The sequence below is a fragment of the Rhodococcus sp. UYP9 genome, assembly GCF_040547235.1.
GTDB lineage: Bacteria > Actinomycetota > Actinomycetes > Mycobacteriales > Mycobacteriaceae > Rhodococcoides.
In genome coordinates, this window is record NZ_JBEPPH010000004.1 from 517492 (window position 1) to 565396 (window position 47905).

The 47905-nt window shown below is 62.0% G+C and carries 41 protein-coding genes (1 of these 41 cut by a window edge); 29 read left to right on the forward strand and 12 right to left on the reverse strand.

Features of this window, described 5'->3' with window-relative positions:
* From ABIB36_RS15220 to ABIB36_RS15235, 4 genes are all read left to right on the forward strand, one after another.
* A protein-coding gene (locus ABIB36_RS15220; protein WP_354562220.1) for an isocitrate/isopropylmalate dehydrogenase family protein crosses the window boundary here: on the forward strand, positions 1-764 show its 3' portion. The gene continues 325 nt to the left of window position 1, outside the view; only the last 764 of its 1089 coding nucleotides appear in the window; its start codon lies off the left edge, out of view; the stop codon is at positions 762-764.
* 165 nt (positions 765-929) lie between these two features.
* Positions 930-1844, forward strand: coding sequence for an ABC transporter substrate-binding protein (locus ABIB36_RS15225; RefSeq protein WP_354562222.1), 915 nt, complete (start codon positions 930-932; stop codon positions 1842-1844).
* A 40-nt stretch (positions 1845-1884) separates the two neighbouring features.
* Positions 1885-2853: an amino acid ABC transporter permease gene (locus ABIB36_RS15230; protein WP_354562224.1), complete on the forward strand. Its 969-nt coding sequence runs from the start codon at positions 1885-1887 to the stop codon at positions 2851-2853.
* Between the two features lie 5 nt (positions 2854-2858).
* Complete coding sequence (locus ABIB36_RS15235) at positions 2859-3611, forward strand: amino acid ABC transporter ATP-binding protein (protein ID WP_354562295.1); 753 nt, start codon at positions 2859-2861, stop codon at positions 3609-3611.
* Here the strand turns inward: ABIB36_RS15235 and ABIB36_RS15240 are convergent.
* Complete coding sequence (locus tag ABIB36_RS15240) at positions 3608-4465, reverse strand: methyltransferase domain-containing protein (RefSeq protein WP_354562226.1); 858 nt, start codon at positions 4463-4465, stop codon at positions 3608-3610. The genes ABIB36_RS15235 and ABIB36_RS15240 overlap by 4 nt on opposite strands.
* 281 nt (positions 4466-4746) lie before the next feature.
* On the opposite strand from ABIB36_RS15240, the gene rpsA reads away from it, so the two are divergent.
* On the forward strand, positions 4747-6225 hold the full coding sequence (rpsA, locus tag ABIB36_RS15245; RefSeq protein ID WP_084346524.1) for a 30S ribosomal protein S1: 1479 nt from the start codon (positions 4747-4749) through the stop codon (positions 6223-6225).
* Positions 6226-6401: 176 nt separating this feature from the next.
* On the opposite strand, the gene ABIB36_RS15250 is transcribed toward rpsA, so the two are convergent.
* Positions 6402-6611, reverse strand: a complete 210-nt coding sequence (locus tag ABIB36_RS15250) for a hypothetical protein (protein WP_354562228.1) — start codon at positions 6609-6611, stop codon at positions 6402-6404.
* A 131-nt stretch (positions 6612-6742) separates the two neighbouring features.
* On the opposite strand from ABIB36_RS15250, the gene coaE reads away from it, so the two are divergent.
* The gene (gene coaE, locus ABIB36_RS15255) at positions 6743-7960 is read left to right on the forward strand and encodes a dephospho-CoA kinase (RefSeq protein ID WP_354562298.1); all 1218 of its coding nucleotides are present in this window, start codon (positions 6743-6745) and stop codon (positions 7958-7960) included.
* Here the strand turns inward: coaE and ABIB36_RS15260 are convergent.
* Positions 7957-8469 (reverse strand): ribonuclease FAU-1 family protein, encoded by a 513-nt coding sequence (locus tag ABIB36_RS15260; protein WP_354562300.1) that lies wholly within the window; start codon positions 8467-8469, stop codon positions 7957-7959. The genes coaE and ABIB36_RS15260 overlap by 4 nt on opposite strands.
* Positions 8470-8596: 127 nt before the next feature.
* Here ABIB36_RS15260 and uvrB point away from each other — a divergent pair, with 127 nt between their 5' ends.
* Positions 8597-10759, forward strand: coding sequence for an excinuclease ABC subunit UvrB (uvrB, locus tag ABIB36_RS15265; protein ID WP_354562231.1), 2163 nt, complete (start codon positions 8597-8599; stop codon positions 10757-10759).
* Positions 10760-10852: 93 nt separating this feature from the next.
* Positions 10853-11716 carry an SCO6745 family protein gene (locus ABIB36_RS15270; protein ID WP_084346521.1) on the forward strand — a complete coding sequence of 288 codons (864 nt, stop codon included), beginning with the start codon at positions 10853-10855 and terminating at the stop codon, positions 11714-11716.
* Positions 11717-11729: 13 nt separating this feature from the next.
* Here the strand turns inward: ABIB36_RS15270 and ABIB36_RS15275 are convergent, their stop codons facing one another.
* The gene (locus ABIB36_RS15275; RefSeq protein WP_084346520.1) at positions 11730-12587 is read right to left on the reverse strand and encodes an ABC transporter permease; all 858 of its coding nucleotides are present in this window, start codon (positions 12585-12587) and stop codon (positions 11730-11732) included.
* Complete coding sequence (locus ABIB36_RS15280; RefSeq protein WP_354562234.1) at positions 12584-15502, reverse strand: alpha/beta fold hydrolase; 2919 nt, start codon at positions 15500-15502, stop codon at positions 12584-12586. The genes ABIB36_RS15275 and ABIB36_RS15280 overlap by 4 nt, the downstream gene beginning before the upstream one ends.
* 186 nt (positions 15503-15688) lie before the next feature.
* On the opposite strand from ABIB36_RS15280, the gene ABIB36_RS15285 reads away from it, so the two are divergent.
* Entirely contained in the window at positions 15689-16141 is a 453-nt protein-coding gene (locus ABIB36_RS15285) for a universal stress protein (protein WP_084346518.1), read from the forward strand.
* A gap of 105 nt (positions 16142-16246) precedes the next feature.
* Here the strand turns inward: ABIB36_RS15285 and ABIB36_RS15290 are convergent, their stop codons facing one another.
* The 3 genes from ABIB36_RS15290 to ABIB36_RS15300 form a co-directional block, all read right to left on the reverse strand.
* Positions 16247-18481 (reverse strand): HelD family protein, encoded by a 2235-nt coding sequence (locus ABIB36_RS15290; protein ID WP_354562302.1) that lies wholly within the window; start codon positions 18479-18481, stop codon positions 16247-16249.
* Between the two features lie 214 nt (positions 18482-18695).
* Positions 18696-19901 carry a DoxX family protein gene (locus tag ABIB36_RS15295; protein WP_084346516.1) on the reverse strand — a complete coding sequence of 402 codons (1206 nt, stop codon included), beginning with the start codon at positions 19899-19901 and terminating at the stop codon, positions 18696-18698.
* A gap of 135 nt (positions 19902-20036) precedes the next feature.
* Entirely contained in the window at positions 20037-20726 is a 690-nt protein-coding gene (locus ABIB36_RS15300; protein ID WP_354562238.1) for an MBL fold metallo-hydrolase, read from the reverse strand.
* Between the two features lie 197 nt (positions 20727-20923).
* Here ABIB36_RS15300 and uvrA point away from each other — a divergent pair, with 197 nt between their 5' ends.
* On the forward strand, positions 20924-23848 hold the full coding sequence (gene uvrA / locus ABIB36_RS15305; RefSeq protein ID WP_084346738.1) for an excinuclease ABC subunit UvrA: 2925 nt from the start codon (positions 20924-20926) through the stop codon (positions 23846-23848).
* A gap of 70 nt (positions 23849-23918) precedes the next feature.
* Here uvrA and ABIB36_RS15310 read toward each other — a convergent pair whose 3' ends face one another.
* Positions 23919-24281 (reverse strand): DUF1844 domain-containing protein, encoded by a 363-nt coding sequence (locus ABIB36_RS15310; RefSeq protein WP_084346737.1) that lies wholly within the window; start codon positions 24279-24281, stop codon positions 23919-23921.
* A 478-nt stretch (positions 24282-24759) separates the two neighbouring features.
* On the opposite strand from ABIB36_RS15310, the gene infC reads away from it, so the two are divergent.
* The 17 genes from infC (at position 24760) to ABIB36_RS15395 (ending at position 43443) form a co-directional block, all read left to right on the forward strand.
* Positions 24760-25479: a translation initiation factor IF-3 gene (infC, locus tag ABIB36_RS15315; protein WP_084346514.1), complete on the forward strand. Its 720-nt coding sequence runs from the start codon at positions 24760-24762 to the stop codon at positions 25477-25479.
* Positions 25480-25585: 106 nt separating this feature from the next.
* Entirely contained in the window at positions 25586-25780 is a 195-nt protein-coding gene (gene rpmI / locus ABIB36_RS15320; protein WP_084346736.1) for a 50S ribosomal protein L35, read from the forward strand.
* A gap of 88 nt (positions 25781-25868) precedes the next feature.
* Positions 25869-26258, forward strand: a complete 390-nt coding sequence (rplT, locus tag ABIB36_RS15325) for a 50S ribosomal protein L20 (RefSeq protein WP_084346513.1) — start codon at positions 25869-25871, stop codon at positions 26256-26258.
* A 38-nt stretch (positions 26259-26296) separates the two neighbouring features.
* The gene (locus ABIB36_RS15330) at positions 26297-27103 is read left to right on the forward strand and encodes a TrmH family RNA methyltransferase (RefSeq protein WP_354562243.1); all 807 of its coding nucleotides are present in this window, start codon (positions 26297-26299) and stop codon (positions 27101-27103) included.
* Between the two features lie 72 nt (positions 27104-27175).
* Positions 27176-28246, forward strand: a complete 1071-nt coding sequence (pheS, locus tag ABIB36_RS15335) for a phenylalanine--tRNA ligase subunit alpha (RefSeq protein WP_354562245.1) — start codon at positions 27176-27178, stop codon at positions 28244-28246.
* 73 nt (positions 28247-28319) lie between these two features.
* Positions 28320-30806, forward strand: a complete 2487-nt coding sequence (gene pheT / locus ABIB36_RS15340; protein WP_354562247.1) for a phenylalanine--tRNA ligase subunit beta — start codon at positions 28320-28322, stop codon at positions 30804-30806.
* A 61-nt stretch (positions 30807-30867) separates the two neighbouring features.
* Positions 30868-31401 carry a hypothetical protein gene (locus ABIB36_RS15345; protein ID WP_084346509.1) on the forward strand — a complete coding sequence of 178 codons (534 nt, stop codon included), beginning with the start codon at positions 30868-30870 and terminating at the stop codon, positions 31399-31401.
* A 55-nt stretch (positions 31402-31456) separates the two neighbouring features.
* On the forward strand, positions 31457-32527 hold the full coding sequence (argC, locus tag ABIB36_RS15350) for an N-acetyl-gamma-glutamyl-phosphate reductase (protein WP_084346508.1): 1071 nt from the start codon (positions 31457-31459) through the stop codon (positions 32525-32527).
* Positions 32524-33750, forward strand: coding sequence for a bifunctional glutamate N-acetyltransferase/amino-acid acetyltransferase ArgJ (gene argJ, locus ABIB36_RS15355; protein WP_084346507.1), 1227 nt, complete (start codon positions 32524-32526; stop codon positions 33748-33750). Before argC ends, argJ begins: the two co-directional genes overlap by 4 nt.
* Positions 33747-34655 carry an acetylglutamate kinase gene (gene argB, locus ABIB36_RS15360; RefSeq protein WP_084346506.1) on the forward strand — a complete coding sequence of 303 codons (909 nt, stop codon included), beginning with the start codon at positions 33747-33749 and terminating at the stop codon, positions 34653-34655. Before argJ ends, argB begins: the two co-directional genes overlap by 4 nt.
* Complete coding sequence (locus tag ABIB36_RS15365) at positions 34652-35851, forward strand: acetylornithine transaminase (protein WP_084346505.1); 1200 nt, start codon at positions 34652-34654, stop codon at positions 35849-35851. The genes argB and ABIB36_RS15365 overlap by 4 nt, the downstream gene beginning before the upstream one ends.
* A 2-nt stretch (positions 35852-35853) precedes the next feature.
* Positions 35854-36789 carry an ornithine carbamoyltransferase gene (gene argF, locus ABIB36_RS15370; RefSeq protein WP_354562251.1) on the forward strand — a complete coding sequence of 312 codons (936 nt, stop codon included), beginning with the start codon at positions 35854-35856 and terminating at the stop codon, positions 36787-36789.
* Positions 36790-36815: 26 nt separating this feature from the next.
* Positions 36816-37310: an arginine repressor gene (locus ABIB36_RS15375; RefSeq protein WP_256895596.1), complete on the forward strand. Its 495-nt coding sequence runs from the start codon at positions 36816-36818 to the stop codon at positions 37308-37310.
* 58 nt (positions 37311-37368) lie between these two features.
* The gene (locus ABIB36_RS15380; protein ID WP_088945530.1) at positions 37369-38568 is read left to right on the forward strand and encodes an argininosuccinate synthase; all 1200 of its coding nucleotides are present in this window, start codon (positions 37369-37371) and stop codon (positions 38566-38568) included.
* Entirely contained in the window at positions 38565-40010 is a 1446-nt protein-coding gene (gene argH, locus ABIB36_RS15385; protein ID WP_502944941.1) for an argininosuccinate lyase, read from the forward strand. Before ABIB36_RS15380 ends, argH begins: the two co-directional genes overlap by 4 nt.
* 93 nt (positions 40011-40103) lie before the next feature.
* Entirely contained in the window at positions 40104-43130 is a 3027-nt protein-coding gene (locus tag ABIB36_RS15390; protein ID WP_354562254.1) for an AMP-binding protein, read from the forward strand.
* A gap of 106 nt (positions 43131-43236) precedes the next feature.
* Positions 43237-43443 carry a Trm112 family protein gene (locus ABIB36_RS15395; protein WP_084346500.1) on the forward strand — a complete coding sequence of 69 codons (207 nt, stop codon included), beginning with the start codon at positions 43237-43239 and terminating at the stop codon, positions 43441-43443.
* On the opposite strand, the gene ABIB36_RS15400 is transcribed toward ABIB36_RS15395, so the two are convergent.
* From ABIB36_RS15400 to ABIB36_RS15410, 3 genes are read right to left on the reverse strand one after another with little or no spacing between them, the layout of a single operon-like run.
* Positions 43440-44060: a TetR/AcrR family transcriptional regulator gene (locus ABIB36_RS15400; protein ID WP_084346499.1), complete on the reverse strand. Its 621-nt coding sequence runs from the start codon at positions 44058-44060 to the stop codon at positions 43440-43442. The genes ABIB36_RS15395 and ABIB36_RS15400 overlap by 4 nt on opposite strands.
* Positions 44057-44812 carry an ABC transporter permease gene (locus tag ABIB36_RS15405; protein WP_084346498.1) on the reverse strand — a complete coding sequence of 252 codons (756 nt, stop codon included), beginning with the start codon at positions 44810-44812 and terminating at the stop codon, positions 44057-44059. Before ABIB36_RS15405 ends, ABIB36_RS15400 begins: the two co-directional genes overlap by 4 nt.
* Entirely contained in the window at positions 44809-45549 is a 741-nt protein-coding gene (locus ABIB36_RS15410; RefSeq protein WP_084346497.1) for an ABC transporter ATP-binding protein, read from the reverse strand. Before ABIB36_RS15410 ends, ABIB36_RS15405 begins: the two co-directional genes overlap by 4 nt.
* 138 nt (positions 45550-45687) lie before the next feature.
* Here ABIB36_RS15410 and ABIB36_RS15415 point away from each other — a divergent pair, with 138 nt between their 5' ends.
* Both ABIB36_RS15415 and tyrS read left to right on the forward strand, forming a co-directional pair.
* Positions 45688-46278, forward strand: coding sequence for a DNA-3-methyladenine glycosylase (locus ABIB36_RS15415; RefSeq protein WP_256895595.1), 591 nt, complete (start codon positions 45688-45690; stop codon positions 46276-46278).
* A gap of 38 nt (positions 46279-46316) precedes the next feature.
* Positions 46317-47597: a tyrosine--tRNA ligase gene (gene tyrS / locus ABIB36_RS15420; protein ID WP_084346495.1), complete on the forward strand. Its 1281-nt coding sequence runs from the start codon at positions 46317-46319 to the stop codon at positions 47595-47597.
* Positions 47598-47905 lie beyond the last annotated feature (308 nt).

A 47905-nucleotide genomic window follows, 5' to 3' on the forward strand; every position in this document is an offset into this window, starting at 1 on the left:
ATATCCGTCCTGCGCGTGCATACCCGGACGTTCGGGCAATGTCACCGGAGATGGACCTCGTCATCGTCCGCGAAAACACCGAAGGCTTCTACGCCGACCGAAACATGTTCCTCGGTAGCGGGGAGTTCATGCCGACACCCGATGTCGCCCTTGCGGTCGGGGTGTTCACCCGTGCCGCCTGCGAACGGATCGCGCGCGAGGCTTTCACGTTGGCGCGCGGGCGCCGCAAGCACGTCACCATCGTGCACAAGACGAATGTTCTGTCGATGACGACGGGTCTTTTTCGCGATGCCTGCCGAACCGTCGCCGATGACTTCGCGGATGTCGTAGTAGACGAGGAGCACATCGACGCCCTGGCCGCTCATCTCGTCAGGCGGGGTGCCGATTTCGACGTGATCGTCGCTGAGAACATGTTCGGTGACATCCTTTCCGATCTTGCCGGAGAGCTGTCCGGGTCGCTGGGAATGGCGCCGTCACTCAATTCCTCTGAGACTCGAGCGATGGCCCAAGCCGCCCACGGCTCGGCCCCGGACATCGCAGGCAAGAACCGTGCGAATCCGACCGCGTTGTTTCTCTCGTCCGCGATGCTGCTCGATTGGCTCGGTGATTACAGCGGCGACAATCGGCTTCGCCGTGCCGCCAAGCGCATCCGTCACGCGGTAGAGGGCACTCTCGGCTCCGGAGTAGCTACGGCAGATCTCGGCGGCAGGGCATCGACGAGCGAGTTCACCGAGACCGTGGTCGCCAGAACCTTGCGTGTCTGAGCGACGCACAAGAGAATATGGCCGACCGGAAACGACGCCGTACGCTCGACCCCCGCGTTACTGTTCGATTACCTGCACTACATAGGTGACAGCTGTCGTCTAAGTTCGTATCTCTGGCAACATCGCACGCCGCGATGTCCTGTTTCGATTTCTGGAGGCATTCTCTTGTTTGCACGCTCGTATTCGAGGCCCGCGCGAATCATTCTGGCGCTCAGCGGCGCCGGGGCACTTCTGCTGACGGCATGCGCTCAGAACACCGAGGACGGAGGCGCTCCGGCCGCCGACGAGAAGACAGCGGTGGAGATCAGCGAGGTGGCCGAAGTTGCCGCGACGCTCCCGCAGAAGAACCAGGACTCCGGCACGTTGGTCGTCGGTGTCAACGTTCCTTACTCGCCCAACGAGTTCAAAGACGCCTCCGGCAAAATCATCGGATTCGATGTCGACCTGATGGATGCCGTGGCAGGTGTTCTGGGAGTCACCGCCCAGTACGAAGAGGCAGACTTCGATCGGATCATTCCGTCGGTGCAGGCCGGAACCTACGACTTGGGTATGTCGTCGTTCACCGACACGAAGGAACGTGAAAACTCGGTCGACTTCACGACGTACTTCAACGCCGGCACTCAGTGGGCGCAGCAGGTGGGCGGCAAGGTCGACCCCACCGACGCGTGCGGTCTCAAGGTTGCAGTTCAGACGACCACGATCCAGGACCAAGAAGAAGTTCCGGCCAAGAGCGCCGCCTGCGTAGCAGCGGGGAAGCCCGCCATCGACATTCTGAAGTTCGACAGCCAGGACGACGCGGCCAATGCTCTCGTTCTCGGACGGGTCGACGCCATGTCCGCGGACTCGCCCGTGACTGCCTACGCCATCAAGCAGACCGGTGACAAGCTCGAGGCCGCAGGTGAGGTCTTCGACTCCGCACCGTACGGCTACCCGGTTGCCAAGGGGTCGCCACTTGCCGCGTCGTTGCAGCAGGCTGTCCAGTACCTCATCGACAATGGTCAGTACCAGACGATCGCGGAGAATTGGGGCGTCGAAGCAGGCGTGATCGACGAAGCACGGATCAACGGCGCAGTCAGCTGATGTCGATATCGATCCAGGTTCGTAGGGGAGAGGTCGACGAGTGTCCACCTCTGCGGTGAATCCCTCCGAACACAGCGAGGGAGCCGATCAGGTACCCATCAAGGCTATTCCGTTGCGGCATCCGGGTAGGTGGGCGGCGGCACTGGTCGTCATTGTCTTGTTTGCGCTGTTTGCTTACGGAGCAGCGACAAATCCAGCCTTCGCTTGGGACACGTACGGTCGGTACCTGTTCGACTCGAGGATCGGCACAGGTGTCGGTTTGACGGTGCAACTCACCGTGTACTCGATGATCATCGCTGTCGTGCTGGGCGTCGTGGTGGCCGTGATGCGGTTGTCGCCGAACCCGGTTCTTCGAAGCGCCGCGTTGGTCTATCTGTGGGTCTTTCGTGGAACTCCGATCTACGTCCAGCTCGTGTTCTGGGGCCTCCTTCCGTCGATCTACAAGGAGGTGGCGCTCGGAATACCGTTCAGCGTGCAGTTCGCCACGTTCAACCTGCAGACGCTGAGTAACGCATTTGTGTTCGCAGTCATCGGCTTGGCGCTGAACGAGGCCGCCTACATGGCCGAGATCGTCCGCGCGGGTGTCAACTCCGTTGGTGAAGGACAGGTTGAGGCATCGACGGCGCTCGGGATGTCCTGGTCGCAGACGATGCGCCGAACTGTGCTGCCGCAGGCGATGCGTGTGATCATTCCGCCGACCGGCAACGAGTTGATCAGCCTGCTCAAGACCACCTCGCTCGTCGTAGCCGTCCCGTTCAGCGGTGACCTCTACGGCCGCGCACGGGATATCTCTGGCGCGAACTTCGAGCCGGTTCCGTTACTTCTGGTGGCATCGACCTGGTACCTCGTCATCACGAGTGTGCTGATGGTCGGTCAGTATTTTCTCGAGCGTCACTATTCGAAGGGTGTGTCGCGAACCTTGACGAATCGTCAACTGCAGGCTCTCGCTGATGCCCAGGGCGGCAAGCCGCTGATGGCGCCGCTTTCCTCCGAGGGTGGTGCGATGTGACTCCCATGGTCAAGGCAGATCAGGTGTGCAAGAGCTTCGGTGCGCTACGGGTTCTCAACGGGATCTCGCTCGAAGTCGACAAAGGCCAGGTCCTGTGCATGGTGGGACCTTCGGGTTCAGGGAAGTCGACATTTCTGCGGTGCATCAATCACCTCGAGCAGGTCAATGCAGGCCGTCTCTACGTGGACGACGAACTGGTCGGGTACGAGGAGAAGAACGGCAAGCTCTACGAACTCCATCCGAAGAAGGCTGCCAAACAGCGCAGCGACATCGGAATGGTCTTCCAGCATTTCAATTTGTTTCCGCATCGAACTGCGCTCGAAAACATCATCGAAGCGCCGACTCAGGTCAAGAAGATCAAGAAGAAGGACGCGACCGCACGAGCTATGGAGCTCTTGGACCGGGTTGGGCTCAGTGAGAAGTCGGGTGCGTATCCGGCTCAGCTCTCCGGTGGCCAACAGCAGCGCGTTGCCATTGCGCGGGCCCTCGCGATGGATCCGAAGCTGATGCTGTTCGACGAGCCGACCTCGGCCCTCGATCCCGAACTGGTCGGCGAGGTCCTCGGTGTGATGAAGCAACTCGCCAAGGACGGTATGACGATGATCGTCGTCACCCACGAGATGGGTTTCGCACGCGAAGTCGCCGACCAGCTCGTCTTCATGGACGCCGGAGTAGTCGTGGAAACCGGGGAGCCCCGGTCGCTGCTCGCGAACCCGCAACACGATCGCACGAAGCTGTTTCTGTCCAAGCTGCTCTAGTCGGGCTTCCTGCAGCTGAAGATAGCGGTGCCCGGAAAAAGTTGCCCACGGAGCGGACTCCACTGTCCCCACTCCTGATCGAGCCATTCGGGCCAGTCGGGCTCGATGATGTCGCGCAACTCGAGGCCTGCTGCAACGATCTCGCGGACCCGATCGCCGATCGTGCGGTGGTGCTCGGCGTACGTAGGTGTGCCCTCGCTGTCGAACTCGACATACGGCGTTCGATCGAAGTACGGAATGGATGCGGTCAACCCGGCTTCCCCCGGGTCATCCGGAAAGATCCATCGCATCGGGTGGTTGACGGCGAATACCCAGATTCCACCCGGTGCGAGAATTCGCGCGACCTCGGCCATCACGTTCGCCGAGTCGGCGACGAAGGGCACCGCCCCGAATGCAGAGCAGGCGATGTCGAAACTTTCGTCCGCGAAGGGTAAATACTCTGCGCTCGCTTGAATCAACGGCACGGTTGTACCCCCGGCGGCCATCGCGTCGAGTCCCCGAGCAAGCATCCCCGCGGAGATGTCCAGACCGACGGCATGTGCGCCGTGAGCTGCCAGCCAGCGGGCGCACGGCGCTGATCCGCAGCCCACCTCGAGGATGCGCTTGCCGGCTATCTCACCGAGGAGGTGGGCATCACCCTCGTGTAGTCCTTCCGGGCACCAGACGAACTCGCCCTGCTCGGATCCGGCACCGAGGAACTCGCCGTGAGTGCGGTGATACTCGTCCGCATCCGAATCCCACCACGAGCGGCTTGCTCGATCACTGGCCTGGGAGCTGAGCCTCCCGCGACCAGGGTGAATCGGTAACTGTGGTTCCGCCGGTGGGGTGTTTGGAGGGATCGAACTATCGGTCATCGACGACACGTTAGTCGGGTTTGCCGCAGTGTGATCATCTCGCGTACCCTGTTGGACGCGAGTGTGTACATGCTGCGGGCCAGCGCTGTTCGAGTGTCCGATTCTCGGAACCGAGAACAATGCCGGGTGCAGCGGTTCTGTAGAACCTTCTCGGGAACATTCTTGTCCGCCGTTTGTTCCACTGACTGGATCTACCGTTCAGCACTTGTTCCAACACTCGTTTCACAGTCCGACCGAACATCCATCAACCGATACCCAACCCGTCCGGAGCAACTCAACACATGCCCTCAACTACTACCTCACCGCAGGTGGCCGTAAACGATATCGGCTCCGCAGAGGATTTTCTCGCGGCGATCGACGCCACGATCAAGTACTTCAACGATGGTGACATTGTCGAAGGCACCATCGTCAAGGTCGATCGTGACGAGGTTCTGCTCGACATCGGTTACAAAACCGAAGGTGTCATTCCTTCCCGCGAGCTCTCCATCAAGCACGACGTCGACCCCAACGAGGTCGTCTCCGTGGGAGATGCGATCGAAGCACTCGTTCTCACCAAGGAGGACAAGGAAGGCCGTTTGATCCTGTCCAAGAAGCGAGCTCAGTACGAGCGCGCTTGGGGCACGATCGAAGAGCTCAAGGAGAAGGACGAGGCCGTCAAGGGCACCGTCATCGAGGTCGTCAAGGGTGGACTCATCCTCGACATCGGTCTCCGTGGCTTCCTTCCCGCCTCGCTCGTCGAGATGCGTCGTGTCCGCGACCTCCAGCCGTACGTCGGCAAGGAGATCGAGGCCAAGATCATCGAGCTCGACAAGAACCGCAACAACGTGGTCCTGTCGCGCCGCGCATGGCTCGAGCAGACTCAGTCCGAGGTTCGCAGCGAGTTCCTGCACCAGCTCCAGAAGGGGCAGGTCCGCAAGGGCGTTGTCTCCTCGATCGTCAACTTCGGTGCATTCGTGGACCTGGGCGGCGTCGACGGACTCGTGCACGTGTCCGAGCTTTCCTGGAAGCACATCGATCACCCGTCCGAGGTTGTCGAGGTCGGCACCGAGGTCACCGTCGAGGTTCTCGACGTCGACCTGGACCGCGAGCGCGTTTCTCTCTCGCTCAAGGCGACTCAGGAAGATCCGTGGCGCCAGTTCGCTCGCACACACGCGATCGGTCAGATCGTTCCCGGTAAGGTCACCAAGCTCGTTCCGTTCGGTGCGTTCGTTCGCGTCGAAGAGGGCATCGAGGGCCTCGTGCACATCTCCGAGTTGGCCGAGCGCCACGTGGAGGTTCCGGACCAGGTCGTGGGTGTCGGCGACGACGCACTCGTCAAGGTCATCGACATCGATCTCGAGCGTCGTCGTATCTCGTTGAGCCTCAAGCAGGCCAACGAGGACTACGCAGAAGAGTTCGATCCGTCCAAGTACGGCATGGCCGACTCGTACGACGAGGGTGGCAACTACATCTTCCCCGAAGGCTTCGACTCCGAGACCAACGAATGGCTCGAAGGTTACGAGAAGCAGCGTGAAGAGTGGGAAGGCCGCTACGCCGAGGCTGAGCGTCGTCACAAGATGCACACCGCTCAGATGGAGAAGACAGCCAAGGACGAAGCTGCCGAGGCTGCCAACACCAACTACTCCTCGGAGTCGGGCCAGGCCCCAGCCGAAGCAGAAGGCGATGCTCCCGCAGCATCGGCTCCGGCTTCGACCGGTGGATCGCTTGCCAGCGACGCACAGCTTGCTGCGCTGCGCGAGAAGCTGTCGGGCAACGCCTGATAGAAGTAGTCCACCCGTAAGGGTGTGAGAGTGATGCCCCGGTTCTGTACTTCAGAGCCGGGGCATTTCTTCGTCGATGGCACGGGTCGAGTTACATCAGGACCCGGGATGTGCACGCAAAAATAGACCCGATCCGTGTGGATTCGGGCCCATTTTCAAATTCGATGGGGTTTGACTCAGCCTGCGACGGCGGGACTCCACTGACCGACGCTGGACGTCCGCTTGCGCATGGTGGCGAAGCTGTGCCGAGCCGGGCTCAGCAACGTGGTGAACCAGTTTCGCCGATGGTCGGCCAACGCCAGGGCAATCTCGGGGATGAGCACGCAGTGAACACCCAAGTCCATGCCGAGACGGTGCCGACCCTGGTGGATCTGATTGCTTCGCATCGAAGGGTCCTTTTCGCTAGCAGTGGGTCGGCAAATATTTATCTCGCACGTCGAAGATAACGGACATGACGGTAAAGCTGGTGCATTTGGGGCTGGTGTGCTTCGGCGTGTTCGATGACAGACTGGACACCATGTTGAGACTCGGCCTCACCGGAGGCATCGGAGCAGGGAAGTCCACAGTGTCGAAGATTCTCGCCGGGCTCGGTGGTGTTTTGGTAGACGCCGACGTGATCGCGAGAGAAGTAGTCGAGCCAGGGACGGATGGCTTGGCGCAACTCGTCGACACCTTCGGCGAGGACATTCTCGGGCCGGACGGAGCACTCGACCGTGCTGCACTCGCGGCCAAGGCATTTCGCGACGACGAATCGCGAGGGAAGCTGAATGCGATCGTCCACCCTCTGGTGGGGCAGCGAACCTCGGAACTCGTCGAGGGCGCACCCGAGGACGCAGTGATCGTTCAGGACATTCCGCTGTTGGTCGAGGGCAAGATGGGTGCACTGTTCCATCTCGTCGCCGTGGTCTACGTCGACTCGGAGGAGCGCGTGAATCGTTTGGTCGGGCAGCGGAAGATGGTCGAGCAGGACGTCCGTGCGCGGATCGCGGCCCAGGTGACCGATGACGCGCGACGTGCCGCGGCCGACGTCTGGATAGACAACAGTGGTGCGCCCGGTGACATCGAAGATTCGGCGCGCAGCCTGTGGTTCGACCGGCTCGTACCGTTCGAACGCAACATCCGTGAGGGCACCGTTGTTACTACCCATCCGACCCTCGTGGCATCGGATCCGACATGGGAGGACCAGGCAGGAAGGTTGTCGGCCCGTATTGCTGTCGCATGTGGAAGTGCAGCCGTTCGGATCGATCACATCGGATCGAGCGCTGTTGCCGATATGGAATCCGTCGACACCATCGACATCCAGATCACGGTCACCGGCCTGGGCGTCGCCGACTCGCTGACAGAACCGTTGGGCCGGATCGGCTTTCCTCGAATCCAGCACATCGAATCGGACGATCCGAAGCCCGCGTACGGCATCGGGGGAGAAGCAGATCCCGCGGTGTGGGGCATGCGATTGCATGGAGCTGCCGATCCGGGCCGAACGGCGAACGTCTACATCAGGGTCGACGGCTGGCCGGCTCAACAGTTCGCGCTCGTATTTCGTGATTGGCTCCGCGCTGATCCTGCCGCCGCTGCAGAATACGTCGATATCAAGAGAAGAGCGGCCGCTGCCGCCGAGGGGATTACCGAAGATCAGGAAGCTGTCACCGCGTATAAGGATGCGAAGGCACCATGGTTCGATCGGGCCTACGCTCGTGCGTGGGAATGGGCCGAAAGAACCGGTTGGCAGGCCTAACGGGCAGCTTGCGGGCGCCACGTGGTCGGCATCCCGATCGATGCCAACCACGCGTCCAGGTCGTAGTCGAACCGAGCAAGTCCATCGATGGCCGTCACGGCACGGTGCATCGCAAGCTCGGCCGTTTCCGCGTCGAGGTGTTGCTCCACGCGTGCCTGCAGGAGCTCGTCCGCGTCGAGTAGGTCGAATCCGCGCCCGGTTCTCACCGTGATGTCGAGGTAATGGTCGGTCGACGTCCAGATGTGCGGCGCAGCTACGAATTCACCGATGTCGACATAGTAATTTTGATCACGTCGGTGTCCCGGTAGGTAGTGAAATATAGATGCACGTATTCCAAGGCTCGGGAGCAACCAAGACTGCAGATAGTCGAACTGGGGATGGTCGGACGGCCTGGCCATGTACAGACCCCAGGACTCGGCCCGGTACTCGTCAACGGGGCGAACGACGCCCTTGGGGTCGGTGTTCGTCGACGCGTCGAGGTCGAAGTATTCGACTTTGGGGGCGTGCACGTGCACTCGAGTAGCCTCTGCGGCGTGTCCGTCCATGACTGACCAAGTTACCTGTTCGGTTCCAATCTGCACGGTCGAACGCAGCATCGCCTCGAACGTGTCAGTGGTCGCGTCTAACCTGTAAAGCATGGCCTTTGCATCCGAACATCCCGTGGTGGCTCACTCGGACTTCCGCCACGTCGGAGACATCGAACGCACCGGGCCCGCATTCGAGGTCGTCAGTGAGTACGAGCCGGCCGGAGACCAGCCGGCCGCCATTGCCGAGCTCGAGCGCCGGATCAGGGCCGACGAGAAGGACATCGTGTTGCTCGGTGCCACCGGTACCGGTAAGTCTGCAACGACGGCTTGGCTCATCGAGAAGCTGCAACGCCCCACGTTGGTGATGGCCCCGAACAAGACCTTGGCCGCACAGCTCGCCAACGAGCTACGAGACATGCTTCCCAACAACTCGGTCGAGTATTTCGTGTCGTACTACGATTACTACCAACCCGAGGCATACATCGCTCAGACGGATACCTACATCGAGAAGGATTCCTCGGTGAACGACGACGTCGAGCGGTTACGGCACTCTGCCACGGCCAGCTTGCTCTCGCGGCGCGACGTAGTGGTTGTCGCGTCGGTTTCCTGTATCTACGGTCTGGGCACACCGCAGTCGTACGTCGATCGGTCCATCGAGCTGCAGGTAGGTGTCGAGGTTCCACGCGATGCCCTGTTGAGGCTTCTGGTGGATGTGCAGTACACCCGCAACGACATGGCCTTCACTCGTGGTTCGTTCCGGGTTCGAGGTGACACCGTCGAGATCATTCCCTCGTACGAGGAATTGGCGATTCGGATCGAGTTCTTCGGAGACGAGATCGAGGCGCTGTACTACCTGCACCCTCTGACCGGTGATGTCGTCCGTCAGGTGGACTCCGTCCGGATCTTCCCCGCCACGCACTACGTTGCTGGCCCGGAGCGTATGGAGAAGGCAGTCAAGAACATCGAGGCGGAACTCGAGGATCGGCTCGCCGAGCTGGAGGGCAAGGGCAAGCTGCTCGAAGCTCAGCGACTGCGCATGCGCACTCAGTACGACCTCGAGATGATCAAACAGGTTGGTTTCTGCTCCGGTATCGAGAACTATTCGCGGCACATCGACGGCAGAGGCCCAGGCACAGCGCCTGCGACGCTCATCGACTACTTTCCCGAGGATTTCCTCATGGTAATCGACGAGTCCCATGTGACCGTCCCTCAGATCGGCGCGATGTACGAGGGCGATATGTCCCGCAAACGCAACCTGGTCGAGTTCGGTTTTCGGTTACCGTCGGCGACGGACAACCGGCCGTTGACATGGGAAGAATTCACCCAGCGGATCGGGCAAACCGTGTACCTGTCGGCGACGCCCGGCAAGTACGAACTGGGGCAGACCGGTGGAGAGTTCGTCGAACAGGTCATTCGTCCCACCGGACTCATCGATCCCGCGGTGGTCGTCAAGCCGACCAAGGGGCAGATCGACGATCTCGTTCACGAGATTCGTATCCGTGCAGACAAGAACGAGCGCATCTTGGTCACCACATTGACGAAGAAGATGTCCGAGGACCTCACCGACTATTTGCTCGAGCTCGGCATCAGAGTCCGATACCTTCACTCCGACATCGACACTCTGCGAAGAGTGGAGTTGCTACGCCAGCTGCGGCTCGGGGAGTACGACGTTCTGGTCGGTATCAACCTCCTACGTGAGGGGCTCGATCTGCCGGAGGTGTCACTCGTATCGATTCTCGACGCGGACAAGGAAGGCTTCCTCCGTAGCGGCACCAGTTTGATCCAGACAATTGGCCGCGCAGCTCGTAATGTGTCCGGCGAAGTTCACATGTACGCGGACAAGATGACGGATTCGATGAAGTACGCCATCGAGGAAACCGATCGTCGGCGCGAGAAGCAGGTGGCATACAACAAGGAAAAAGGCGTCGATCCGCAACCACTTCGAAAGAAGATCGCGGACATCCTGGATCAGGTGTACGAGGAGGCCGACGACACCGACGAGTCGGTGGAAGTGGGTGGTTCCGGGCGTAATTCGAGTCGGGGTCGTCGTGCCCAAGGCGAGAAGGGGCGCGCCGTCAGTTCCGGCGTATACGAGGGGCAGGACGTCAAGTCGATGCCGCGGGCCGAGCTGGCAGCCCTGGTGAAGAACCTCACCGACCAGATGATGAATGCGGCTCGCGAGTTGCAGTTCGAGCTTGCAGGCAGGCTGCGGGACGAAATTCAGGACCTGAAGAAGGAATTACGCGGGATGGACGCAGCGGGTCTGAAGTAACGCGGATCCGGCCATGCCGTAGCCAACGCGCCGCGACCATGCCCTAGTAACGCGCCGCAACGAAGGGTCTGGGCGTTCGCTACGGTTTACGACATGGACGCATCCACTGCCGGCCGGAGTGCTCGCGCACTCGAACTTCTTCATTCGGTGGCGTACTTCGTCCCAGAGACTCAGGACGGGCTGGTGGAAGCGGGCCTGGCTGGGCGTGCCTGCTATTTCGCTGGCCGTGCTGCGCCGTTGGGCGCAGTGGGGGCTGGAGTTGTGACCGCCACTTTCTACAATTTCAACCGTGAGCTGATTGCACCGTTGATTCCCGCCGCGTGGTCGATATGTGCCCCGGAGAAGATCATGCAGATCCGCTATCGCGCATTGGACGCCGCCTTCACGAGGCTTCTGGGTGCTGACGATATTTCTTCACACGAGATGAGCGAAGCTGCCGAACTTGCTTCGATAGCTGCCCGCGGAATTCCCGGGGACGATGGACGACCGCTGTATTCCGCGTACGCCGAACTCGAATGGCCGACGGCACCGCACCTCGTTCTGTGGCATGCTCTGACGCTTCTTCGCGAGCACCGTGGGGATGGACATATCGCCGCCTTGCAGACCGCTGAATTGAACGGCATCGAAGCCTTGATCACCCACACCGCAACCGGGTACGGCTTCGAAAAGGAGTTCGCTCGTAAGCGTCGTGGCTGGTCGGTCGAGCAGTGGGACGAGGCCGCGGGAGCACTTGCCGATCGTGAAATCCTCGACACGGACGGTTCGCTGACCGAGCACGGGCAGGACATCCGCACCCTTGTCGAGGACATCACGGACGATCTGGCGCTCGCTCCGTGGGCTTCGTTGGGTGAAGACGGCGCCGCACGTTTGGTCGAGCTCGCGTCGCCATGGCGAGACGCACTTCTCGCTCAGAAGGTGTTCCCGGACGGCATCTTCGGGACGGCCGTCAAAAAATAGCGCGTCGGTTCGGTCAGCTGGTGATGTCCTTGGTGGCGAACACCCGCCAGGCGATCACGCCGAAGACGGCCGCGTAGGCAAGCGCGGAGAACGATCCGACGAACATGTCGTTCCAGCTGATCGTCGGTTGTAGCGCGTCGGTCCACGAATTTGCGTAGTGCCCGGGCAGGTAGTTGCGAAGTGAGCCGAGCGCGGTGATCTGGTCCAGAATCTGCAACAGAATCGACGTCATCACTGCTCCGCCGACCGCGCCGAGCGGCGCATCGGTCAGAACCGAAAGAAGCATCGCCAGGCCTGCCACCCACAACAGGTTGACTCCGATGTACGCCACTGCGATGGCAAGTCGACCGAGTGCGTCGACGTAGGGCAGTCCGTCACCGAAAGGGGTGACGAGTGGTTCTGCGCCGTAGAGCGCGGTGCCCAGAATCAGCGACACGAGGACCAGAACGATTACGGCGGCGATGGACAACGTCGCCGACACCAGAGCTTTCTGCACGAGAAGCCGGGTGCGCGGCACCGGGATGGCAAGTAGATATCGCAGCGATGACCAGGACGCTTCGCTCGCCACGGAGTCTCCGAAGAACAACGAGACGACGACGATGAGCAGAAACCCGACCGACATGAACAGTGCAAACACGGTGAAGTTGACACCACCCCGGGTCCCGAGTTCTATCAGACCACCCGTGTCGGAGTCGGCCGAGGAGCTTCCGACGGCGAAGGCGATTGCCAGGATCACCGGCAACAGTGCAAGGAATCCGATAGCCAACTGTGTGCGGCGCCGACCGAACTGTCGACGCAACTCGGTGCGGAACGGAAGGGTCTTGCCCGCGTGGTAGCCGGGGGCCCTCCCGTCTGTGTGCGTCGTACTCATTCGTGTTCTTTCGTCGATACGGTTCCACTGGCTTCAGCGTCGATTTCGGCTAGCTGTGTGATGTGCTCGGTGTCACGATGTACCAGGTCGAGGAAGACATCTTCGAGCCTCGTGGACTGGGAGAGCCCGCGCACTTCGAGGCCCGCGTCGAAGAGTGCCCTGATCACGATCGCCGGATCGATGCTTCCGATGTCCACACGAACGACCGACTCGTCCACCACAGTCGGCGAACACCCCAGACCGCTCAGCACTGCCGATGCCTTCTCTGCGTCGTCGACTCGTACTTCGGTCATTCCGCCCGCAGCAGTCAGCTCCCGGACAGTGCCCGAGCTGATGACCGACCCGCGGTTCATCACTACGACGTGCGTACAGGTCTGCTCCACCTCGGCCAACAGGTGACTCGAGACCAAGACGGTTCGTCCGGTCTTGGCGTAGTTGATCAGCACCTCGCGCATGGTGCGGATCTGTGGTGGATCGAGACCGTTGGTGGGTTCGTCGAGGACCATCAGATCCGGTAGCCCCAGCATTGCCTGGGCAATCGCCAAGCGTTGGCGCATCCCTTGGCTGTACGACTTGACCTTCCGCTCGACCGCAGTGCCGAGATCGGCGATCTCCAACGCTTCTTCGAGGTGTGCGTCTTCGAGGGGCCGGCCGGTGGCTTGCCAGTACAGGCGCAGGTTTTCGGTGCCACTCAGGTGGGGAAGAAATCCAGAACCCTCGACGAACGACCCCAGCCTCGACAAGACGGGGGCGCCCGGGGAGACCTTGTGCCCGAAGACCCGGATGTCCCCGCTCGTCGGGGTGATCAAACCCATGAGCATCCGCAGGGTGGTCGTCTTTCCTGCGCCGTTCGGGCCGAGCAGGCCGAGCACCTGCCCCTGACGGACTTCGAAACTGACGTTGTCGACGGCCTTGAATCCGTTGGAGTACGTCTTGGCCAAATCGGTGATCACCAGTGGGGTGTCGATGAGATCTTCGTCCACTTCGGCGATCAAGCGTCTGCGTGATCGGATGATGTTGACCGCGATCAATGCACCGAGTGCGGCGGCGATGACGCCGATACCGACGATCGGGCCGAGTGGAACGGTACTCGTGCTGCTCGCCACACCCGCCACTGTCGGCACTCTCAGCGCCGAATCATCCAATGCAACAACGAACTGCGCGGGCTCGAGCGGAACTGCGTATGCCTGATCGGTAGTGGACACCGAAACTTCGACGTGATGTCCCTCGGGGACTACGTAGCTGACGCCGGGCAGAACGACCGACACCGGAACCGGACCCGAATCGACGGTGTTCGGTAGGCGCACCGGGGCGACCGCGCCGCCGGGCAAGGTGCGCTTACCGTCGGGACCGACGTCGTACAGCTTGACGAACAGGACCGCCTGCTGCGGTTGCGCGAATGCTCCGATACGCAGATCGATACGGGATGCGCCCGTGATGGTGAGTGGTTCGGTCAGTGGATCGCCTGCAAAGGTGGCAGCTTGGCCGGGGAGGTCCGCGGACAACTGCGCACCAGCTGATGTGGCGCCCAAGGTGGACAGCACCGAGCCGAGGCCCGGAACGGATGAGATCGCGGATGGGGATGCCCCTGGCGGTCTGATGATGGTTTGCTCGTTCGGGGCTCCCGATTGCTCCGACATGGACGAGGTAGGACCAGAGGGGCGCAGCTCGACGGGTACTTCTGTGGTTGCGCTCGGTGCGCCTGCGGCGTCGGAACCGGAGAGCCCGGGGTATTCCGGCGCTGTCATTCTGCGGCCGCGAGTTCGATTCTGTTCGATCGCAGGGGTCTGGAGCGAGTAGACGAACGGACGCGGCTGATCTGCCACATCCTCGGTTGTATCCGACATCAGTTGTGTGCGAAGGAAATCCTTCATCGTGTTCTCGGCGACGCCGCTTGTTCCACCGTCGTCGTGACCGCCGTTGAACCAGCGAACCTGGACATCACCACCGGCATCGGAGATCTGCCTGGCCGTGGTGTCGGACTGATCCAGCCCGAACAGGGTGTCCTGCATTCCCTGCACCAGGAGCGTAGGTGCCTTGATGTTCGACGCGACGGCCGCGGGGGAGTGCGCCGTCAGCAGCGCCGACAATTCCGGCGAGGGCTCACCGGTTACCGCCGATTGCGCGTACGCGGAGCAGAACTCGGGTGCGAACCGTCCGCATCTGGCTGCGGCACCGGCTTCGCTACCTCCAGGGCGCGAAGCTGCACCAGCTCCGAAGAAGACTCCTGCCCATCCGCGTTTGAGTACTCCCTGTCCGCCGTAGACCGTTGCCGCAGGAGTTTTCGATGCATCCAGTCGAGCGCGGTCGGCCACGCTCGTGACACCGTAATTGGGGAACAGTGCCTGCCCCAGGTCGTTCCAGGTGATGGCCGACGCGACTGCATCTATCCGCTCGTCGGTTCCGGCAAGGCTCAACGCCAGTGCGCCGCCGTAGGAACCGCCCGCGACACCGACTCGGGGATCGCCGGGTCCGTCGAGTCGAACTTCGGCTCGACTCGCGAGCCAATCCACCAGGCCGCGGCCGTCCGCGACCTCCCGATCGGGGTCATTGATCGATATCGAGCCGGTGCTCAGTCCGAAACCCCGAGCGCTGTAGGTCAACACCGTGAACCCGTCGTCGGCGAGCGCTCGTGCCTGTCCGTCCACCGAGAACTTGTCGCCGCCGAATCCATGGGCGAGAAGGACAGCAGGGGCCGGGGTGGTCCGGGGTATGTAGAGGCGCGTGTCGAGTGCCACAGTCTCCGTACTGCCCGGACTCTCCGGTAGCGTCACCGTGGTGTCGAGGGTGGTCGACTCATTCTCTGCGCTGGAGGGGCGGTTGACGAAGTAGACCGAGACACCTGCAACCACTACCACCAGAAGGATCGCAAAGGTGGAGGTCTTTGCAGACCGTCTCGGCCAAGGGATGCGCATACAAGCCAATGTAGGTGAGACCGCGAGATCGTGTTGTCGGCGATCTCCGCATGATGACTGACCGTTACCGATAGTGTCATCGCAACGATCTTCGAGGCCTGGCATGTCAAGCCTCGTAGAGATTCATGAAACAGCGGACGAAAGCGTCACGAGTTTGTGTGACACAACCTACAACTGGAGGAATGAATGAGTGCCTACCGCACCGTCGTCGTCGGAACCGATGGCTCCGAATCGTCTTTGCGGGCTGTGGAGAAAGCCGCCGCGCTGGCGGGTGACGCCGACGCGACACTCGTGATCGCGTGCGCCTACTACCCTTCGGATCCGAAGGACAACGCCAAGGCAGCCGATGCCCTTCGCGAAGATGCCTACCAGATCACCGGCTCTGCACCCACCCATGAGATTCTTCGCACCGCTCGCGAGCACGCGATCAAATTCGGCGCCAAGAAGATCGAGGAGCGAGCGGTCGTCGGGGCCCCCGTCGAGTCGCTGCTGGAATTGGTAGGCGACGTCGAAGCCGACCTTTTGGTCGTCGGTAACCGCGGTCTGAACTCTCTGACCGGCCGCCTACTCGGATCAGTTCCGTCCGATGCTGCACGCAAGTCCACGTGCGACGTGCTTATCGTTCACACGGTTCGCTGAGCAGCTTCTCGCTGTTCGACTACTTCGCTGTTCGACTACTTCGATGGCAGTCGACCCAGAACGGGTCGGCTGCCATCGGTCGTTTCCGGCTGTCTCGCCGTCGTTTCAGTGGGCCGATACGGCGAACGAGGCCAATCCCGACAGTTCGCTCGGCAATGTCTCGGCATGAACGACGCCCAGGCGTTGCGTCGCACGAGTCAGCGCAACGTACAGGTCGCCCATGCCTCGTGGGGACTCCTCGAGGATGTCTGCAGGTTCGACGATGAGCACCGAATCGAATTCGAGTCCCTTGGCATCTCTTACTGTCGAGACGGTCACAAACTCCGATGTCAGATGTGACAAGTCTGCTAGAAGCCCGTGCGGCACCAGTACGGCGGTGAGACCGGGTCGCGGGTGCTCGGAAACACGCTCGGCGACAACCTCTACGAGATCGGCGCTCGTGACCTGCTGTGCCCACGGCAGATTGCCCGATTCGCGGATCGACCTGGGAACCGACTGAATTGGGTCGATGGCAGCCAACACATCCCGCGCAACGACCATGATCTCCGACGGTGTCCGGTAGTTCACAGTCAACTCCGTGCGTTTCCACCGCTGCGCGACATACGGTTCCAACACTTCGCCCCACGATGTGGTGCCTGCTGGATCTCCGGTTTGGGCGACGTCGCCCACCAACGTCATCCAGCGATTGGGGATACGACGCATCACCATTCGCCACGCCATGTCGGACAGTTCCTGGGCTTCGTCGACGATGACATGGCCGTAGGTCCAGGTGCGATCGCCTGCAGCTCGCTCGGCCGTGGTCAGTCGGGCGCCGGAGTCCTGTCTGGCGGCAAGTTGGCTGGCGTCGATCAAGTCGTATGCCATCAGGATCTCAGGGTCCAGCTCGTCCTCCAGATCCTGGGGCGCCGAGCCTGTCAAAATATCCAACGCACCTTGAGCATCGGCAATCTGACTGCGCCACTGCCGATTTGCTCGTTCACGTTCGGCTGCATCATCGATCCCCAGCAACTCGGCCAACTCGTCGAGCAGAGGTGCATCTCCTGCACTGAAACCGCGTCCCACGCGTAGTAGGGAGTTCCGTTCGGCCGTCGACAGATCCGGGGTAGCGGACTCGATTCTCTCCGGGGATGCGAACAGCTCCAGCAGAACTTGCTGCGGGGACAGGTCCGGCCACAGTGCATCGATTGCTGCCATCACGTCGGCGTCGTCGCGCATTTCGTCTCGCATGTCGGCAATGTCATCGCGGCTGAGCAGACTTCCACCGTCGACGAGGTTCTCACCGAGAGTTGCCGCGAGCTGCTGTGCAAGTCCGTCGATCACCGAGGACACGAACAGTGGACGCGCCAAGTTGTGTGGTCGTCGCGAGGATCGTGCGCGTCCGCGAGCCCGCGAGACGATCTTCTTGTCGAGGACGATGTCATAGGTGTCGAAGCGCAAGCGCGTCGGCTCCGCCGGAATCTCTTGGCGATCGCGCACTGCCTTGGTCAGAACAGCGACCATCGACGTCGAGCCCTTCACCTCGGCCGCGGTGATCGAATCCTCCACCGTGGCCCGGACGCCCGGATACAGATTTCCGATCGTCGACAACAGCACACCGGTTTCGCCGAGCGAGGGCAAAACCTGGCCGATGTAGTCCAGGAACGTGGCGTTCGGACCGATGATGAGAACGCCACTCTTCGCCAACTGCTGTCGATAGGTGTAGAGCAGATAGGCGGCACGGTGCAGGGCCACGGCCGTCTTGCCGGTTCCAGGGCCGCCCTGTACGACGAGCACGCTGCGGTGCTCCGACCGAATGATCGCGTCCTGTTCGCTCTGGATGGTCTCGACAATGTCGTTCATGTGCCCGGTGCGTGCAGCTTCGAGTGCAGACAACAGTGCGCTCTCACCCGCAACTCCGGTCGCCGTCGCATCGCGTCGCGCGTGCTGGGCCGCCTCCAGATCGAGGTACTCGTCGGCGATCGAGGTGACGCGGCGGCTGCGGGTGCGGATGTGTCTGCGGCGAACTATGTTCTCGGGCGCAGCGGGCGTCGCAAGATAGAACGGACGGGCCATCGGTGCGCGCCAGTCGAGCAGAAGTGATTCGTAGTCGTTCGCCTCGTCCAGGATGCCCACCCGACCGATGTAGCGGACACCGTCCTCCTCCGATTGTGGCGCGAGGTCGATGCGACCGAAGCACAGTCCGTTTTCGGCGGCGTCGTACTTTGCAATGTCGTCGTTGTACATCTGACTGAACGATTCGCGCTCGCTGCGAGCCTGCGGAGTGCCGCCGGTTGCGAGGAGTACAGCACTGAGCCGTGTACTTGCGTACTGACGGAGCGCATCCAACTGGTCGTAGAGCATAGTGACGTACGACTGCTCGCGATCCTGGTCGGACAGGGTGTCTTCTGACTCGTCAGCGATTGTGGGGCCGTCGTCCGGCAAAGGGTCTCCTCGGGAGTTCGGCGGCGAAATTTCGGTGAATCGAAATTCGCCCAAGCAGTCTACGACAAAAAAGAACCCCGCCGCAGAACCGCAGTTCAGGACGGGGCCCTTTTCGATCAGCCTGTCGAAATGGCTACTTGGAGTACTTCTGAACGCGCTTGTCCAGCTCTTTCTTGGCCTGCTCGACCTTCTTCTCGAGTTTGGCCTGAGCCTTCTCGGTCGCCTTGTCGAACTCCCGGCTCTGCTGTGCCGCGCGCTTGCGAGCACGCTTGCTGAGTGTTTCGGTCCGATCGGCGGCGACTTCAGCCCACTTACTGCCGCGGTCCTGCGCTAGTTCGGCAAATTCCGATGCCCGCTCAGTGGCAAGATTGGCCCACTTGGAGCCGCGATCCTGGGCAAGCTCGGCCAAGACGGCACTGCGCTCGGCTGCCGTATCGGCGAGCTTTGATCCCCGGTCGGCTGTCTTGTCGGCGAGCTTGGAGCCGCGCTTCTGCGCGACCTTGGCGAGCTCGGCGCTACGGTCGGCTGTCTTGTCGGCGAGCTTGGAGCCGCGCTTCTGCGCGACCTTGGCGAGTTCGGAGCCACGGTCTTCGGCCTTGTGCGCCCAACGTGAGAGCACCGGCTGTGCGGCGTCGGCGAATTCCGAGCCCTTTTCCGCTGCGACATCGGCCCACTTGGATACGACGGGCTGTGCGGCGTCGGCGAATTCCGAACCCTTTTCCGCTGCGACATCGGCCCACTTGGATACGACGGGCTGTGCAGCGTCGGCAAAGTGCGAGCTACGAGTCGCAGCGACCGCTGCCAGCTCTTTCACGCGGTCGGAAGCGATACCGAGACGGTCTGCGGTGTCATGGGAGCCGGGTAGCGCAGACTGAACGGATTCTGACGCCTTACGTGCGGCACGGCGACCTCGCCATGCCAGGGATGGCTTGCCCTCGGTGTCGACCGCAGCGATGAGCAGGCCACCCAGCAGGCTGACGTTCTTGAAGAACTGAGTGCGCTGCGCAGCTTTGGCAGCGGGATCGGTCTCGTTCCAGAAGGCGTGGCCGACATAGGTCGTCGGAATCAAACTGCCCGCCAGCGCGAGTGAGGCAATCCGCGGTGCCTTACCGGTGGCAAGCAAAAGACCGCCGCCGACCTGAATCGCTCCGTTGATCCGGACCAGTGTCTCGGGATCGCTGGGGAGATTCGAAGTGACGCTATCCGGCAACGCGTCCTGGCCCTGTTCGATCAGTGGTGTGGCGGCTTGCGCCCTGCCTGTTGGGTTCCGGAGCGCGTCGATGCCCCCCGCGATGAAGATGGTCGACATCAGCGGTCGGGCGATACGGCGGACAAGCATTGACAGCCTCCTGCGTAGTTCGTAGGTGAACGAAGATGTTCCACGCGGCGCAGCACAGGAGTAAGCCCCCGCACCGACCACGTTGTTCCAGCGTAGCCATACCCAGGCTTCCTAGGTTTCAAGCGTGACGGTGTTTCACCACCCGCGTTCGCGCCATTCGCCGAGGTGAGGGCGTTCGGCACCGAGCGTCGTGTCTTTGCCGTGGCCCGGGTAGACGATGGCATCGTCACCGAACCGGTCGAACAGCTTCGTGGTGACGTCGTCGAGAAGCTGTACGAAGTTCTCGGGTCCCGACGTCTTTCCGACACCGCCTGGAAAGAGTGAGTCGCCGGTGAAGATGTGAACGACGCCGTCCTTGGTATCGGTGTGAGCCAACGCGATCGACCCAGGCGTATGTCCTCGCAGATGGATGACGTCGAACGTGAGTTCACCCACGTCGATGCTGTCTCCTTCTTGCAGCAGGCGGTCCGGTGTCACCGGGAGTGGTTCGGCGTCCAAACTGTGCGCAGCAGTAGGTGAGGCGGTGCCTGCTGCGATGTCTTCCAGTGCCTGCCAGTGATCAGCGTGTTGGTGCGTGGTGACGATGAGTGAGAGTCTTGGCGCGTTCTCGTCGATCAACTGCGCCAGGCGTGGTGCTTCGTTCGCTGCATCGATCAGCATCGATTCTCCGGTGGTGGAACAAACGATGAGATACGCATTGTTGTCCATGGGGCCGACCGACATTTTTGTGATCGTCCCGCTCGAGATCGTGCGTCGCGCAGGCGCTGATCCGGGGGAGACTGCGCCGGTGTAGTCGTCGTCGATGGCCATAAGGTGCTCGTCCATCTGGTGGACGCTACCGTCGGCGCGACTACAAACCCTGTCCGGCCCTCCGAGTCGGAAGAACGTGTCAGAGGGTCGGCCTAGCATTGCTACTGCGTGAGGTTCGCCCTCACGTATGCATCCATGGAGCGACGGTTCGACTGTTCAGCCCGGTGGTACACGAGCCTGACAGCCTGGTCGTTCGACAAGAAGGGAAGACAGTGGCGGATCGCCTGATAGTGCGGGGTGCGCGTGAACACAACCTGCGAGGGGTCGACATCGACCTTCCTCGGGACAGCCTCATCGTCTTCACAGGTCTCTCGGGTTCAGGCAAATCCTCGCTCGCCTTCGACACGATCTTCGCCGAAGGTCAGCGCCGTTACGTCGAGTCGCTGTCCGCGTATGCGCGCCAGTTTCTGGGACAGATGGACAAGCCGGACGTCGACTTCATCGAGGGATTGTCGCCTGCTGTCTCCATCGATCAGAAGTCGACCAACCGAAATCCGCGGTCGACTGTGGGCACCATTACCGAGGTTTACGACTATCTCCGCCTGCTCTTCGCTCGTGCTGGGACGGCCCACTGCCCGGTCTGTGGCGAAAGGATCGCCCGGCAGACCCCGCAGCAGATCGTCGATCAGGTGTTGGAGATGGAAGAGGGGATCAAATTTCAGGTCCTCGCACCGGTCGTCCGTACCCGCAAGGGTGAGTTCGTAGACCTGTTCGATTCTCTCAATACCCAGGGTTATTCGCGTATCCGTGTCGACGGCGTGGTCCACCAACTCAATGATCCTCCGAAGCTGAAAAAGCAGGAGAAGCACGACATCGAGGTCGTGGTCGACCGACTCACTGTCAAGGCCGGCTCCAAACAGCGTCTTACCGACTCCGTCGAGACCGCACTGCGTCTCGCCGACGGCATCGTGGTCCTCGACTTCGTCGACCGCGAAGAAGATGCCCCTGACCGCGAACGTCGATTCTCCGAAAAGCTCGCATGTCCCAACGCGCACCCACTCTCGATCGACGACCTGGAGCCACGGTCATTCTCGTTCAACTCCCCGTACGGCGCGTGTTCCGAATGCCTCGGTCTCGGCGTGCGCAAGGAAGTGGACCCCGAGCTGGTCATTCCGGATCCGGATCTCTCGCTTGCCGGCGGTGCCATCGCCCCGTGGTCGATGGGCCAGACATCGGAGTACTTCGGCCGCCTGCTGTCCGGGCTGGCCGACGCCATGGAATTCGACCTCGACGCGCCGTGGAGCAAACTGCCCGCCAAGGTCAAGCGCGCAGTTCTCGAGGGCAGCGAGCACCAGGTTCACGTCAAGTACAAGAACCGCTACGGTCGCACCCGCTCGTACTATGCGGAGTTCGAAGGCGTCATGCCGTTCTTGCATCGCAGGCTCGAGCAAACCGAGTCCGAACAGATGAAGGAACGCTACGACGGCTACATGCGCGACGTTCCCTGTCCTGCCTGCGGGGGAGACCGGCTGCGCCCGGAGATTCTGTCGGTCACGATCGAAGCGGGCGATTTCGGTGCGAAGTCGATTGCTGATGTCTGCAAACTATCCATCTCCGAAACCGCAGACTTCTTGAACAGCCTCACGCTGGGTTCCAAAGAGGAAGCCATCGCCGGTCAGGTGCTTCGAGAAGTTCAAGCGCGACTCGGCTTCCTTCTCGACGTCGGTCTCGAATATTTGTCGCTGTCGCGCCCTGCTGGCTCGCTTTCCGGCGGGGAAGCTCAGCGCATCAGGCTCGCTACCCAAATCGGGTCCGGACTGGTCGGAGTGCTGTACGTGCTCGACGAGCCATCCATCGGGTTGCACCAGCGCGACAACCGTCGGCTCATCGACACGTTGACCAGACTCCGCGATCTCGGCAACACCCTGATCGTCGTCGAACACGACGAGGACACAATTCGAACCGCAGACTGGGTGGTCGACATCGGACCGCTCGCCGGTGAACACGGTGGCCGCGTCGTACATAGCGGTTCCTACGAGGATCTACTGACCTCGGAAGAGTCGCTGACGGGCGCATACCTGTCAGGGCGTTTACAGATTCCATTGCCCGATGCGCGACGGGTTGTCGACAAGAAGCGTCAGGTCACCGTCGTGGGTGCTCGCGAGCACAATCTGCGCGGCATCGACGTCAGCTTCCCCCTCGGAGTGCTGACTGCGGTGACCGGAGTGTCAGGTTCGGGTAAGTCGACGCTGGTCAATGACATTTTGGCGACCGTCATGGCCAACAAGCTCAACGGGGCGCGGCAGGTGCCGGGCCGTCATACCCGCATCAACGGCTTGGACCAACTCGACAAGCTCGTGCGCGTGGATCAGTCACCGATCGGGCGTACGCCCAGGTCGAACGCAGCCACCTACACCGGCGTGTTCGACAAGGTTCGCACTCTGTTTGCATCCACCACCGAGGCGAAGGTTCGCGGCTATCAGCCCGGTAGGTTCTCGTTCAACGTGAAGGGCGGTCGGTGCGAGGCGTGCTCCGGCGACGGAACCTTGAAGATCGAGATGAACTTTCTTCCCGATGTGTACGTACCTTGTGAAGTGTGCGAAGGCGCTCGCTACAACCGTGAGACGCTCGAGGTCCACTACAAGGGGAAGACGATCGCGCAGGTCCTCGATATGCCCATCGAGGAGGCAGCGGACTTCTTCGAGGCCATCACTTCCATCCACCGGTATCTCAAGACGCTCGTCGAGGTCGGCCTCGGCTACGTCCGACTCGGCCAGCCCGCCACGACGCTGTCCGGCGGTGAGGCGCAGCGCGTGAAGCTCGCTGCCGAACTCCAGAAGCGGTCGACAGGACGGACTGTCTACATTCTCGACGAACCGACCACCGGCCTGCATTTCGAGGATATTCGGAAGCTGCTCGGTGTGGTCAACGGTCTCGTCGACAAGGGCAACACCGTCATCGTCATCGAGCACAACCTCGATGTCATCAAGGTGTCCGACTGGGTGATCGATATGGGACCAGAAGGCGGCAATGGCGGTGGAACGGTTGTGGCAGAAGGAAATCCAGAGGAAGTAGCAGCAGTTCCGGAAAGCTATACCGGAAAATTCCTGCAGGAGGCGTTGTCCCGTGAACCCGCGCCGGAGCCGAAGAAGGCGCCGGTCAAAAAGCGCCGACCACGAAAGGCCGCTTCGGTCTGACCATCCCCATGGATGTCCAGCCGAAGCGGGCCGAAGGTGGCCGGCGAGCGGAAAAGGCGTAGGAAGCGGATCAGTACACCGGGCCGGTGTACTTCTCTCCGGGACCTTTCCCTGGCTCGTCGGGATGCGCGGACGCTTCGCGGAATGCTTTCTGCAGAGCCTGAAGCCCTTCGCGGATCGGTCCGGCGTGTGGTCCGAGGTACTCGACCGACGCCGTGACGAGCCCTGCGAGTGCGGTGATGACTCGTCGCGCTTCGTCGAGATCGAGATAGGGGCTTTCCGACGGGTCCGGCTCGGACAGGCCAAGCTTCTCGGCCGCCGAGCTCATGAGCATCACGGCGGCACGGCTGATTACTTCGACAGCGGGAACGTCTGCGAGTTCGCGGACTTCTGGTTCGCGGCCTTCATTGACAGGTTCGGGAGTGCTCGTCATGCTCACGAGGATGGCACGGCGGCACGAGCCACTGACATCAGGTGTACCCGCGCCGATGCCCACATCACTTGAATGGTCCATTCATACGATCAGATCGCTCGAGCGCGTCATTGATGCTGTCGGCGTGTTCCCGCAGGCGTCGATTTCTCGAAACCCTGGGCGGCTGGTACTGTTCCTCATCGACCGTCTTCGGCGTGTTCTTTCTTACGAAAGCGCACTGTACGGAGGCAGCAAGTGGAGCCCGACTCCCACCGGTACCCAGTGTTTCAAGCTGGTTCCGGTCCGGTCGCCCGCAGTAGCAGAGATGCCACTCGGGCTTCCTCTTCGGAGGAGACGATATTGCGATGTATGCGGTATTTGTCGATCGGTCGACATCGGGCCCTGCACCAGCGGAATGCTGGAGCAGGGTTTTTTCGTTGTAGGAGAGAGTGTTCTCCGACAATGAGTGTCGAAGGACCCGGGCAGGCGGGCTGTGCCAATGGCGGGCGGTCGGCTAGACCCCTCACCGCACTACCTAGGAGGCCCCATCAGCACTGAGACTCGCATCAACGATCGCATTCGTGTTCCCGAGGTTCGTTTGGTCGGACCTGGCGGTGAACAGGTTGGCATCGTGCGTGTTGAAGATGCACTCCGCTTGGCTCTCGAAGCCGATCTCGATCTCGTAGAAGTGGCTCCCGACGCTCGTCCGCCGGTCTGCAAGATCATGGACTACGGGAAGTTCAAGTACGAGGCAGCGCAGAAGGCGCGCGAATCGCGCAAGAACCAGACCCTCACCGTTATCAAGGAGCAGAAGCTCCGCCCGAAGATCGACGCCCACGACTACGAGACCAAGAAGCGCAACGTTGTTCGCTTCCTCGAAGCCGGGTCGAAGGTCAAGGTCACCATCATGTTCCGCGGACGTGAGCAGTCTCGTCCGGAGCTCGGATTCCGTCTGCTGCAGCGTCTGGGCGCAGACGTTGCAGATCTTGGCTTCGTCGAGACCTCGGCCAAGCAGGACGGTCGCAACATGACGATGGTATTGGCCCCACACAAGGGTGCCAAGACTCGCGTCAAGGCACAGGAAAGTGCGGCGGCTCCGCCCGCTCAGCGTGCTCCTGCTCCGGAACCGACTACCTCGGCTTCGGCTGCTCCGGCACCCGCCGCTGCAGAGCCTGCTCCGACAGATGCTCCGGCAGCAGCAACGCCGCCGAGCAACTAGAGACTGCGCTACCGAACCGAGTACGACCCGTAAGACGTTCCATGCCGACGCTATCGGCATGGACGTGCCGAGCAAGACCGAAGAGCAACACAGAACTGAGGACTCCATGCCCAAGCAGAAGACTCACAGTGGCGCCAAGAAGCGATTCAAGGTGTCCGGCAGCGGCAAGATCATGCGCCAGAAGGCTGGTCGTCGCCACTTGCTGGAGCACAAGTCCAGCAGGAGAACCCGTCGTCTCGACGGCGTCGCAGTTGTGACCAAGGCCGATGTGCCGCGGATGAAGCGCCTGCTCGGCATCTGATCTGGACTTCATAGTCGACCGTCTTGGTCGGCGCCATCCCATTACCATTCGGGGTTTCTAGAAGCCCCCAGATCGACAGGATTTACCAGTGGCACGCGTAAAACGGGCGGTCAACGCCCAGAAGAAGCGCCGTTCGATTCTCGAGGCATCCAAGGGATACCGCGGACAGCGCTCACGTCTGTACACCAAGGCCAAGGAGCAGCAGCTCCACTCGCTCACCTATGCATACCGTGACCGCAAGGCACGCAAGGGTGACTTCCGTCGGCTGTGGATCACGCGTATCAACGCAGCAGCTCGCGCCAACGACATCACGTACAACCGCTTGATCCAGGGCCTGCGGCTCGGAGGCGTCGAGGTCGACCGCAAGATCCTCGCCGAGCTCGCTGTGTCGGATGCACCGGCTTTCGCCGGCCTCGTGGCCATCGCCAAGGCTGCATTGCCTGCCGACGTCAACGCTCCTGCTGGAGAAGCAGCCTGAGCAAGCTGACGCACGACGATCTAGATCCTGAACGGCCCGTGGACATGCTCACCGAGCGGACTCCACGGGTCGTTTCGGCTGTGAAGCTGTTGCGTGCGTCGGAGCGTCGAAAGTCGGGGCTTTTTCTGGCCGAAGGAACCAACTCGGTGACCGAGGCACTTGGTGCGGGTGTCGTCCGAGAGTTGTTCTATGCGGAGGATTCCGCCGATCGCAACGGCAGCGTTCTCGATGCGGCCCGCAGCGCGGGAATTCGAACCCATGCCATCAGCGCTCGAGCGGCAAAGGGTCTGTCCGACACGGTGACGCCGCCTGGGATCGTCGCGGTCTGTCGACTCGTGGATGTGGCGCTCGGCGATGCCTTCGGAGTCGATCCCACTTTGATCGCTGTTCCGGTGGAGGTATCTGAGCCGGGCAACGCGGGCACGGTCATCCGGGTCGCCGACGCCGTCGGTGCCGATGCGGTCGTGCTGCTGGGGGATTCGGTCGATCCGCACAACGGCAAATGTGTACGAGCGTCGGCGGGGAGTCTTTTTCACTTGCCGATCGCTCGCGAACGCTCGGTCGAACAGGGGCTCGGTGCCCTGCGGGCGAGCGGAATGAAAATTCTTGCCACCGCCGCCGATGGTGAGATCGATCTCGATGATGCCGACGAGCTGCTGAGTGGTCCGACGGCGTGGTTGTTCGGCAATGAAGCTCACGGATTGGACGCGACTGTGGCAGCTTCGGCCGATCATCGCGTCAGGATTCCCATTCATGGTCGTGCCGAGAGCTTGAATCTGGCAACAGCGGCAGCTATCTGCTTGTACTCGAGTGCCCGCGCTCAGCGCAGGTCCCGCAATAATTGACTCGACCTTCTCGCTTAGGATCGGCAGAGTCGTTCGAACGACATCACCCACCATCAAGGAGTTGCACCTCTCGTGGCGAAGAAAGATGGCGACAACGCCCAGCCTGTCGATCCGAGCGTGCTCGAGGAGTCCGCGCTGGCTGCTGCGGTCGATGGTGCGGAGAAGGCATTCGCCGAGGTATCTGATCTGGACGAGTTGTCGAAGGTGAAGATCGAGCACATCGGCAACCGCGCGCCGCTGGCCCTTGCTCAGCGTGCTCTCGGCTCGATTCCGGGGGATCAGAAGGCTGACGCCGGCAAACGCGTCAAGGTCGCGCGCGATCGCGTGCAGAAGGCGTTCGACGCGCGCCGCGAGGTTCTTCTCGCCGAGCGCGATGCGGCGATTCTCGTCGCCGAGACGATCGACGTGACGTTGCCGTCGAATGCTCGTCCGGTCGGCGCTCGTCACCCCATCACGATCATTTCCGATCAGGTAGCGGACGTTTTCGTTGCAATGGGATGGGAAGTCGAGGAGGGTCCGGAAGTCGAGACCGAGCATTTCAACTTCGACGCTCTCAACTTCCTGCCTGATCATCCTGCGCGCACCATGCAGGACACGTTCCATATCGCACCCGAGGGTTCCCGTCAGGTGCTTCGGACTCATACCTCGCCTGTACAGGTGCGCTCGATGCTGTCGCGCGAGTTGCCGATCTACATTGTCTGCCCTGGTCGGACCTTTCGCACCGACGAGCTCGACTCCACGCATACCCCGGTGTTCCACCAGGTGGAAGGTCTTGCGATCGACAAGGGGCTGACGATGGCTCACCTGCGTGGAACTCTCGACGCGTTCGCGCGTGCACTGTTCGGTGACGAGACGCGCACGCGTATGCGTCCCAACTACTTCCCGTTCACCGAGCCTTCGGCGGAGGTGGACGTGTGGTTCCCGAAGAAGAAGGGCGGAGCCGGCTGGGTGGAATGGGGCGGCTGCGGAATGGTCAATCCCAAGGTTCTCCGTGCCAGCGGAATCGATCCGGAGGTGTACTCGGGATTTGCATTCGGGATGGGCTTGGAGCGGACTCTGCAGTTCCGCAACGACATTCCCGATATGCGCGACATCGTCGAGGGCGATATCCGTTTCACGTTGCCCTTCGGCGTCGAGGCCTGACGGACGCAACGTTTCTTTACCGACTGCCCGCGAGGCACCACCGTTTTCGACACGCAGAAAGAGCTGAGCAGACGTGCGAGTTCCACAATCCTGGTTGACCGAGGTTCTACAGCGCACGGCGCCGCAGTGGAAAGTGACGCCGGAAGAACTCGACGAGGGCTTCGTTCGGGTCGGCTTCGAGGTCGAGGAGCTCGATTCGCTCGACCAGGTGACGGGCCCCCTGGTCGTTGGTCGGGTCACGTCGATCACCGAGTTGACGGAGTTCAAGAAGCCGATTCGTTTCTGTTCGGTGGACGTCGGGGCAGACGGACCGCAGGAGATCGTGTGCGGGGCTCGTAACTTCGCCGAGGGTGATCTGATCGTCGCTGCGCTGCCAGGCAGCGTGCTTCCGGGTGGATTCGCCATTGCTGCGCGTGAAACGTACGGCAAGACGTCGAACGGCATGATCTGCTCGACGCTGGAGCTCGGTCTCGGCCGTGATCATGCCGGCATTCTGGTCCTGCCCGAGGGGACTGCGACGCCCGGCGACGATGCCAAAGTGGTTCTGGGTCTGGATGATTCGGTCATCGAGCTCAACGTGACGCCGGACCGTGGCTACGCGTTCTCGGTGCGTGGTCTCGCGCGTGAGCTTGCAAGTAGCTTCGATCTCGAATTCGCCGATCCGGCCAGTGGTCCGGTGCAGAACAACGAAGGTGAAGTGTGGCCTGCGACGGTCGAGACCGAGTCGAACGCCGCTCGGTTCGCGCTGCGGAAGGTCAGTGGAATCGATCCGGCTGCGGTCACGCCGTGGTGGATTCAGCGTCGTCTGCTTCTCGCGGGCGTCCGGCCGATTTCGGCGGCGGTCGATGTGACGAATTACGTTCTGCACGAGCTGGGACAGCCTCTGCACGCGTTCGACGCTGCGAAGTTGTCGGGTGACATCGTCGTCCGTCGTGCAAAGGCAGGGGAGAAGCTCACTACGCTCGATGACGTCGAGCGGACTCTGGACGTGGAGGATGTCGTCATCGCCGACGATTCCGGTGCGATTTCACTGGCCGGAGTCATGGGTGGGGCATCGACCGAGGTCGGCGCCGACACCGTAGATGTGATTCTCGAAGCTGCCTCGTTCGATCCCTTGGCGGTGTTTCGGACCGGTAGGCGTCACAAATTGGTGAGCGAGGCCAGTAAGCGTTTCGAACGCACGGTGGATTCCGCGCTGCCGGTCGCTGCGCTCGATCGTGCCGCTCAGCTGCTCGTGGACATCGCCGGCGGCCGAATCGAACCGCTGCTGACCGATGTCGGATCGGCCGTGGTGTTCCCCGCCGTTCGCATGGATATCGACCTGCCCGACCGCATCGCCGGGGTGGCGTATCCGAACGGCGTCGCGGCGCGCAGGCTCACTCAGGTCGGGTGCGAGGTCGAGGTCGGCGTCAGCGAGTCGGGCCACGGCGAACTCGTCGTGACGCCGCCGACCTGGCGGCCGGATCTGCAGCAACCCGCAGACCTCGTCGAGGAAGTTCTGCGGCTGGAGGGTCTGGAGAAGATTCCGTCCGTATTACCCTCAGCACCCGCAGGCCGCGGACTGACCCCCACGCAGAAGCGAAAGCGCGCAGTCGGCAAGTCGCTTGCCTTCGCCGGTTACGTCGAGGTATTGCCGACTGTGTTCCTTCCGACAGGGGTCTTCGATACGTGGGGCCTTCCGGCGGATGATGCGCGTCGGCGAACCACGACGGTGCTCAACCCGTTGGAAGCCGATCGGCCGGAACTGGCGACGACCATCCTTCCCGGCTTGCTCGAGATTCTCGCGCGCAACGTCGCTCGTGGTCAGCGTGATCTGTTGTTGTTCGGAATAGCGCAGGTCGTCCTGCCCGGTGACGACACCGTCACGGTGGAGCCCATTGCCGTCGATTCTCGACCGTCGGACGCCGAGATCGCTCACCTGCGTGGGTCGCTGCCGGATCAGCCCGTTCATGTGGGTGCGGTCCTCACCGGTCACAGTGTGCCGGCCGGTCCTTGGGGTCCGGGCCGACCAGTGGAGGCGTCGGACGCTTTCGCCGCGGCGAGAACCGTCGCGACTGCAGCGGGGGTCGAGATCGAGTTGAGGGCGGCGCAGAAGCTGCCGTGGCATCCGGGGCGATGCGCGGAGTTGGTTGTCGAGGGCGTGGTGGTGGGCTATGCGGGGGAGCTGCATCCGGCAGTGCTCGAGCGGGCGCAATTGCCGTCGCGCACGTGTGCGGTCGAGATGAATCTTGATGCACTGCCGATCATCGAGTCGTTCCCGGCGCCGGTCGTCTCTCCCTACCCGGCGGTGATGCAGGACGTCGCGGTCGTGGTTGCCGACACGGTCCCAGCCTTCGAGGTGGAATCGGCGTTGAAGTCCGGCGCGGGTGAATTGCTCGAGAGCATTCGGCTTTTCGATGTCTACGAAGGCGAGCAGGTCGGCGAGGGGCAAAAGTCGCTGGCTTTTGCTCTCGTCTTCCGCGGTGTGGACGGAACGTTGACCGAGGCGCAGGCGTCGGAGGCTCGCGATGCGGCAGTAGCTGCAGCGGGAGAAGCAGTCGGAGCGCGCTGGCGAAGCTGATACGTCCGTTGTCGTTCTTCCGTAGCGTGGGGGCACGGACTCACGGGACAGAGGAGGAATCATGGGCACTGGTAGCGCAGAAGATCGATCCGATGTAGCGGTGCTGCGGGAGGTGCTCGCTTCGGTTGGCGGCCGTCCGGCTCTCGCGCCGGTCCAAGCCGCCGCATCGGCGTTGCTGGCGGAAATAGATACGGCCAGTAGTGGTGTCGAGCCTGGCAAGGTTCCGCCGGGCGATATTCCGGATGTCGACGTTCCGGGGTTGACGCGGCCGCAAATCGACCAGCCGCTCGGTGACCCGCCGTTGGGTATTCTGGATGCCGAAGTTGTCGGTGACAGCGGCGTCGATCAGTCGATCGGAGGCGTGAGCACCGGTTACTCGGCCCATGGGTCGCCGACCGGATACAGCGAAGACGGTGTTCCGACGTGGGACAACGTTCGGGACAAAGTCGAGCTTCGGACGGGTACCGCGCTGGGCGCCGAGGAACTCGATCACCTCAGCCCGGCTGGTCGTACGCTGGATGAGCAGTGGAACGAACGTCAGGAGTCGGGCCGAAAGAAGCTCGAGGAGATCCGACGGTCGATGAAGGACAGTTGAGCGCTCGGTCGCCCCAACTATGAATGAGCTTGCATGATGGTGCATAATCAAACGTATGGTTGATGCTACGAAAGACGGTGAGCGGTCAGCTCCGCTGAGAATCGCAGTCGCGGGGGCAAGCGGATACGCCGGCGGCGAGATTCTGCGATTGTTACTCGGCCACCCGGGCGTGCGATCAGGAGCGCTCGTCATCGGATCGTTGACCGCCGGAGGTAATGCGGGCGCGGCACTGGGGGACTTCCATCCCCATCTACTGCCGCTCGCAGATCGCGTGCTGTCCGAAACGACCATCGATGAACTTGCCGGACACGACGTCGTATTTCTGGGACTTCCGCATGGCAAGTCCGCAGAAATCGCGAATCAGCTTCCCGAGACCGTCGTTATCATCGATTGCGGTGCCGACTTTCGCCTCACCGACCCATCCGCATGGGAGAAGTACTACAAGACTCCGCACGCGGGGACGTGGCCTTACGGTCTGCCCGAATTGCCGGGTGCGCGGGAGAAGCTCATCGGTGCCACGCGCATCGCTGTGCCGGGTTGCTACCCGACGGTGTCGAGTCTTGCGCTCGCGCCGGCCGTCGCTGCCGGCATCATCGAGCCGCGTGTCAATGTTGTTGCCGTGACCGGAACTTCGGGGGCCGGACGCGCCCCGAAGGCGGACCTGCTCGGGTCCGAAGTCATGGGCTCTGTGCGGGCTTACGCGGTCGCAGGTGCCCATCGGCACACTCCGGAGATAATTCAAAATCTTTCTGCGCTGTCGCCGGTCCCGGTCTCGGTGTCGTTCACTCCGATCCTCGCTCCCATGCCCCGCGGAATTCTCGCCACCTGCACAGCCGTCACGACAGCGACGCAGGAGCAGGCGATCGAGGTGTACGAAAAGGCCTATGCCGCTGAGCCGTTCGTGCACGTACTCGGTGGTGGCAGGTTACCGCAGACAGGAGCTGTGATCGGGTCCAATGCAGTGCAGCTCAGTGTGTCGGTCGATGTCGACGCCGGTTTGCTCGTCGTCATCGGTGCGATCGACAATCTGGCCAAAGGCACCGCAGGCGGCGCAGTGCAATCGATGAATCTTGCCCTTGGAATACCAGAGACCGACGGTCTCTCGACAGTGGGAGTTGCACCGTGACCAGTCTTGCTGATGCGCATGCCTTGCCGGGCAAACTCGTTCGGACACAGGGAGTGACGGCTTCCGCCGGTTTTCGCGGCGCTGGAATCGCTGCAGGCATCAAGGTCAGCGGTAGAACCGACCTTGCGTTGGTCTTCAACGAGGGCCCGGATCTGACCGCGGCAGGCGTCTTCACCCGCAACAAGGTCAAAGCTGCACCCGTGCTGTGGTCGCAACAGGTGCTGCGTACCGGAAAGCTCCGTGCGGTCATCCTGAACTCGGGTGGTGCCAACGCCTGCACGGGTGCACCCGGATTTCAGGATGCGCATCGCACCGCGGAGGAAGTGGCTGCAGCGCTCAGCAATTGGGGGACCGAGACCGGGGCTGTCGAGGTCGCAGTCTGTTCGACCGGGCTGATCGGTGACAGGTTGCCGATGGACAAACTGATACCCGGTGTCACCGAGGTGGTTCATGAGCTCGCCGGTGGTATTTCCGGCGGAACCGATGCGGCACATGCCATCATGACGACGGACACCGTGCCCAAGCAAGCTGCGATTCACCATGTCGACAAGTGGAATGTCGGTGGAATGGCAAAGGGCGCAGGGATGCTCGCGCCCTCGCTCGCGACGATGCTGTGCGTCGTCACGACCGATGCCGTTGCCACCGCGGACCAGCTCGACACCGCGCTGCGCAACGCCACCCGGTTGTCCTTCGACCGGCTCGATGTCGACGGCGCGACGTCCACGAACGACACCGTATTGCTTCTGTCCTCGGGCGCGAGCGGGGTGACACCGTCCCAGGACGATCTCGACGCTGCAGTACTTGCTGTCTGTGATGATCTGGCAGATCAGCTGATGGCCGACGCAGAAGGCGTCACCAAGCGCATTCTCGTGAAGGTGTCCGGGGCGGTATCTGAGGACGACGCACTGATCGGTGCCCGAACGGTCGCGCGTGACAGTCTCGTGAAAACAGCGCTGTTCGGTTCTGACCCGAACTGGGGCCGAGTGCTGGCCGCAATCGGTATTGCGCCGATCGAGCTCGATCCCGACCGACTCTGCGTCTCGTTCAATGGACATCCGGTATGCATCGATGGTGTCGGAGCTCCCGACGCCCGCGAGGTGGATCTGTCGGGTGAAGATATCGAGTTGACCATCGATCTGGGTGTCGGCGACGCGTCGGTGGTCATCCGCACGACCGATCTCTCACATGCCTACGTCGAAGAGAACTCGGCGTACTCCTCGTGACCGGGTCGGATTTGTCGGCTACGCAGAAGGCGCACACGCTCGCGGGTGCGCTGCCGTGGCTGCAGAAGTTTCACGACAAGATCATCGTGGTCAAGTACGGCGGCAACGCCATGATCGACGAGGATCTCAAGCGTGCGTTCGCCGCAGACATGGTTTTTCTGCGGACCATCGGCATCCATCCGGTTGTCGTGCACGGCGGCGGACCACAGATAACTGCGATGCTGTCGCGCTTGGGCATGAACGGGGAATTCCGTGGAGGATTCCGCGTCACCACCCCTGAGGTCATGGATGTCGTGCGGATGGTGCTGTTCGGCCAGGTAGGTCGCGAGCTCGTCGGTCTGATCAACAGTCACGGCCCCTACGCCGTCGGCATCTCCGGGGAAGATGCGCATCTTTTCACCGCATCGAAACGCACGGTGATGGTCGACGGCATCGAAACCGACATCGGCCTCGTCGGCGACGTCACCTCGGTCAATCCGGATGCCGTGCTCGATCTCATCGCCGCGGGCCGGATTCCAGTGGTCTCCACCATCGCACCCGATTCCGACGGCGTCGTGCACAACATCAATGCAGATACTGCCGCGGCAGCGCTGGCGGAAGCAATCGGCGCCGAGAAATTGGTTGTCCTCACCGATGTCGAAGGGCTGTACATCAATTGGCCCGATCGTTCCTCTTTGACGTCGAAGATCGATGTCGACGCATTGTCGGCGCTTCTGCCGTCCCTCGACGCAGGCATGGTGCCCAAGATGGAAGCCTGCCTACGTGCAGTTCTGGGTGGTGTTCCGTCGGCACACGTCATCGACGGCCGAGTGCCGCACTCGGTTCTCGTCGAACTCTTCACGGGCGAAGGAATCGGCACGATGGTGCATCCCGCCCAACACGCAGAAAAGGAAAACCAGCTATGACCGACCATGTCGCAACTGTCGATCTCCAGGCGCGGTGGTCGAACTCGCTGATGAACAATTACGGCGTGCCGCGTGTCGCTCTGGTCCGCGGTCAGGGCGCTGTCGTCACCGACGCGGACGGCAAGGAATACCTCGACCTGCTCGCTGGGATAGCTGTCAACATCCTCGGTCACGCGCATCCCGCCGTCATCGAAGCGGTGACCACGCAGTTGTCGACCCTGGGGCACACGTCGAATCTGTATGCGAGCGAACCGGGAATCGCCCTGGCCGAACAGTTGCTCGCGAATCTCGGCGCGGAAGCGTCGGGTCGAGTGTTCTTGTGCAACTCGGGCACTGAGGCCAACGAGGCTGCCTTCAAGATTGCCCGGTTGACGGGTCGACCGAACATCGTTGCGGCAGAGAAGTCGTTCCATGGGCGCACGATGGGTGCCTTGGCGTTGACAGGTCAGCCGGACAAGCGTGCACCGTTCGAACCGATGCCTGCAGGCGTTCAGCACGTGCCGTACGGCGATGTTGCAGCGCTCGAGGCTGCGGTCGATTCCGATACTGCCGCGGTGTTCCTCGAACCGATCATGGGTGAGGGAGGCGTTGTCGTTCCTCCCGAGGGGTATCTCGTCGCCGCTCGCGAGATCACGGCCCGTCACGGCGCACTGTTGGTTCTGGACGAAGTCCAGACCGGCATCGGCCGCACCGGCTGGTTCTACGCGCACCAGGCCGTGGGAATTGTGCCGGACGTCATCACGCTCGCCAAGGGCCTCGGTGGCGGATTGCCGATCGGTGCCTGCATCGGTATCGGGGAGGCAGCCACCTTGCTGCACCCGGGTAAACACGGCACGACGTTCGGCGGGAATCCCGTGTGTGCCGCCGCTGCCCTCGCGGTCCTGCGCACGATCGCACAGGACGATCTGATCTCGCATGCAGATCGGATGGGGAAGCTGCTCATTCATTCGATCGAGGAATTGAATCACCCTCTCGTCGACCGAGTCCGCGGTGCAGGCCTGCTGCTCGGCGTGGTGCTGACCCGGCCCGTCGCGCCCGCCGTCGAGTCGGCCGCACGTGAAGCCGGATTCCTGATCAACGCGGCGCAGCCCGATGTGTTGCGTCTCGCTCCACCACTCGTACTGACCGAGGACCAAGCTGCATCGTTCGTCGCAGCGCTTCCCACACTTCTCGATTCAGCACAGGAAACGGAATAGCCATGGCAATGATCAACTTCCTGCGGGACGACGACCTGACTCCGCAGCAACAGGGCGAGGTTCTGGCCATCGCCGCCGAACTCAAGCGCGCTCCGTTCTCGAAGCGACCACTCGAGGGGCCTCAGGGCGTCGGAGTCATCTTCGAGAAGAATTCCACTCGAACTCGTTTTTCCTTCGAGATCGGGATTGCACAGCTCGGCGGTCATGCTGTCGTCGTCGATGGCCGCGATACTCAGCTGGGGCGTGAAGAGACTTTGCAGGACACGGGCAGGGTGCTCTCGCGCTACGTCGAGGCGGTGGTGTGGCGCACGTTCGGGCAGGAGCGACTCGAACAGATGGCCTCTGGTGCCACCGTCCCGATCGTCAATGCGTTGTCCGACGAGTTCCATCCGTGCCAGGTGCTCGCCGATCTGCAGACTCTCGCCGAGCATAAGGGCTCTTTGACGGGCCTCGAACTCGCGTACTTCGGTGACGGCGCGAACAACATGGCGCATTCGCTTCTGCTCGGCGGCGTCACCGCAGGAATCAATGTGACGATTGCTGCGCCGAAGGAGTTCGCACCGTGGGACTACGTTCTCGAGGCTGCTAGGGAGCGTGCTGCGCAGACGGGGGCCACGATCACGATCACCGACGACCCGCAAGCCGCAGCGACAGGCGCAGACGCCCTGGTCACCGATACGTGGACTTCGATGGGCCAGGAGAACGACGGACTCGATCGCGTCGCACCGTTCCGGCCGTACCGGATCGATGCGGAGCTGTTGGCGCTCGCCAAGACCGACGCCGTCGTGCTGCATTGCTTGCCCGCACATCGCGGGGAGGAGATCACCGACGAAGTTCTCGACGGGCCTCGCAGCGTCGTATGGGACGAGGCCGAGAACCGGTTGCATGCACAGAAGGCACTGCTGGTCTGGCTGCTAGAGCAGGCGCGACGGCCGTGAGCGAGCAGGTGTCGTCGATGTCGTCGATGCCGCTGACGGCGTCTACGCGGGCGGGCAGGCAGGCACGCATCGTGTCCCTGCTGTCGACACACCAGGTGCGCAGTCAGCCGGAGCTTGCATCGTTACTGGTCGCCGAAGGTATCGATGTAACCCAGGCGACACTCTCGCGGGATCTCGACGAGCTCGGAGCCGTCAAACTTCGTGCGGCCGACGGCGGCGCCGGAGTCTACGTGGTACCCGAGGACGGTAGCCCTGTTCGAGGCGTATCCGGCGGAACTGACCGACTCACTCGCATGCTCGGCGAGCTGCTCGTATCGACGGACTGGAGCGGAAATCAAGCTGTTCTCCGAACACCGCCGGGCGCTGCGCACTACCTCGCCAGCGCGCTCGACCGGGCCTCGTTGAGGGAGATTGTGGGAACGATTGCCGGGGATGACACCATTTTGGTGATCGCCCGCGAACCACTCACCGGACAAGAGCTCGCGGACAAGCTGGAAAGATTGGCCAGACGCGCGGATTAGCAGTCCCGCAGACGGCAAAACCGAGAATTACCCACAGCTACAAAGGAGCGCATACATCATGGCCGAACGCGTCATTCTCGCCTACTCGGGTGGATTGGACACCTCCGTCGCCATCAGCTGGATCGGCAAGGAGACCGGTAAAGAGGTCGTCGCCGTCGCCATCGATCTGGGTCAGGGCGGTGAGGACATGGAGGTCGTGCGCCAGCGCGCCCTCGATTGTGGTGCTGTCGAGGCCGTCGTCGTGGACGCTCGAGACGAGTTCGCCGACGAGTACTGCTTGCCGACGATTCAGAACAATGCGCTGTACATGGATCGCTACCCGCTGGTGTCTGCGATCAGCCGTCCGCTGATCGTCAAGCATCTCGTCGAGGCCGCTCGTTCGCACGGGGGCACCGTCGTCGCGCATGGTTGCACCGGTAAGGGCAACGACCAGGTCCGCTTCGAGGTCGGGTTCAACACACTGGCACCCGAGCTCGACGTCCTCGCTCCTGTTCGCGATTACGCCTGGACGAGGGAGAAGGCGATTGCGTTCGCCGAAGAGAACAAGATTCCGATCAACGTCAGCAAGAAGTCGCCCTTCTCGATCGATCAGAACGTGTGGGGCCGTGCAGTCGAAACCGGCTTCCTCGAAGATCTGTGGAACGCCCCGACGAAGGACGTCTACGACTACACCCAGGACCCATCGGCCAACTGGACAGCCCCGGACGAGCTCATCATCGGCTTCGACAAGGGCCGCCCGGTCAGCATCGACGGCCGTCCGGTGTCGGTTCTCGAAGCGATCCAGGAACTGAACACGCGGGCGGGCGCTCAGGGCGTCGGCCGTCTCGACGTCGTCGAGGACCGTCTCGTGGGCATCAAGAGCCGCGAGATCTACGAGGCTCCCGGCGCGATGGTTCTGATCCGCGCGCACGAGGAACTCGAGCACGTCACCCTCGAGCGTGAGCTAGGACGCTACAAGCGGCACACCGATCAGAAGTGGGCCGAGCTGGTGTACGACGGTCTGTGGTATTCCCCCCTCAAGGGTGCCCTCGATACGTTCAACGAGCACACCCAAGAGCACGTGTCCGGCGAGATCCGCCTTGCACTGCATGCGGGTTCCATCAGCGTCAACGGACGCCGTAGCGACAAGTCGCTGTACGACTTCAACCTCGCGACGTACGACGAGGGCGACACTTTCGATCAGTCTTCCGCCAAGGGCTTCGTTCAGCTTCATGGGTTGTCGTCGAAGATCGCCCACAAGCGGGATCTGGGATTGTGAGTTCGGCCGAGGCTCATGGCACCAACGAGGGGTCACTGTGGGGCGGACGCTTTGCGTCCGGCCCCGCAGCGGCCATGGCCGCGCTGAGCAAATCCACACATTTCGACTGGGTGCTCGCGCCCTACGACATTCGGGCGTCGATGGCACACGCCCGCGTCCTCAACGGCGCAGGTTTGCTGACGGCTCAGGACCTCGAGGCGATGCTTGCTGGTTTGCAGGGGTTGGCCGACGATGTCGCCTCGGGCGCCTTCGTGGCAGCGGAGTCCGACGAGGATGTCCACGGTGCACTGGAACGGGGTCTGATCGACCGGGTGGGAGCCGAGGTCGGCGGACGTCTTCGGGCAGGCCGCTCACGCAACGACCAAGTCGCGACACTGTTCCGGATGTGGCTACGTGACGCAGTTCGTCGGGTATCGACGGGTGTGCTCGATGTAGTGGATTCCCTTGCGACGCAGGCTGCGTCGCATTCGAGCGCCGTCATGCCAGGAAAGACGCATTCGCAGGCGGCGCAGCCGGTTCTTCTGGCACATCATCTCCTCGCTCACACTCATCCGTTGTTGCGAGATGTTCAGCGGTTCGTGGACTTCGACGTCAGGGCCGCAGTGTCGCCCTACGGATCGGGGGCGTTGGCTGGTTCCTCGCTCGGGTTGAGCCCGGAGAAGATTGCCGCGGAGTTGGGGTTCGATTCCTCGGCGGAGAACTCGATCGATGCAACTTCCTCACGTGATTTCGCGGCTGAGGCGGCTTTCGTCCTGGCGATGACGGCCGTCGACCTCTCGCGTCTGGCGGAGGAGATCATCTCGTGGAGCACGCCGGAGTACGGCTATGTAACGCTGGCCGACGCGTGGTCCACCGGAAGTTCGATCATGCCGCAGAAGAAGAATCCCGACGTCGCGGAGCTGACGCGTGGTAAATCCGGTCGGTTGATCGGAAATCTCACGGGATTGTTGGCAACCCTGAAGGCTCAGCCTCTGGCGTACAACAGGGACTTGCAGGAAGACAAGGAGCCGGTCTTCGACTCCGTTGCCCAGTTGGAGTTGCTGCTTCCGGCTCTCGCCGGTTTGGTGCAGACCCTGGAGTTTCATGTCGATCGCCTGGCAGAACTGGCGCCGGCAGGCTTCACACTGGCCACCGATATCGCCGAGTGGCTGGTTCGTCAGGGCATTCCGTTCCGGGTGGCGCACGAAGCTGCAGGTGCGTGTGTGAAGGCAGCCGAGGCACGCGGTGTGGGATTGGCCGAACTTACCGATGAGGAGTTGTCCTCTATCGACCCGGCTCTGACGCCGGAGGTGCGCACCGTTCTGACCGTAGAGGGATCTATCTCGTCTCGTGATTCACGAGGTGGGACTGCTGCGGTTCAGGTTGCCAAGCAGTTGGACGGAGTTCGTTCGACGGCGGAGCGCCTTCGGAATTGGGTCGATTCGGGCATCGGAGCGCACTGAGACGCAAAACAGTCATGTTCGCCGGATTTCTGACGGTCGTGTGGCAAGCTTGCGGAAACGTGGCAAGTGGGCGGTCGGAGTCCGTATCCCGAAATGCAGGGGATTGAACCGGGAGTTGTAGTTGTGGGACTGAACGCAGACGCGGTGCGCGGACCGTTGCGACGTGCGATCGCAACTGCACAGAACGGATTGGAAGTCCTCCGTTTGGGTGGACTCGAAACCGAGGTCGATCCATCTCCCTTCAAGATCGTCGATCGAGAACCGATGTACAAGTTGCGTCGCTATTTCCCCGACGCCCTCGGTACCGATTCCAGGCCTCCGGTCGTTCTCGTTCCACCGATGATGGTGTCAGCGGACGTATACGACGTGACCACCGAACACGGCGCCGCCGGGATTCTGCACGGGATGGGTCTCGATCCGTGGGTCGTCGATTTCGGTTCGCCCGACACCGAGGAAGGCGGTTGGAGTCGCACCCTCGCCGATCATGTCGTAGCCATCAGTGAGGTCATCGACAAAGTTCACGAGCACACCGGACGTGACGTCCACCTTGCCGGTTATTCCCAGGGTGGGATGTTCTGTTACCAAGCGGCTGCCTATCGCAGTGGGCGAAACCTGGCCAGCCTCATCACGTTCGGCGCTCCGGTCGACACATTGGCAGCTCTGCCGCTCGGTATTCCGGCCGGCGTGGCGACCCGCGGCGCCGAATTCCTTGCCGACCACGTCTTCACTCGGCTGGCGGTGTCCGGATGGATGGCCCGTACCGGATTTCAACTGCTCGATCCAGCCAAGACCGTGCGATCTCGGCTCGATTTTCTACGACAACTCCACGACCGCGAGGCGTTGCTTCCGCGTGAACCACAGCGTCGTTTCTTGGCGCTCGACGGCTGGGTCGCGTGGTCGGGTCCCGCTGTTGCGGAGCTTTTGAAGCAATTCGTAGTGCACAACAGAATGATGACCGGCGGGTTCGTCATCAAGGATCGCCTGCTCACCTTGTCGAATCTGACGGTTCCGGTTCTCGCGTTCCTCGGCGAGGTCGACGACATCGGGCAACCGCTGGCCGTGCGCGGCATCAGGCGGGCAGCGCCGCGCGCAGAAGTGTACGAGAGTACGCTGCGCGCAGGACATTTCGGGCTCGTAGTCGGGAGTTTGGCAGCATCACAGACGTGGCCGACAACGGGAGAGTGGATTCGTTGGCGTGAGGGTCTGGGAGACAAGCCCGAAGCAGCGCACGAAATGATGTACGACGAGCACCAGGACACCGACAGTGGTGTGTCGGTGAGCAACCGGATCATCCACACTGCAGCCTCGATTGCCGAAGTCGGCGTAGGGGTCGGCCGTGGACTCGCAGCTGCTGCAACGGGCGCGATGCGTGGCACTCGCGAGATCTCCACCGAGGCCGTACGAACCTTGCCGAGGTTGGCGCGACTCGGTCAGATGCAACCCCACACTCTGGTGAGCCTGGGACGACTCATCGCGGAACAGGGACGAAAGTCGCCCAACGGTGAGTGCTTTCTGTTCGACGACCGTGTCCACACCTACCGGGCCGTCAATGCTCGTATCGACAATGTGGTCCGAGGGCTGCTCGCGTCGGGTGTCAGGCCGTCCGCTCGCATCGGTGTACTGATGGACACTCGCCCCAGCGCGCTGGCGGCCATCGCAGCGTTGTCGCGTATCGGCGCTGTCGCAGTACTTTTCCCACCGGGTGGAGATCTCGAGAGCGCACTGCTAGCGATCGACGTCGACACCGTCATCGCCGATCCCGAGAACATGAAAGCAGCGACTGCGGTGGCCGCCAACGTACTCGTTCTGGGTGGCGGAGACGCTCGAACTCTCGATATCCCCTCGGGTTCCGATGTCGTCGATCTCGAACTGATCGATCCGGACTCGGTGCGATTGCCCGCGTGGTACTCACCGGATCCTGGCCGTGCCCGTGAACTCGCGGTGGTGCTGTTCAACCCGACCGAACGTGGGTTGGAACCGCGCTTCATCACCAATCATCGTTGGGCCCTGTCTGCGTTCGGCACTGCAACAGCAGCGGCTTTGGGTAGTGGCGACACGGTGTATTGCCTTGCCCCTCTTCATCATTCCGCCGGTTTACTGGTCAGCGTGGGCGGTGCGCTTGCCGGCGGTTCGCGCATAGCGCTCTCGCGTGGTCTCGAACCGACCAGATTCGCCGAGGAGGTATCTCGTTACGGGGTCACCGTCATCAGCTACACCTGGGCGATGATGCAGGCGATCCTCGACGACGAGCTATCGGCTCTGGACCTCAGTCATCCGGTTCGACTCTTCATCGGGTCCGGAATGCCCGTCGGACTCTGGAAGCGGACGCTCGAGCGGTTCGCGCCTGCGCGGGTGCTCGAGTTCTATGCCTCCACCGAGAACGACGTCATCCTCGCCAACGTCGGCGGTTCGAAAATCGGCTCCAAGGGCCGACCGCTTCCGGGGAGCGCCAGGGTGGCACTTGCCGCCTACGATCCGATCAACGCCCGGCTCGAGGAGGACGAAGACGGTTTCGTTCGCATGTGCCGAGACGATGAGGTCGGCCTTCTACTCGGTCGTCCAGGAAGCGACGGCGAGGTCACCAGTCCGCTGATGCGCGATGTCTTCCAGCCAGGAGACTCGTGGATTCCGACGGAGAATCTGTTTCGACGCGACTCCGACGGGGACTTCTGGCTCGTCGACCGCAAGGACACCGTCGTGAAGGCTCGACGCGGACCGGTCTTCACTCAGCCGATCATCGACGCGTTCGGTGACGTCGAGGACGTCGTGTCGGTGGTCGTGTACGGCGTAGATCCGATCGGCTCGAGTAGAGAACATCACCGTTCGGATCGACGTGTCGACGAGATTGCAGTCTGCGGGGTGTCCGTGCGGGGCGACAACTCGCTACCGGTCAAAACCGTAAGCGATGTGTTGGCAGTGTTGCTGCCGGCGCAGCGCCCCGACATCGTCCACATCGTCGACGAAATTTCGCTTTCTCGTGCGTTCCGGCCGAAGATGACCGAACTGCAGAGAGCTGGGGTTCCGGCTCCGGGTGTCAGGTCCTGGTACTACGACGCCGACTCGGGGTCTTACCGACGGTTGACCAAAGCGGTTGTCGCCGAACAGTTCACGAAGAGCTGACAGAGCCTCCGTAGGCAGTCGAGGCTGCGATGGATCGGTCATCGGATAAGTTGATCGCACGGACTTCGCTCCGGCCAGGTAGGACAACACCGAGAGAAGGACTTCAGTGGCTATCGATCAGACGCTCCTCAGCATTCTTGCTTGCCCCGTGGACAAGGGGCCGTTGCTACTCGTAGAAGACGAACTGTTGTACAACCCCCGACTGCAGCGCGCTTACCCGATCGAGAATGGGATTCCTGTGTTGCTGGTAGATGAGGCGCGAGACGTGGATCAGGCCGAGCACGAGTCGATTGTGGCGCGGGCGCAGTCCTAGTCGCTATTTTCGGGCATCGGCCCGGTGAGGTATTGCTGCAGGATCGGGGCTACCCAGTCGACAACCCGCGCGACGGGCATCGACGCCAGTGGTTCGAGCGCGAGTATGTGCCGGGCGAGCAGCAGTCCAGCCATTTGTGACGCGACGAGGTTCACGCGTTCGAGCGCCGAGCCGATCGGGCTGTCGACTCTTTTCGCGACGTCGCGGAGTGCGACCTGCAAGAGAAATGTACCGATCAACGTCGTGTCCCCGGATGCGATCATGGATCGGAACGCTGCGATGACGGCTTCACCGTCTTTCGAGTCCCACACTCCCAGAATTGCAGTAGCCAGGGCGCGACCAAGGTCGTCGTTGTCGGCAGCTGCGACAGGTTCCAGAACTTCGGCTGGGTCTGCGGGGAGTGCAATGGCTGCAACGAACAGGCCTCGTTTGGTGCCGAAGTAGTGGTGGACGAGTGCAGAGTCGACGCCTGCATCGGCAGCGACGCTGCGGATGGAGGTCGTATCGAAACCGGACTGCGCGAACCGGGTGCGAGCGGACGCAAGGATCGCCTCCCGGGTTTTCGATTGCCCTGGCCTTCGCCCTGATTTGCTTCCGACACCGTTCGCTTCGGTCACGGGGTTCTCCGTCGCAGCGTTGCCGCTCCAGCACAAAGAGCGAGCACGGTGAAGCCGGCGACCACCGCTATGTCGGCCCCCATTCTCCCGGTCACGCCGGTGTGCAGCGAGACTTCTTGCAGTGCATCGACGGCGTAGGTGAGTGGCAGAAAGTTACTGATGATGTGCAGCCAGTCCGGCATCTGATCACGCGGAACGAGCAGGCCACACAGGAAGAACTGCGGAAGCACTACCAAGGGCATGAATTGAACTGCCTGGAACTCGGTTTTCGCGAAGGCGCTGCACAGTAGACCGATCGACACGCCCAACATCGCCACGAGCACAGCAATGACGACAACCCACACGGCTGGTCCGGCCGTCGTCAATCCGAGTGCCCCGAAAGTTACCGTGCAGGCGAGGAGGGCTTGACCGAGTGCGGCTACGGAAAATGCCGACCCGTAGCTCCCCAACAACTCCAACTTCGACATCGGAGTCGTCAGTAGTCGTTCGAGGGTTCCCGAAGTTCGTTCACGTTGCATCGCGATGGAGGTGATCAGGAACATCACCACGAACGGGAGGATGCCGAGCATCGTGATTGCGATGCGGTCGAACAGCGACTGCTGGCCGGCCGGTGTCGGAACATTCGCGTACAGGAAATAAAGCAACACCATCAGTAGTGATGGGACCAGCAAGATCATCGCGACGGTTCGACGATCAGCCCGCAGTTGTCGCAGGATCCGCCCGGTACCCGCGGCGTAGATGCGCGCGCTCACGACGCCGCCTCGATCGATGCCGTGGAGAGGATCAACGAGAGGAATGCTTGTTCGAGGCTCGTTTCACCCGTCCGGGAGCGGAGTTCGGCTGGACTGAGCTGCGCCAATACTCTGCCGTCGCGCATCAAGATCAGTCGACTGCAGTGATCGGCCTCTTCCATGGCGTGACTGGACACCAGAATTGTGGTGCCGGATGCGGCGAGGTCGGCAAATCGTTTCCACAGCTCGGCACGGAGTACAGGATCCAGTCCGACGGTCGGTTCGTCGAGGACGATGAATTCGGGCTCCGCGACCAGTGCACTTGCCAGCGATACCCGACCCAGTTGACCGCCGGACAATTCACCCGCCGGCGACGATGCATGGTCGGTGAGTCCGACGGACTCGATGGCTGAGTCTGCAGATGCGGCTGTGCGTCCGAACAGTGCGGCGAAGTAGGCAACGTTCTCGCGAACCGTCAGATCGCCGTAGACGCTGGGGGCTTGCGCGACGTAGCCGACAGTGGCACGCAGGCGTGTGGACCCGGCAGGGAAGCCGAGCACGGTGACCGTTCCGCTCTGGACTATCTGAGTACCGACGATGGCCCGCATCAGCGTCGACTTTCCGCATCCGGAGGGTCCGAGAAGCCCCGTGATGGTGCCGCGTGGGATGGACAAGTTCACATCATCGAGAGCCACTCTTTTTCGGCGCCGAACGTTGAGGTTCGTAATCTCGACTGCATTCACCGAATCGACAGACATGGCGGCGCCTCCTGGATCTCATCGTTTGATGATTTCATCGCATGATGAATTTATAACCCCGGCGATGGCCAGCGGTCAAGGGACGAGATGATAGGACACGTGGACCTGGCAGAACTCGAATACGGTGACCCTCCGGCGATGGCACGACGGATACTCGGTGGCACTTTGACTGCCGGCGGCGTCGCGGTTCGAATCGTCGAAGTAGAGGCATACGGCGGACCGGTCGACGGTCCGTGGCCGGACCCGGCCGCGCACTCGTATCGCGGTCAGACGAACCGCAACGCGGTGATGTTCGGGCCCGCGGGTCGCCTGTACGTCTACCTCAGCTACGGAATGCACCTCTGCATGAACGTCAGCTGTGGTCCCGACGGGACACCCGCCGCCGTGCTTCTTCGGGCAGGTGAGGTTGTTGCCGGCCACGACATCGTGGCGGCGCGGCGCCCAGCCGCACGATCGGCTGCCGCCTTGGCCAGGGGGCCGGGAAATCTCGGCAGCGCACTTGGAATCGGTCTCGAAGACAACGGAACAGTGCTGCTCGACTCAGATTCGTCGATCACTCTGGCATGGCCCCTGGTTGCTGCGAGTCCCGTTGAGATCGCATCCGGCCCTCGCGTGGGGGTCAGTGTTGCGGCAGAAAGAGAATGGCGATTCTGGATTCGAGGGTCTTCGGCGGTATCGAGCTACCGGCGCAGTCCGAAGGCTCGACTGGTGGGTGAGCCGGAGGCCTGACGACGGCGTCCTAACGCACATGCGGGAGAATCGAACGCGTGAGTGAGAACATAATCGACGAATTGACCTGGCGAGGGCTCATCGCGCAGTCCACCGATGTGGACGAGCTGAAGAAGGCGACCGAGGCGGGGCCGATCACTCTGTATGCGGGCTTCGATCCAACCGGTCCCAGCCTGCATGCGGGTCACCTGGTTCCGTTGCTCGCACTGAAGCGCTTTCAGCGCGCCGGTCATCGCCCCATCGTCATGGCGGGCGGCGCGACGGGCCTGATCGGCGACCCGCGGGACGTGGGGGAGCGGACCATGAACTCCTCCGATACCGTCCGCGACTGGTCCGATCGAATCCGCGGACAGCTCGAGAGGTTCGTCGAATTCGACGAGACTCCGACGGGCGCGATCGTAGAGAACAACCTGCACTGGACCGGCGAGCTGTCGGCGATCGATTTCTTGCGGGACATCGGCAAGTATTTCTCCATCAACGTGATGCTGGCACGGGACACGGTGAAGAAGCGGCTCGACGGCGACGGTATGTCCTACACCGAGTTCAGTTACATGCTTCTGCAAGCGAACGACTACGTGCAGTTGAGGCGCACGTACGGGTGCTCGCTACAGATCGGTGGGTCCGATCAGTGGGGGAACATCGTTGCAGGGGTGGAACTGAACAGGCGCCAGGACGCAGAGTCCGTGCATGGGATGACGGTCCCGTTGGTCACGTCTGCAGATGGAAAAAAGTTCGGCAAGTCCACCGGTGGGGGCAGCTTGTGGCTCGACCCCGAGATGACCAGCCCGTACGCCTGGTACCAGTACTTCGTGAACACCGGCGACGCCGACGTGGTGAAGTACCTTCGCTGGTTCACCTTCCTGGACCGAGCCGAGCTGGATGAGCTGGACCTTGCAACCAAGGAGCGACCCCATGCCCGCGAGGCGCAGCGTCGCCTTGCGGCCGAGATGACGACCCTGGTTCACGGTGAAGCGAACACCCGTGCGGTGGAGCTTGCCAGCCAGGCGTTGTTCGGCCGCGCGGAACTGGGTGAGCTCGACGAGACAACTCTTGCCGCGGCACTGCGCGAGGCGTCGATTGCACAGGTTCAGGAGGGCGAGCCCAAGACGATTGTCGATCTTCTCGTAGCCACCGGGCTCTCGGACAGTAAGGGTGCGGCGCGGCGGGCCGTAAAGGAAGGCGGTGCTTCGGTGAACAACCAGAAGGTCGTCACCGAGGACTGGACACCGAGTGCCGGCGACCTTCTTCACGGGCAATGGCTGGTGGTACGCCGTGGAAAGCGAAACTTTGCCGGAGTACAGATCACCGGATCGTTGTAGTCGACAAAGTGGTGGCCGGAGTCACATGCGTGTGATTCGGGCGGAAGAGTCAGTAATAGGAGCCCGGACCTCCTGCCACCACGGATTTTGGACGGCAGACTTGCAGTGACCTGGGGATTTGACGCGTTGTTCTCCTGCGCGTAACTTTATCCAAGTCAGAGCGAGCCGGACACCGACCGGGTCTTCACAGACCGGGACACGAGGTTGTACGGGGTTTGCACTGAAAATCCTGGTTCGGCAAGATGGTGTTGTCGTGTCCGGGTGATCCGATGTGACGGGGTTATTGACTCGGTCGCTTGGATTAGCTA

Excerpts from the sequence above, each read along its gene's own strand:
- ABIB36_RS15300 (WP_354562238.1), bottom strand. The coding sequence starts at position 20,726 with ATGGACGAGCACCTTATGGCCATCGACGACGACTACACCGGCGCAGTC.
- ABIB36_RS15275 (WP_084346520.1), bottom strand. The coding sequence starts at position 12,587 with ATGAGTACGACGCACACAGACGGGAGGGCCCCCGGCTACCACGCGGGC.
- ABIB36_RS15285 (WP_084346518.1), top strand. The coding sequence starts at position 15,689 with ATGAGTGCCTACCGCACCGTCGTCGTCGGAACCGATGGCTCCGAATCG.
- ABIB36_RS15310 (WP_084346737.1), bottom strand. The coding sequence starts at position 24,281 with ATGACGAGCACTCCCGAACCTGTCAATGAAGGCCGCGAACCAGAAGTC.
- ABIB36_RS15365 (WP_084346505.1), top strand. The coding sequence starts at position 34,652 with ATGACCGACCATGTCGCAACTGTCGATCTCCAGGCGCGGTGGTCGAAC.
- ABIB36_RS15390 (WP_354562254.1), top strand. The coding sequence starts at position 40,104 with ATGCAGGGGATTGAACCGGGAGTTGTAGTTGTGGGACTGAACGCAGAC.
- ABIB36_RS15280 (WP_354562234.1), bottom strand. The coding sequence starts at position 15,502 with ATGCGCATCCCTTGGCCGAGACGGTCTGCAAAGACCTCCACCTTTGCG.
- rpmI (WP_084346736.1), top strand. The coding sequence starts at position 25,586 with ATGCCCAAGCAGAAGACTCACAGTGGCGCCAAGAAGCGATTCAAGGTG.
- ABIB36_RS15380 (WP_088945530.1), top strand. The coding sequence starts at position 37,369 with ATGGCCGAACGCGTCATTCTCGCCTACTCGGGTGGATTGGACACCTCC.
- ABIB36_RS15295 (WP_084346516.1), bottom strand. The coding sequence starts at position 19,901 with ATGCTTGTCCGCCGTATCGCCCGACCGCTGATGTCGACCATCTTCATC.
- ABIB36_RS15270 (WP_084346521.1), top strand. The coding sequence starts at position 10,853 with ATGGACGCATCCACTGCCGGCCGGAGTGCTCGCGCACTCGAACTTCTT.
- argF (WP_354562251.1), top strand. The coding sequence starts at position 35,854 with ATGGCAATGATCAACTTCCTGCGGGACGACGACCTGACTCCGCAGCAA.
- uvrB (WP_354562231.1), top strand. The coding sequence starts at position 8,597 with ATGGCCTTTGCATCCGAACATCCCGTGGTGGCTCACTCGGACTTCCGC.
- ABIB36_RS15240 (WP_354562226.1), bottom strand. The coding sequence starts at position 4,465 with ATGACCGATAGTTCGATCCCTCCAAACACCCCACCGGCGGAACCACAG.
- ABIB36_RS15345 (WP_084346509.1), top strand. The coding sequence starts at position 30,868 with ATGGGCACTGGTAGCGCAGAAGATCGATCCGATGTAGCGGTGCTGCGG.
- rpsA (WP_084346524.1), top strand. The coding sequence starts at position 4,747 with ATGCCCTCAACTACTACCTCACCGCAGGTGGCCGTAAACGATATCGGC.
- ABIB36_RS15375 (WP_256895596.1), top strand. The coding sequence starts at position 36,816 with ATGCCGCTGACGGCGTCTACGCGGGCGGGCAGGCAGGCACGCATCGTG.
- ABIB36_RS15410 (WP_084346497.1), bottom strand. The coding sequence starts at position 45,549 with ATGTCTGTCGATTCGGTGAATGCAGTCGAGATTACGAACCTCAACGTT.
- infC (WP_084346514.1), top strand. The coding sequence starts at position 24,760 with ATGGCGGGCGGTCGGCTAGACCCCTCACCGCACTACCTAGGAGGCCCC.
- ABIB36_RS15235 (WP_354562295.1), top strand. The coding sequence starts at position 2,859 with ATGGTCAAGGCAGATCAGGTGTGCAAGAGCTTCGGTGCGCTACGGGTT.
- ABIB36_RS15290 (WP_354562302.1), bottom strand. The coding sequence starts at position 18,481 with ATGCTCTACGACCAGTTGGATGCGCTCCGTCAGTACGCAAGTACACGG.
- ABIB36_RS15250 (WP_354562228.1), bottom strand. The coding sequence starts at position 6,611 with ATGCGAAGCAATCAGATCCACCAGGGTCGGCACCGTCTCGGCATGGAC.
- argC (WP_084346508.1), top strand. The coding sequence starts at position 31,457 with ATGGTTGATGCTACGAAAGACGGTGAGCGGTCAGCTCCGCTGAGAATC.
- coaE (WP_354562298.1), top strand. The coding sequence starts at position 6,743 with ATGTTGAGACTCGGCCTCACCGGAGGCATCGGAGCAGGGAAGTCCACA.
- ABIB36_RS15415 (WP_256895595.1), top strand. The coding sequence starts at position 45,688 with ATGGCACGACGGATACTCGGTGGCACTTTGACTGCCGGCGGCGTCGCG.